Source organism: Actinoplanes oryzae, from assembly GCF_030757795.1.
Lineage (GTDB): Bacteria > Actinomycetota > Actinomycetes > Mycobacteriales > Micromonosporaceae > Actinoplanes.
Genome location: NZ_JAUQWH010000023.1, coordinates 1 through 55,896 on the forward strand (window position 1 = coordinate 1; position 55,896 = coordinate 55,896).

Here is a 55,896-nt window from a genome sequence, read left to right on the forward strand (position 1 = left end):
CCGAGGTGTGGGGCTGGCAGTTCGGCGACCAGTCGACGGTCACGGTGCACGTGCGGCGGCTGCGCGAGAAGATCGAGGCGGACCCGGCCGCGCCGCGGCGCATCCTGACCGCGTGGGGCGTCGGCTACCGCTACGAGCCGGTGCCGGCATGACGGACCAGTTGCTCATCGGCGCGTACGCCCTCGCGGCCGGCGGCGTCGTCGGCCTGGCCGGCCTGCTCGCTTTGCGCCTGCTGCACCGCCGCTCGATCGCCCTGCACATCGCCGTGCTGCTCGGCTGCACCGTGGCGGCGGTGGTGGCCGGGGTGGTCACCGTCGCCACGGCGATGTTCCTGTCGCCGCACGACCTTCAGGTGGTCCTGATGACCGTCGCGGCCGCCGCCCTGGTGAGCCTGGCCGGCGGCATCCTCGCGGGCCGGCGCCTGGCGGCCGCCGCGATGTGGACGGCCCAGGCCCGGGAGCGGGAGCGTCACCTGGAGGCTGGTCGGCGGGAGCTGGTCGCGTGGGTGTCGCACGACCTGCGGACGCCCCTGGCGGGCCTGCGCGCGATGGCCGAGGCGCTGGAGGACGACGTCGTCTCCGACCCGGCCACGGTCGCCGACTACCACCGCCGCATCCGGGTCGAGACCGACCGGATGAGCCGGCTCGTCGACGATTTGTTCGAGCTGTCCCGGATCAACGCGGGCGCGCTGCGGCTCACCCTGGCCCGGGTCGCCCTGGCCGACGTGGTGTCCGAGGCGCTGGCCGCCGCGGCCCCGCTGGCCGCCGCCCGCCGGATCCGGCTGGTGGCGGCGGAGCAGGGCTGGCCGACCGTGCCGGCCAGCGAGCCCGAGCTCGCCCGCGTCGTCACGAACCTGCTGGTCAACTCGGTGCGCTACACCCCGGACGACGGGACCGTGCACATCGAGGCCGGCGCCGGCCACGACGGCGCCTGGCTGGCGGTCTCCGACACGTGCGGCGGCATCCCGGAGAGCGACCTGCCCCGCGTCTTCGACGTGGCCTTCCGCGGCCAGCGCGCCCGCAGCCCGGAGCCGTCGGGCACCGGCGGGGGGCTGGGGCTGGCGATCGTACGGGGGCTGGTGGAGGCGCACGGCGGGCAGGTGGAGGTGGGCAACACCGGAACCGGCTGCCGCTTCATCGTCCGGTTGCCGCTGCGATCCCCAGCCGCGCCCGCGCCTGCCGGCTGATCGCCGCCGGGTCGGTGATGATCGCGCCGTCCAGGGCGCGCCGGCACGCGCAGCCGGTGCCCGGATCGACCTGGGCGATCCCCTCGGCCAGCACCGCCCGGGCCGCGGTGACGTTGGCGCGCACGGTCTGGGCGACCAGCTCCGCGGTGACGCTCTCGGCGCTCTCGTGCCAGCAGTCATAATCGGTCACCAGCGCCAGCGCGGCGTAGCAGAGCCCGGCCTCGCGGGCCAGCGCGGCCTCGGGCACGGCGGTCATGCCGATGACGTCCAGCCCCCACGACCGGTAGAGGTGGGACTCCGCGCGGGTGGAGAACTGCGGGCCCTCGATGCAGCAGTACGTCGCCCCGTCCACGGTCCCGTCCGGACCGGCGGCCAGCAGCACCTTGCGCAGCCGCCCGCAGTAGGGCTCCGCCATCGGCACGTGCCCCACCACCCCGTCGCCGAAGAACGTGCCCGCCCGGGCGCCCCGGGTCCGGTCGACGATCTGGTCCGGCACGACCAGGGTGCCCGGCGCCAGCCGCTCGGTCAGGCTGCCCACCGCGCTGACCGCCAGGACCTGCCGGACGCCGAGCTCGCGGAGGGCGGCGATGTTCGCCCGGTACGGCACCTCGGCCGGCAACAGCCCGTGCCCGCGCCCGTGCCGCGTCAGGAACGCCACCTCGCGCCCGGCGAGGGTGCCGATCGTGACGGGGGCGCTCGGGGTTCCGTACTCCGTCGTGATCTCCACGGTCCGGACGTCCGCCAAGGTGTCCAGGTCGTCCATGCCACTGCCGCCGATGACGCCGATCATGGTCTGCCTCTCTCCGGGGACTCCCACGGTGGCGTGGCGGCCCGGTGCGGCGCCAGGGAGTGCGGCGGTCGGTCACGGGTTCGTAAGGTCTACCGATCATCGGAGCCTCTCCCGTAGCGTGACGCAGACGAACCCGTCGAGGGGGTGGGCCGTGACCGCCGACGTCTCGGAGCAGCAGGCACGCCAGGTCGCCGAGTCGGCCCGGGAGTCCACGTGGCGCAAGCCGAGCTTCGGCAAGGAGCTGTTCCTGGGCCGGTTCCGCCTCGACCTGATCGACCCGCCGCCGGCCGCCCGCCCCGCGCCGCACCCCTTCCTCGCCGAGCTCGCCGCCTACCTGGCCGCCGAGGTGGACGGCGCGCGCATCGAGCGGGAGGCGCGCATCCCGGACGAGGTCTTCCACGGCCTGGCCCGGCTCGGCGCCTTCGGGATGAAGATCGACCGGGCGTACGGGGGGCTGGGTCTGTCGAATCTGGACTACTGCCGCGCGCTGACCCTGGCCGGCTCGGTCAGCCCCGCCGTCGGCGCGCTGCTCTCGGCGCATCAGTCGATCGGGGTCCCGCAGCCGCTCAAGCTGTTCGGCACGCCCGGGCAGAAGCGCGAGTTCCTGCCCCGGCTGGCGGCCGGCGAGGTGTCCGCGTTCCTGCTCACCGAGCCCGACGTCGGCTCCGACCCGGCGCGCCTGAGCACGACGGCCGAGCCGGTCGAGGGCGGCTACCGGCTCAACGGCGTCAAGCTGTGGGCGACCAACGGCACGGTCGCCACCCTGCTCGTGGTGATGGCGCAGGTGCCCGGGAAGGGCATCACGGCGTTCGTGGTCGAGGGCGACGCGCCCGGCATCACGGTGGAGCGCCGCAACGCCTTCCTCGGGCTGCGCGGCCTGGAGAACAGCGTCACCCGGCTGCACGACGTGTTCGTGCCCGCGGCGAACGTCATCGGCGGCCCCGGCAAGGGCCTGCGCATCGCGCTGACCACGCTCAACACGGGCCGGCTGTCGCTGCCCGCGATGTGCCTGAGCGCGAGCAAGCGGGCGCTGACCATCGCCCGGGAGTGGTCGGCGGCGCGGGTGCAGTGGGGCCGGCCGGTGGGCGAGCACGAGGCCGTGGCCACGAAGATCGCCTTCATCGCCGCCTCGACGTACGCCATGGAGTCGATGCTCGAGCTCTGCTGCGAGCTGGCCGACGACGACCGCAACGACATCCGCATCGAGGCGGCGCTGGTCAAGCTCTTCGCCAGCGAGACGGCCTGGCGGGTCACCGACGAGCTGGTCCAGATCCGCGGCGGGCGCGGCTACGAGACGGGCGAGTCGCTGGCCGCCCGGGGCGAGCGCGGCGCCGAGGCCGAGCAGATGCTGCGCGACATGCGGATCAACCGCATCTTCGAGGGCTCCACCGAGATCATGCACCTGCTCATCGCCCGCGAGGCCGTCGACGAGCACCTCGCGGTCGCCGGCGACATCATCGACCCGGCGGCCGGCCTCGGCCGCAAGGCGCGCGCGGGGGTCCAGGCCGGCGCGTTCTACGCCCGCTGGCTGCCCACGCTCGCGGTCGGTCAGGGCCCCACCGCGTACGCGGACCACGGCCGGCTGGCGGCCCACGTGCGCTTCGCCGAGCGCGCCTCCCGCCGCCTCGCCCGCGCCACCTTCTACGGCATGTCCCGCTGGCAGGGCAGGCTCGAACGCAAGCAGGCCTTCCTCGGCCGGATCGTCGACATCGGCGCCGAGCTGTTCGCCATGTCCGCCGTCTGCGTCCGCGCCCGCTCGGACCGCCCCGAGGCCACCGAGCTGGCCGACCTGTTCTGCCGCCAGTCCCGCCTGCGCGTCGACGCGCTCTTCGCCGCCCTCTGGACCAACACGGATGCCATCGACGCCGAGGCCGCCCGCCGCGTCCTGGGCGGCCGCTACGCCTTCCTGGAGGAGGGCGTGCAGGCCCCGCCCGCCGACAAGCCGTGGGTCGCCCGCTACGAGCCGGGCCCCGCCACCGTCCCCGACGTCCGCCGCCGCATCCCGCCGTCGCCGTAATTCTTGAACACTCGATCCAGATAACCTAGGCTGCTCCTCGTGGCCCGCATCCGAGAGTTCGACACCGACGCCGCCGTGGCGCGGGCGATGGACCTCTTCTGGACGCGTGGCTACGAGGCGACCTCCGTGCGGGACCTCACCGAGCACCTGGGCGTCGGGCAGGGCTCGCTGTACGCGGCTTTCGGCAACAAGGACGGCCTCTACCGGGCTGCGCTGGCGCACTATCGCGACACCCTCGCCGCTGCCGCGCTCGCGGATCTGCGGGCGGGTGGTGACGTACGGGCCGTGATCCGGACGATGCTCGTGGAGCGGATCCGGATCGCCGTCCTGCACGGCGGGCAGGGCTGCCTGCTCGTCAACGCGGCCGGGGAGCGGCTGCCGCAGGACGGGCCGACCCGGCGTGCGGTCCGCGACGCCCTCGCGATCAGTCAGGACGCCCTGGCCGACGTGCTGCGGGCCGCGGCCGGCCGGGGCGAGATCGCCGACCGGCACGACCCGCGGACGCTCGCGGCGTTCCTGGTCGCCTTCCTCAACGGACTGCTGGTCACGGCGAAGGTCACCCCCGACGTCCAGGCTCTGACGCCCCTCGTGGAGGTCGCGCTGGGCGCCCTCGACTGAGTTTTCGCTGCCCCGAATCTGTAACGACCGATCCAGAAAGGTGGAGACCATGCTCGGCGCCGACCGCTGGAACCTGATGAGCGACCCCACGACCCTGACCGCCCCCGAGTTCGCCGACCTGACAATGCCGCTGCTGCAGGGCACGATCGAGGCCCTGCGCGACGCCGACCGCGACGTGCTGGCCGACCAGGTGCGCACCACGCTCGCGGTGGGCACCCGGGAGAGCACGATGCCGTTGCGGGCCGGCGTCTCCCGGGCCAACGACGAACTGCTCGCCCAGGCCGGAACCATCGGGCGGGAGATCGCCGGCTGGGCCGTGGAGGCCCTCGACCGGCTGCTCGCCGGCCGCGACAGCTTCCCCGCCGGAGCCCTGGTCGTCCGCAGCCACTGCTACGGGGAGCTGCTCACCCACCCGGCCGCCGACCTGCTGCTCGGGCGGCGCGGCGGGCCGGTCGCCATCCAGAACTTCAACGAGTGGATCCACCAGACCGTGCTGCTGCGCGACGCCCTGCTGCCCTTCGTCAACTGGCGGCAGGTGCCTCTTCGCGTGACGTCCCTCGGCCTGCGGCACCTCGAGCCCGCGCGGGAGCAGTTCTTCGCCGAGGCCATGTTCCGCAAGATCCGGCACTCGTCGGTCGTCGCCTATGCCCGGCAGGTCGTCACCGGCGGGAGCGGCGGCGCCGAGGGCTACGGTTTCGATCACGACCGGGCGACGGTGCTCCCGGCCGTCGCGACCGGCTCGGTGCACACCGCGCCGCGCTACCTGCTCACCTGGCAACCGGCTCCGGACGCCGGCGAGACGGCCACGTACGTCAGCGAGCTCGCGGACTACTACGCGGCGCCGCGTACGGCCCTGACCGTTGCTCCCCATGAGTGGCCGGCGCCCGGTCCGGCCCGCATCGTGGCCGGGCCGGTCCGCGACGGTGTCCGATCGGCGCACATCGAGACGCCCGGGTGGTCGGTCGACCTCGGTCAGGCGCTGCGCGGCCACCGGTACGCCCGGACGAGCACGACCGAGGCCGGCCGGCCCACGGCGAGCGCCGCCGCCGTGCTGGCCGCCCCGAGCATGGTCACCGGGCAGGGGGCCGTCGGCACCGCCGGGCTGGACGACCTGTCGACCCTGGCCGTCCTCGGCCGCGTGTACCCGGAAAAGGTGACCCTGCACCCGGACGCCGTCGGGATGGACAACGCCGGCCACTGATCACGCCCGCCGCCGGGGCGCCGGCAGGAACACCACGACGGCCACCGCGTGATGCCGATCTGCTGGCTCATGCCCAGGGCGATGGCCCGGGGCGGGTGGCCGACCCGGCCGATCACCTTGGGCCCGAGCACGCCGCCGAGGACGGTCCCCAGGCCGAGCACCGCGCCCTGGCGCTGACCGACGACGAGCGCCGCCCCGACGACGCCGCGCTCACGGCCCTGATCGGCGAGCTGATCGTCAAGAGCCCCGAGTTCGCCGCCTGCTGGGCCAAGCACCCGGTGCAGGTCTGCGGCTCCGGGACGAAACACCTGCACCACCCCGTCGTCGGCGATCTCGAGCTGCAGTTCGAGGCGCTGCACTTGCCCGGGGACGACGGGCACCGGCTGCTGACCTACAGCGCGGCGCCGAACTCCAGCGACGAGGCCGCGCTGCATTTGCTCAGCGCCTGCGCCGGCGAGGGCACGCTCGTGCGCCGCAGCTGAGACGCCGGCTGTCAGCGATTGTCGCCGCTGCCGCCGAGGACGCCGCGCGCCTGGCGGTCGGCGAGCTTGGTCAGGTTGGCCGTTGCGATGTCGTCCAGCGACAGGTCGAGGTAGTCGGCGAGCACGGCCGCGTACCACAGCACGTCGCCCAGCTCCTTGGCGATGTCCGCCCGGTCGATGCGGGCCTCGTCGCTGCCCTGGTCGCGTACCCACTTCTTGAACTTCTCGGCGATCTCGCCCGACTCGCCGACCAGGCCGAGCACCAGATGCAGCAGCTCATTCGGCTTGTCGCGGGGCGCGGCCGTCCGCATCGCCCCCCGCTGATACTCGTCCAGCTCCATGGCGAACGAGTATGCCGGTCCCGCCGCGCGCAACCGCAGGCGGAGCGGCTGCGGCTCGTTGGCGGGCCCGGGCTCGTTCGTCAGCCCCGGGCAGACCGAGAGACGGCAGGCCGGGCCAGCTGGCGCGGCAGCTTCGGGAGCCACCGCGCAGGGTGCGGGCAGGACGGCGGCGCGGCCGCTTCGGGAGCGGCCGCGCGGGGTGGGGGCAGGACGGCGGCGCGGCCGCTTCGAGCGCGGCCGCGCGTGGGGCGGGCAGGTCAGCGGCGGCGGCCGTAGAGGCCGGCGACCAGGCTGACGCCGACGGCGGCGAGGGCGATCTGGATGATCAGCTCGATCCAGTCGATGCCGTCGGTGTCCGCGACGCCGATGGCGGCGGCGAGGAAGGTGCCGATGATGGCGGCGACGATGCCGATGACGATGGTGAGCCAGATCGGGATGTTCTGCTTGCCGGGCACGACCAGGCGGCCCAGGGCCCCGATGACCAGGCCGATGATGATCGCGGTGACGATGCCGGAGATTTCCATGGCCGGCGGATTCCCGGAGCGGGTGGCCGGGCAAACGGCGTTGTCCCCGATGTGTCAGAACCGAGCGGGTTCCGTCATGTTGTGACGATCTCGACTCATTGCCGGTCGGCGGCGGCGGGGCCGGGCATCATGCGGGTATGGGTTCCGTGCTGTTGATCGAGGACGACGACCGGATCCGCCGGTCGCTGGCCATGGCGCTGGAGGACGAGGGGTACGCCGCCCGGGGCGTCGCCACCGCCGAGGAGGGGCTGGCGGCGCAGCGGCGGGAGGCGGCCGACACCGTGCTCGTCGACCTCATGCTGCCCGGCATGGACGGCTTCTCCTGCATCCGGGAGCTGCGCCGGCACGACGACGTCCCGATCGTGGTGATCAGCGCGCGCGACGACACCCATGACATCGTTGCCGGGCTGGAGGCCGGCGCCGACGACTACATCGTGAAGCCGGTCGCCGTCAAGGAGCTGGCGGCCCGGCTGCGCGCGCTGCACCGGCGGGCGCGGGGTGTGCCCGCGGGCGCCGGCTCGGCGGTGTTCGGCGATCTGGAGGTACGCCCCGAGGCCGGCGAGGTCCTGCTGGCCGGCCACCCCGTGGCGGTCACCCGCACGGAGTTCCGGCTGCTGTGCGAGCTGGCCGATCGCCCGGGGCAGGTCGTGTCGCGCGAGCAACTGCTGGAGCGGGTCTGGGGCTACACGACCGGCGACGAGCGGCTGGTCGACGTGCACGTGGGGCGGCTGCGGCAGAAGATCGAGCACGACTCGGGCGCCCCGCGGCACCTGGTGACGGTCCGGGGACTCGGCTACAAGTTGCAGCGGTGAGGCGCCTGGGACTCCGCGCCCGGGTCACGGCCGCGTTCGCCGTCGGGGCGCTGGCCCTGTCGGCGTGCGTGACCCTGGTCTCGTACGAGTTGACCCGCCGCACCCTGGCGCAGGAGCGCGAGAGCACCGCCGTGCGCGCGGCCTACTTCGACGCCGCGGTGGTCGACTCGGGCCTGGCCGGGAGCGATCCGGACGTGCTGGCGCTGCTGCGGTCGCTGGACACCGGGGCCGACCGCGACGCCCTGCTCCAATGGCACGGCCGGTGGTACTCCCTGACGGCCGACCTGCCCGTACGCGCCGCCGTGCCGCCGCCGCTGCAGGCCCTGGCGCAGCGGGGTGAGGCCGGGGCGCAGCGCATCCACCGGGACGGGACGGCCATGCTCGTGGTCGCGGTGCCGTTGTCGGCGTCCGCGGTGCTCTACGAGCTCGTGTCGCTGCGCGAGCTGGAGCGCACCCTGCAGCTGCTGGCGCTGGTCCTGCTCGTGGTCGCGGTCCTGGTCGCGGGTGGCGGGGCGGCGGTCGGCTGGTACGTCACCCGGCACTCCCTGCGCCCCCTCACCGCCGTCGTGGCGACCGCCCGGGACCTCGCCGGGGGCAACCTCGACGCGCGCATGGACCCGCACACCGAGCCCGAGCTGGCGCAGCTGTCGGCCTCGTTCAACCACATGGCGGACGAGCTCAGCCGCCGGATGGCCCGCGACCGGCGCTTCGCGGCCGACGTCAGCCACGAGCTCCGGTCGCCGCTGCAGACCCTGTCCGCGGCCGCCAGCGTGGTCGAGCGCCGGCGGGAGGGGCTGGACGAGCGGTCGGCCGAGGCGCTGGGCATGATCACCGAGGAGATCGCCCGCTTCCAGGCGCTCGTCGACGACCTGATCGAGCTGGCCCGCAGCGACCAGCCCGCGCACCGGGAGGCCACCGACATCGCCGAGCTCGCCCGCAAGGTGCTGCGCCGGTACGGGCTCACCGCCGGGCTGGTCGAGGTGCTGCCCGGCACGGCCGGCGACTGGCATGTCGACCGGCGCCGCATCGAGCAGGCGCTGGGCAATCTGGTCGACAACGCCCAGCGGTACGGCGGGGGAGTCACGGCCGTACGCGTGGGTCCGTGCTTCGTGGAGGTCGACGACGCCGGGCCGGGCGTGCCGGCGGACCAGCGCGAGATCATCTTCGACCGGTTCGTGCGTGGCGCCGCGGCGAACGGGCGCGGCGACAGCGACGGCACCGGACTCGGCCTGTCCATCGTCGCCCAGCACGCCGCCGCCCACGAGGGCCGCGCCTCGGTGTCGGACCGTCCCGGCGGCGGCGCCCGCTTCCGCATCGACCTGTCCGGGTGCGCGTGATGCGCCGGCTGGTGGTGCTCGTTTCTGTCGTTTCGCTCACCGCGTGCGGGCTGCCCGCCCAGGACCAGCCGCACCGCGTCGACCTGCCGCGCCCGCCGCTGACGGCCGCGCTGCCCAGCGTCGCGGCCGGCCGGCCCGGGGCCTACGCCGAGATCCTGTGCCTGGTCCGGGACGATCAGCTGGTCCAGGCCGTACGCCGCATCGACGCCCCGCCCGACGCCCAGCGCCAGCTGACCCACCTGCTGGCCGGCCCCGACGAGGCCGAGCGGGACACCGGCCTGACCACGGCGCTCACCGGCCTCACCCTGACGGTGTCCCGGTCCCCCTCCGGCAGCGAGGCCCGCGTGGAGGTCGCCGAGTCCGACGAGTCGGCGGCCATCGTCGACGACGCGCTCACGTACGGACAGATCGTCTGCACCCTCACCTCCCGCCCGGACGTCAGCGCCGTCGTCTTCACCCGCCACGGCCAGCTCCTCGAGGTGCCCCGCGCGGACGGCTCCCTCTCCCGCGACCCCCTCACCGGCAACGACTACGCGGCTCTGATCGCCCCGGGCTGACCGGCCGTGTCCCGCTCGGATCGCCCTCGCCGCCTCCGGCCTGCCGGGGCTATCCTGGGCTCCGTGAACCCGCCCGCCGAGCTGCCGGCCTGGGAGCAGCTCCGGGTGCGCCAGGCCGAGTCCGACTACGCCGCCGTCGCCAAGGACGTGCGCATCGCGTACGCGCTGTGGTGCGTCACCGGCCTCCTCGGCGGCCACCGCTTCTACCTCGGCGACACCGCCCGCTCGATGGCCATGCTCTTCACCCTCGGCGGCCTCGGCGTCTGGACTCTCGTCGACCTCTTCCTCGTCGCCCGCCGGGTCCGCACCGTCAACCGCACCCGCCGCGCCGCCGTCATGGCCCGCTACCACCTCCTCGACGGCACCGCCGAGTCTCGCTGACCCGCTGCCGGCGCCCGCCTGCTAGCGTGCCCGCATGCCGGATCTGGGACCCGTCGCATGGCCACCCGCCCCGATCAGGACCGAGCGCCTGGTCCTGCGCCAGTCCGAGGCCCGGGACCGGGCGACGTTCCTCGAGTTGTCCGCGTCGCCCGAGGTCAGCGCCTATCTCGGCGGCCCGCAACCCCGCGACGAGCTCGAACGCACCCTGCCCGGCGTGCCCGGCCGGCGCCCCGGCGTCTTCGTCGTCGAGCTCGCGGCGCCCCCCTGCCAGGGCGGGCCGACCCCGTCCGGCCGCGCCACAAGCACCCCGTCCGGCCGCGACGCGGCCACCTTGCCCGGCCGCGACACGGCCACCCTGCCCGGCCGCGACACGGCCACCGCGTCGGGCGGCGACGCGGCCACCCCGCCCGGCCGCGACACGGACGCGCCCGGCGGGCGTGGACCAGCCATCGGCACTGTCATGCTGGAGCGGCGCAACCTCGGCCCCAGGGACCGCGTCCGTCCCGAGCGTGGCGAGGTCGACCTCGGCTACCTGTTCCTGCCGGAGGCGTGGGGCCACGGGTACGCCGCCGAAGCCTGCGCGGCGGCCCTCGCCTGGTTCGACGGTGCGTTGCCCGGCGAGCCGGTGGTGCTCTGCACGCAGACGGCGAACCTCCCGTCGATGCGGCTCGCGGCCAGGCTGGGCTTCGGTGAGGTGCAGCGGTTCGAGGCGTTCGGTGCCGAGCAGTGGTTCGGGATGCGGCCGCCGCGCCGGTGACAGTCAGTCGTCCGGGTCCTCCTTGACGCGGGCCACGAGCTGCGTGGGGTTGACGAAGCGCAGCGCCACGACCAGCAGCACCAGCATCATCGCCGTGTAGACGACGGCCATCGCGTCGACCGACTGCTGCGCGCGGATGCCGGCCGCCGACATCGAGTAGAACAGCGCCACGACGAGCGTCTGGGAGTCCGGCCCCGCCGTCAGGAACGTCAGTTCGAACATGCCCACCGTGCGCACCACGACCAGGATGCTCGCGGCCAGGATGCCCGGCACCAGCAGCGGGGCCAGGACCTTCAGGAAGATCTGCCGGGTACGCGCACCGCACATGCGCGCCGCCCGTTCGACGGCCGGGTCGATCTGCTCGATGAACGGCGTCATGGTCAGGATGACGAACGGGATCGACGGGACGAGGTTGGCGAGCACGACCCCGGAGAGGTGCCCGGCGAAGCCGTACTTGTAGAGCACCGTGGCGAGCGGAATTCCGTACGTCATGGGTGGCATCAGAATCGGCAGCAGAAAGAGCAGATAAAGCGCGCGCCGCCCGGGAAAGGCGCGGCGGGCCAGCACGTAGGACGCCGGCACGCCCACGAGGACGGAGATGACCGCCACGAGCAGGCAGACGGCGAGCGTGACGCCGAGGACGGGCAGCAGCGTGAACTCGTCCCAGGCCTGGCCGTACCAGCCGGTGGTCCAGCCCTCGGGCAGCCACGTGTCGAACCACCGCGTGCCGAAGGAGTTCACGACCACCGACCCGACGACGCCGGCCAGCCCGATGAAGAAGATGACGACCGCGGTCCACATGAACCACGCGCCGATCCGCAGTCGCATCAGCCCTGTCCTCCGCTCGTGATGTCGGCGTGGATCGGCCCGCGCGTTGTCAGCCGCCGTCGCATCAGCCTTTTCCTCCGCTCGTGGTGCCGGTGTAGAGCAGGCTGCGCAGGCCGAGCACCACGGCGATGACGACGAGCTCGACCAGTCCCATGATGAGGGCGGCCGCGCTCCCGCCCGCGTAGTCGTAGCGCACATAGGCGGCCTCGTACGCGGCGATGGAGATGACCCGCGTGCTGCCGGCCGGATCGCCGACCAGGATCGCGGACGGGAACACGCTGAAAGCGAGCACGAACGTGAGGCAGAACGTGGTCGCCAGCCCCGGTGCGAGCAAGGGCAGCGTGATCCGGAAGAACCGCTGCGCCCAGCCCGCGCCCAGGGTTGCGCCGGCCCTTTCGAGGCTCGGGTCGATCCCGGACAGGTAGGAGAGCACGAGCAGGAAGGCGAACGGGAACCCGGTGATCACCAGGGACAGGAACACCCCCCAGTAGTTGTGCACGAGCGTCACCGGGGAGTCGATGACACCGATGCCGAGGAGGGCGCGATTGACCCAGCCCGCCGGGCCCAGGAAGTTCAGCAGCCCCTCGGCCGTGAGCACGGTCCCCAGCGTGATGGGGACGACCAGCACGGTGGTCAGCAACCGCTTCCCGCGGAACCGCCCCCGCATCCGGTACGCCACGGGAACCGATGCCAGCACGTTCAGCAGCGCGGCCGGCAGGGCGATCCGCAGCGTCGTGAGAATGGTGTCGCGCTGGTAGGCGTCGGTGAAGAACTCGCGGTAGGCCCCGAGCACGCCGCCCTGCTCCGGTTGCAGGGACAGCCCGAGCCCGTAGCAGAACGGGTAGATGAACAGGGCCGCGACGAACAGCGTGGCGGGCACCAGCAGGAACAACTGACGATCGATGCCACGGTCCGCCAGCCGGTGGCTGAGGGCGACCATCACGCCTCCCCGGCGACGCGCGGGAAGATCAGCAACCGGTCCGGGTCGAGGGTCACTTCCGCCTGGTCGCCGGGCCGCAACCCCTTGCCCGTACGCAGGTGCAGCCGCACACCCCCGGCCGTGTGCACCTCCGCGGCCACCTCCCGCCCCTGGTACTCGACGACGTCGACGGTCACCGGGATCCCGTGGCCGAGGTGCACGTCCTCCGGCCGGATCGCCACCTCGACCGCGTCACCGCTGGAAACGGTTCCCACGGCTGTTCCCGTGAGGCGCAGCCCGTCGCCCTCCACGACGCCCGGGCCCGCCGCCCGCATCGGCAGGAGGTTGCGATAGCCCATGAAGCTCGCCACGTGCCGGTTCGCGGGCTGGGTGTGTACCTGCTCGGGCGTCCCGATCTGTTGCACACGCCCGTCGCGGAGCACGACCAGCCGATCCGACATGGACAGTGCCTCCTCCTGGTCGTGCGTTACGTAGACCGTGGTGAGCCCGAGCGACTGGTGCAGGCGCCGGATCTCCGTGCGCATCTCCAGCCGCAGCATCGCGTCGAGGTTCGACAGCGGCTCGTCCATGAGCACCAGCGACGGCTCGAGCACCACGGCCCGGGCGATCGCCACGCGCTGCTGCTGCCCGCCGGAGAGCTGGCCCGGCAGCTTGCCCGCGTGCTCCTCGAGCCGGACCAGCCGGATCGCCTCGTCGGTGCGCCGGCTGACCTCGGCGCGCGGCAGCCGTCGCATCTTCAGGCCGAAGGCGACGTTGCCGCGCACCGACATGTGCGGGAAGAGCGCGTAGTTCTGGAACACCATGCCGAAGCCGCGCCGCTCGGCCGGCAGCGTGTCGAGCCGGGTGTCGTCGCGCCAGATGCTGCCCCGGGTCAGCGGCAGCAGTCCGGCGAGACAGTTGAGCGCGGTGGACTTGCCGCACCCGGACGGTCCGAGCAGCGCGATGAACTCGCCCCGCTCGATCGTCAGGTCCAGGCCGGCCAGGGCGTCGCTGGTCCCGAACCGGCGCGTGACCTGTTCCAGCCGCAGCTGCCGGAACGAGGTCACTTCTTCACCTTGTTCCCGCCGACTTCCCGGTCCCACCGGTCGAAGGCCGCCACGAGCGCCTTGGCCTCCAGCGGCACCTCCAGCGGATGGCCGGCGATCAGCTGGTCGTACTCCGGGCGGCCGAATTCCTCGACGGCCTTGCGGCTGTCCTCCGGCGCCATGGACAGCGGCACGTCCTTGACGGCCGGGCCCGGATAGAAATAGCCCTTGTCGTACGCCTTCGCCTGCTGCTCCGGCGTCAGCATGAACCCGATCAGCGCCAGCACCGCGGCCTGCTTGTCGGTCGAGACGCCCTTGGGCACGACGGCGTAGTGCGCGTCGGTGATCCAGTGGAAGCCCTCGAGCGTGCCGACCTTCGCCTCCTTGGGCACCGTGCCGAGCACCCGCGGATTGATGTCCCAGCCGGTCGTCGAGGCGATGATCTTCGCGGACCCGTTGGCGAGGTTCTTCATCGTCTCGCTCGTGCTCGACGGGTACAGCGTCACGTACTTGTCGAGTTGTTTCAGGAAGTCCCACGTCTTGTTCCAGCCGCCGGCCGGGTCCTTGGGGTCGCTGTCGCCGAGCAGATAGGGCAGGCCCATGAGGAAGGTCCGGCCGGGACCCGAGTTGGAGGGGCGGGCGTACTGGAACCCGCCCGGGTTGGCCCTGGCCCAGTCGAGCAACGCCTGCGCGGTCGCCGGGGGAGTGGCCACGTTCTTGGGCAGGTACTCGATGAGCGGGCCCGACGGGTAGTAGGTGACCGTGACACCGGCGTTGCCCGCGAGCTTCTGCATGGCCGCCGCGCCCGGCAGGTAATTGGTCATTCCGGTGAGGCGGCTCGCGTAGGCCGGCAGCAGGTCGATCCAGAGGCCCTGGTCGATCCCGGCGGCCAGCCCGTCGACGCCGGTCAGCACCAGGTCGATGTCGACGCGCCCGGCGCCCTGCTGCGCCTTGACCTTGCCGACCAGCTCGGGAGCGGTCGCCTTGGTGTAGGTGACCTTGCCGATGACGTCGTCGTTGCGGGCCACGAAGTCGTCGATCATCGGCTGGGTGAGTTGCAGGTTGCCGGCGACGTCGAGGACGTTGACGGTCTGCGGTGACGACGGCTTGTCCGGCACCGGGCCGCTGGTCGTCCCGGTGTTGCCGCCCTGGTCGGGGGCGCTGCACGCGGCGAGGCCGGCCGCCGCTGCGGTCATGACGAGGAACTGGCGTCTGCTGGACGGCATGGCTCTGCTCCTTGCGAAGGGGTCCGGCGAAGAGATCGGGGTGAGGCGGTCCGGGCGGAGGATCGGAAGTGCGGAGGGAAGGGCGCGGGGAGGACGCGGACGCGACCGTCAATGAGGCCGGGCGACGTCGGTGGAGGCGCGCACGATCAGCTGCGTGGGCAGCTTGCGGTGCACGGGCGTACGCGCGGGATCCGCCATCGTCTCCACCAGGACGTCCACCCCGGCCTGCCCCAGCTTGTCCATGTCGACGCCGATCGTGGTGAGTGCGGGGCTGACGAGGCTGGACAGCAGGATCCCGTCGAAGCCGATGACACTGATGTCCTCGGGCACGTGGATGTTGCGCGCCCGGAGGCGGTTGAGCAGACCCAGCGCGGTCAGGTCGTTGAAGGCCAGCACGGCCGTGACGCCGGTGGTCAGCACCACGTCGGCCACGGCGGCGCCACCCTCCACGGTGGGCGGTGCGGTGCCCACCTCGATCAGCTCGATCGGGCGTGGCTCGGCGGCCTGACGCAGGCCGCGCAGGCGCTCCCGGTTGGCCCAGGAGGTGTGCGGCCCGGCCACGTACGCCACCCGCTGGTGTCCCAGCGCGTGCAGGTGGACGAGCGCCTGGGCCATGCCGCCCGCGGCGTCGAGGGTCACCGACGGGAACGGCGCGAGCCGCCGGTTGAGCAGCACGGTCGGAACCTGGCCGCGGAGGGCCCGCAGCTCCTCGTCGCTGGAGCGCGGCGAGCACAGCAGCAGGCCGTCCACCTGTTTCACCAGGGCCTGGATGAGCAGCGTCTCGACGGCGGGGTCCTCGTCGATGTCGCTGAGGAAGACCGAGTGGCCGAGCGTCCGGGCGCGGGTCTGCGCGGCCTTGACGATGCCCGCGAAGAAGGGATTGGCGAGGTCGGGCAGGATCACGCCCAGGTTGCCGGTGCGCCCGGTGCTCAGGGCGCGGGCGGCCCGGTTGGGCACGTAGCCCAGGTCGCGCACGGCCCGTTCGACCTGCTCACGGGTCCCGGGCCGGACCGCGCCGGGGTTCGCCAGGGCCCGGCACACCGACGACGGCGACACTCCGGCCAGCCGTGCCACGTCTCTGATCGTGACGGTCATGCCGCTCTCCCCGCACTGGAAGACATCGACATGCGTCAGTCTGAAACCGTTTCCGGAACATTGTCAACCGATGTCAGAAGCGTTGACGAATGTCGATGAGGAGGCGTTGACTGGGCGGGTCGGGAGGCGGTGCGGATGAGCACACGGACAGGCCGGGCGGTCGTCGCGGCCCTGCTGCTGACGGCCCTGCTGGTGCTGACGCCGCGGCCGGCCGGGGCGGATGCGCCGGTCGCCCGGGGCACGACGGTGGCCTTCGACCGATACTCGATGATCATCGGCGGCGAGCGGACGTACCTGTGGTCCGGCGAGATGCACCCGTTCCGGCTGCCGAGCCCGCGGCTGTGGCGCGACGTGCTGCAGAAGTTCAAGGCCAACGGCCTCAACGCCGTGTCGGTCTACTTCGACTGGGGCTACCATTCGCCCGCGCCGGGCGTCTACGACTTCACCGGCGTCCGTGACATGGACCTCTTCCTGCGGATGGCGGACGAGGCCGGCCTCTACGTGATCGCCCGCCCCGGGCCCTACATCAACGCCGAGACCGACGGTGGCGGCTTCCCGGCCTGGCTCACCACGCAGGCCGGCCGCGCCCGCAGCGACGCGCCCGACTATCTGGCCGCCACCGACGAGTGGCAGAGCGCCATCGACCCGATCATCGCCCGGCACCAACTCACCACCGGCAGCGGCTCGGTCATCCTCTACCAGATCGAGAACGAGCTCGCCGCGACCGGTGCCGGTCAGGCCGCCTACCTGAAGCACCTGTACGACAAGGCGCGCGCCGACGGCATCGACGTCCCCGTCTTCCACAACGACAAGGGCCGCAACGGCTACTGGGTGCCGCCGGGTTCCAGCGTTCCGGGAACGGTTCCCGGGCCGGTCGACATGTACGCCTTCGACGGCTATCCCGGCGGCACCTGCCGCACGGACGGCACTCCGGGCACGCCCAGCGCCGCACCCGACTGGGGCATCCAGGGGGTCGGAGGCGCCAAGGGCGGCGCGACGGCCTCACCCGGGACGCCCGGCTTCACCGCCGAGTTCGGGGGTGGCTGGTTCGACTACTGGGGCAGCGTGGGCACCTATCCGTGCACGGCGGTGCGCCAGGGCAACGGCTACGAGCGCGTCTTCTACGGCACGAACATCGCCAACCGGCTCACCGTGCAGAACGTCTACATGGCCTTCGGCGGCACGTCCTGGGGCTGGCTGCCGGCCCCGGTGGTCTACACCTCCTACGACTACGGCGCCGCGATCGACGAGGCCCGCCGCGTCCGCCCCAAGGCCGCCGCGCTCAAGGAGCTGGGCTACTTGGTCCAGACCGTGCGGCCGCTCACCAAGGTGGAGAAGGGCCCCGACGTCCCGGTCTCCGCGCCGGCGGTGAAGATCGAGCACACCGTCAACCCGGACACCGGCACGCACTTCTACTTCGCGGCGCACAACCCCTCCAGCGCCACGACCGACGACCGGTTCACCTTCCCGCTGGAGACCGCCGACGGCACGTACACCGTGTCCGCCCGGCTCGCCGGCCAGGACGCCAAGACCTTCGTCGCCGGCTACGACCTCGCGGGTCAGCACCTCGTCTACTCGACCTCCGAGATCGAGACCCACCTCGACGGCGGTGTCGCGCTGCTCTACGGCCGCGACGGCGAGGACGGCGAGACGGTCCTGCGCTACCCGGCGAAGCCGGCGGTACGCGTCCTCGACGGCGCCGCGGCTGTCACCTATGACGACACGACAGGCGATCTGCGGCTGGCCTACACCCATCGGGGTCTGATCCGGATCAGCATCACGGCGCCGGGCCGCGAGCCGTTCCTCCTGCTGCTCGCCGACCAGACGACCGCCGACACCTTCTGGCGCGTGGACAGCGAGGCCGGCCCGGTGCTCGCCCGCGGCCCCCAGCTGGTCCGCACCGCGGCAATCCGGGGCCACGGCGCGATCCTCGCGCTCACCGGCGACACCAGTGCCCCGGCGGACCTCGAAGTCTGGGGCCCGGCGGGCGCCCGGGTCATCACCTGGAACGGCGTGCCCGTCGGCGTCCGGCCGACCGGCAGCAAGAGCCTGCGCACCGTACGCCCGCTGCCCGGCGCCCAGCCGGTGACCCTGCCCGACCTGACGGCAGCCACGTGGAAGTACGCGCCGGAGTCCCCGGAATCGGTTCCCGGCTTCGACGACGGTTCCTGGCGCATCGCCGACCTGACGACCACCCACAGCACCACGCCTCCGCCGGCCGGTCAGCCCGTCCTGACCGCCGACGACTACGGCTTCCACCACGGCGACATCTGGTACCGCGGCCGTTTCGCCGGGGCCGTGCCGGAGACGCTGAGCCTCGACTTCGGTGGTGGCGGTGCCGGTCTGCTGCAGGCGTGGCTCGACGGTACCTACCTGGGGCAGACGGTGCTGGGCACCGGGGTCGCCTCGCCGCCCACCCGGGGCACGGCCACACTGGCCGTACCGCCGGGTCTGCGGACCGACGGCCCGCACGTGCTCTCGGTGATGGTCCGCAACGACTCGCACAACGAGGACGGCGGCGTCAACGACGCCCACAAGGAGGGCCGCGGCCTGATCTCGGCCTCGCTGGGCGCCGCCGTGACGTGGAAGATCCAGGGAGCCACGGGTACGGAGAAGCTGCGCGGCCCGCTCAACAACGGCGGCCTCTACGGCGAGCGCCACGGCTGGTACCTCCCCGCCTTCCGGGACCGGTCGTGGGCCACCGCGACGGTGCCCGCAGCGACTGCCACGCCCGGCACCTCGTGGTACCGCACCAGTTTCGACCTGCACGTCCCCGCGGGCCATGACGCGTCGCTCGGCCTGACCATCGGCGACCCGTCGGTGCCCCGCTCCGGCGGGCACTACCGGGTGCTCGTCTTCCTCAACGGCTGGAACATGGGCCAGTACATAGCCGACGTCGGCCCGCAGCACACCTTCGTCCTGCCGACGGGCGTCCTCGACCCCCGCGGCCGCAACACGCTGGCGCTCGCGGTCACCAGCGACGGCGGCGCGGGGAACGCCCTGGAGCCGGTCCGGTTGATCAGCCTCGCGACCGTCCGCTCGCCGGTGGGCTGAGTGGCCGGCGCGCCGGTCCGGCCCGGATTGCGAAATGGTCTTCGTCATCCGAGCGGCCTGGTCCCCGTAAAAGGCGGGACAATTGTCGCTCGGTGGGCCGGCTGGTAACGTCCGGTGCAGGGCGGCAGCATTTCGCAGTCCGCCGGAAGGTGAATGCGGAACATGAGACACCACCCGCACCCGGGCGCTCCGCAATGACCGGCGCGGCCACGGACGGCCGCTCCGCCGACGCCGGCATCATCACCTTCGCCGAGGTCCGGACCCGCGACAGCGATGCCGCGGTGGAGACCGCCAGGCAGATCGCCGAGCACCGTGCGCGGATCACTGTGGACGATCCGCGGGCCGTGGATTTTCGCATCAGCACTGCGTATTCCCCGCTGCTCTGTGCCGATGTGGTGAGTGCGGGCGGCGTCCGCTACGTCACCTCGGGCGAGCCGATCGACTACCTGCTCGCCGGCACCCTCACGCGCGGGCGGATCGCGCTGCGGGCGGGGCGCGAGGAGGTGCGGCTGGCCGGCCGCGACGGATTCCTCTATCCCCTGGAAAACGGTTACCACTCCGATTGCACCGATCCGGCTCTGCTTGATCTGCGCATTCCCGCGGCCTATGTCGCCCGGCTCGCCGAAGAAATGACCGGAATGCCCGCGGCGGCCCTGCGATTCCACTCCCTGGCGCCGATCTCGCCGTCGATGGCGGAATACTGGGCGGCCACCGTCGCGTTCATCGCGGACCGCATGCACGCGGCGGGGACCGGGCGGCACCCGTTGATCGTCGACCAGCTGCTGCGGCTGGGCGCCTCGGCGCTCCTGACGGTCTTCCCGAACACCAGCATGGTCACCGGCCCGCGGCCGGAGTCCGCCACGACCGCCACGGGCGTCGTCCGCCGGGCCACGGCCTTCATCGAGGCCGGCGCCGACCGGCCGCTCACCGCGGCGCAGATCGCCGAGGCCGTGGGACTGGGCATCCGCTCGGTGCAGCTGGCGTTCCGCCGGCAGCTGGACACCACGCCGATGGCGTATCTGCGGCGGGTCCGGCTGGAGCGTGCCCGCCAGGAGCTCGAGGCCGCCGATCCGGCGGCCGGCGTCACCGTCGCGGCGACGGCGCGGCGGTGGGGTTACCCGAGCGCGAGCCGGTTCGCCGGCCACTATCGCGAGCTCTTCGGGGAGACCCCGGGCCACACCCTGCGGTCGTAGCCGGTGTGACTCGTTGACGGACACTGCCAGAACGGGCGGCACGATGAGCGACGACAACGGGCTGCGGCCGCAGCGGTGGCGTACGGTCCTCTCCGGCGAGGAGCCGGCCCGGCGGGAGCTGACCCGCCTCTTCGCCCCCGCCGGGATCGCCCTGGACACCCCGGCCGAGACCGGTTTCCGCCTCGGCTTCGACGCCGTGCGGCTCGGGCCGCTGCTGGCGGTGAGCCTGTCGTTCGCGATGCCGCTGACGGCGACCCTGAGCGGCATCAGCGGGTACCACTTCACGCTGTCCGACGCCGGCCGGGGCCAGCTGGTGCACGACGGCGCCACGGTCACGATCGACCGGGCTCACGCCGCGGCGGCCGGGCCCGGCGACGCGATGATCTTCCGGCACGGCGCCGACTTCCGGCCCCTCGCGCTGATCGTGGACGAGCAGTCCCTGCGGCAGGAGCTGACGGTCCTCTCCGGGGCGCCGGTGTCGCGCCGCCCGCGGTTCGCCCCGAGCCTGACCGTCGCCACCGGTGCCGCGGCGGGCTGGTGCCGGACGGTCCGCTCGTTCCGGGCGGAGTGCCTGGCGGGCGACGGCCTGCTGCAGTACCCCCTGATCGCCGAGCACATGCGGCATCTCGTCGTCGCCGGGGCGCTGCTGTGCCTGCCGCACAGTCACCGGGCCGCGCTCGACCAGCCGGCGCCCCCGATGCATCCGGCATCCCTGCGCCGCGTGGTCAGCGCGATCGAGGACCGGCCGGAGCAGCCCTTCTCCGTCGGGGATCTCGCCGCGATCGGCCGGATCAGCGTCCGTACCCTGCAGGTCGGCTTCCAGCGGCATCTGGGCATGTCGCCGACCGCCTACCTGCGGCAGGTCCGGCTGGGCCGCGCGCACCAGCTCCTGCGGGACGGATCGCAGGGGCAGGAGACCGTGGCCGCCGTGGCGCACCGCTGCGGATTCGCCCATCTCGGCCGGTTCAGCACCGCCTACCGGCAGCGGTACGGCACCGCTCCCTCGGAGACCCTGCGCACCGGCGGCTGAGCGGTTCCCCGATTCCGGCTTCCTGTCAATTGTCCGCTTTGTATCCTGAGGGGGAGCGGAGCGGACGGGGCCGATGAGCACGATTCTGGTTGTCGACGACGAGCCCGATCTGCGGTTCATCCTGCGCCGGTTCTTCGCGCGCGCCGGGCACGAGGTCACCGAGGCGAGCGACGGCGCCGCCGCGCTGGAGGCGGTGGCGCACCGGCGCCCGGACCTCGTGGTGACCGACATGATGATGCCGGTCATGGGCGGGGCGGAGCTGATCCGCCGGCTGCGGGCCGATCCCGCGACCGTCTCGATCCCGATCCTGTCGGTCAGCGCCGACTGGCAGGTCGCCGAGGGTGCCGACGCCGCGCTCGGCAAGCCCTACCAGCGCGCCGAGCTGGTCGCCGTGGCGGAACGCCTGCTCCAGGAAGGACGTGAGCCGCGGTGAACCACCTGACGACGGGGCAGGCGGATCTCGACCTCATCCTCGGCGGTGGCCTCCGGCGGGGCTCGGTGGTGGTCGTCTCCGGGCCGCCGGGGACCGGCAAGACCGTCCTGGCGCAGCAGATCTGCTTCGCCGTGGCCACCGACGAGCGCAAGGCGGTCTACTACACCACGCTGTCGGAGCCGCACGCGAAGCTCGTGAGCAACCTGAGCCAGTTCTCGTTCTTCGACCCCACGGCGCTGGGCAGCCGCGTGGAATACGTGCACCTGGGCGACCTGCTGCGCGACACCGGCGCCCCGCTCGACCCGGTGATCGACGAAGTGGTGCGCAAGGCCCTCGACGAGGAGCCGGCCCTCGTGGTCCTCGACAGTGCCATGATGCTGCGCGACTTCGTCAGCGACCACACGCTGCGCGCGGCACTCTACGACCTCACGAGCCGGGTGGCCCACAGCGGAGCCGTTCTGCTGCTGCTCGGCGAGCACAGCGAGGAGGAGGCGCGGACCGGGGTGGAGTTCGCCCTGGCCGACGGCATCGTGGTGCTGTCCTCGCAGGGCCGCGAGCCGGTCGACCGGCGCGGGCTGCGGGTGCGGAAGATGCGCGGCACGGCCCCGCTGGGCGGGACCCACACGCTGCGCATCACCCGGGACGGCGTCCGTGTCTACCCGCGCCTCGAAGCGTTGCTTCCGGCCGACCCGCCGTCGCGGGGGGAGCGCATCGCCTCCGGCGTCCGGGGCCTCGACGCGCTCCTGGGCGGCGGCATCCCCGGCGGCGACGCGACGGTCCTGCTGGGCCCCTCCGGCGCCGGCAAGACGATCGGCTGCCTGGGCTTCGCCGGCGAGGGCCTGGCACAGGGCGAGCGCTGCCTCTACGTCACCTTCCAGGACTCGGCCGCGGAGGTGGCGGCGACGGCCGCCCGCTTCGGCTGGGACTTCGCCGCCGCCCGCGACCGCGATCAGCTGGTCGTCGCGCCCGTCCCGATCGGTGCGCCGGACCTCGATCTCGACGTGCTGTCCGCGACGATCCGGCACACCCTCGCCGGCGGCTCGATCCGGCGCGTGGTCATCGACGGCCTGGGCGGGCTGGCGCACGCCGCGCGCGAGGCGCAGCGCTTCCCGGCGTACCTGCGCAGCTTGCTCGGCATCATCCGGGCCGCCGGCGCGTCGCTCTGGATGACCAGCGAGACCCGCCTGGCCGGCCCGGTGGAGGATCCGCTCGCCGGGCTCATGAACCTGTTCCACAACGTGGTCCAGATCCGCTTCGTGGAGCACCGCGCCGAGATCGGCCGGGTGCTCACCGTCCTGAAGATGCGCAACAGCAGGCACACCACCGCCCTGTACGCCTGTCGCGTCGAGGACGACGGCGGCCTGGTCGTGGGACAGCCCGTCGAGGAAGTCACGGGAATGCCCGGCGGAAGCGACCTCCGGGTCTGAGCGCCGCAGTCCGGCACCGGACCTCCCCGCCACGACTGACCCCGGCGGAGCGCCTTGCCGGTCCGATGTTGCCCACCGGCAGGAGCCGGTCCATTGTGGAAGTATGAGCAGCGATCTCGCCGAGAGCTACGACCCGCTCGGGGTGCACGCCGACGATCCGTACCCCTTCTACGCCGAGGCCCGGCGCCGCGAGCCGGTGTTCTGGTCGCCGCGGGTGGACGCCTGGGTGGTCACCCGCTTCCGGGACGTGGAGGCGGTGCTCAAGGACTGGGCCGGGTTCTCCTCGGTCAACAGCCTGCGCGCCATCCGGCCGCTCTACCCGGCGACGCTGGCCGCGCTGGCCGAGGGCTTCCCGCAGCAGCCTGACCACGTCACCTCCGACGGCGAGGTGCACCGCCGGCTCCGGCAGCCGTACTCGAAGCACCTGACGGCCCCCGGCCGGATCAAGGGCCTGGAGCCGGAGGTCCGCGAGCGGGCCGGGGTGCTGGTGGACTCCTTCGCCGCCGAGGGGCAGGCCGATCTCATCGCCCGGTTCGCCAAGCCGCTGCCGTTGCGGACCGCCGCCGCGATGTTCGGTTTCGCGCCCGCGGACGTCCCGACGGTCAAGGAAGGGAGCGAGTCCGCGTTCCGGCTGGGCAGCGCCGACCTGTCGGAGGCCGACGAGGAGGCGGCGGCGCGCGCGGTCGTCGCCTACAAGAACCTGATCGCCGAGTACGTCCGGCAGCGCCGCCACGCCCCGGCCGGCGACCTGATCAGCGACGTCACGGCGGCCCTCGTGGACGGCGACGGCCCGCTGACGCCCGCTCAGACGGCGGAGGTGGCCGGATCGCTGGCGAGCACCTTCGGGGCCGGCCACATCACCACGGCCGACCTGATCGGGAGCGCCGTCAAGTTGCTGATCGGCCACCCGGAGCAGTGGGAGCTGCTGGTCCGGGAGCCGGGGCTGATCCCCGGGGCGATCGAGGAGGTGCTGCGGTTCGAGGCGCCGATCCCGACCATGTTCCGCCGCGCCACCCGTACGGCGGAGATCGGCGGGGTGGAGATCCCCGAGGGCGCGGACGTGCTCGTGGTGTTCGCCTCGGCGAACCGCGACGAGGAGCGCTGCGCCGACGCGGACCGCTTCGACGTGACCCGCAAACCCGCGCGGCACTTCGCTTTCGGGGCCGGCGTGCACACCTGCGTCGGCGCGGCCGCGGCCCGGTCGCAGGCACGCATTGCGCTGCAGGTGCTCACCGAGCGGCTGCCGGGGCTGAAACCGGTCCCCGGGCGGGAGATCCCGATCCGCCGGTCGATCAACGTCCGTGGCCCGCTCGCGCTCGAGCTGACGTGGTGATCCTCAGTGGACCCTTTACGAGATCGAAATTCGTGAGTTTACTGGTGGGCGTGAGGAGAGCCCTGGGAGCAGTCGCCGCCGGAGCCACGGTCATCGCACTCGCCGCCTGTGTCAGCAACGACGAGACCGCTTCGCCCGTGCCGTCGGCCGGCGGCAGCAGCGGCAGCTCGGGCACGATCCTGCCCGGCGAGCCCGACGTCAACGGCGACGGCAAGGTGATCATCGGGGTGCTCAGCCCCGGCGACATCAACGACAACGGCTACTACGAGAGCTTCGTGGTCAAGGCCGAGGCGTTCGCCCAGCGCCAGGGCTGGACGGTCGTGAAACGCGGGAAGGTACCGGTTTCCGAAGCGCTCACCGCGGCGCGCGCCCTGTGCCAGCAGAAGGCCGACATGGTGGCGATCGGTGCCAGCGAGCTGAAGGACGCGATCCCCGCCTCCGAGGAAGCCGTCTGCGAGAAGACCGCGTGGTACGTGCCCTCGTCCGCCAACGTCCCGCAAACCCCGAAGATCATGCTGTCCAGCGACGACCCCAACCAGTCGATGCTCGTCGCCGGATATGCCGCCGGGCTCCTGATGCAGCCGGCGGGCGCCACGAAGGCCGGCTTCGTCACCGGGCCGGAGGCCGACTTCACGAAGATCGCCTCGGCCGCGTTCCAGGCCGGCATCCGGGAGCTGATCCCGTCGGCGACGGTCGTGACCACGTACACCGGGGACTTCGACGACTCGGGCAAGGCGCGCGAGGCCACGCAGGCGCAGCTGAGCCAGGGCGTCACGACGATCTACCCGTACCTGGGCGGGGCGACCGACGCCGCGACCGCGCTGGCCAACTCCGCCAAGGCCGTCACGCTCACCCCGGGCACGGACCGGTGCGCCTCGACCAGCCCGGCGTTCGACGTGTCGGTGCTGTTCGACCCGGGCGACTACTTCGCGGCGGCGCTCGAGCTCTACGCCAAGGGGCAGCTCGCCATGGGCGTCACCAAGACGTGGCAGCTGGGCGTGGACCCCTATCCGACGGTGAAGCTCTGCCACGGCACCCCCGAGCAGAACGCGAAGCTCGCGGCCTTCATCGCCGACATCGGCAGCGGCACGATCAAGCCGGCGGCCGAGGTGCAGCGGCTTGGCTCCTGACGCGCCGGCCCTGCGCCTGCGGGGCATCACCAAGAGGTACGGCGCCGTGGTGGCCTGTGACGGCGTGGACCTGACCGTCTCGCGCGGCGAGATCCACGGCCTCCTGGGCGAGAACGGCGCCGGCAAGTCGACCCTCATGCGGATCCTCCTCGGCCTGGAGACCCGTGACGCCGGCACGATCGAGCGCGCGGGCCGCCCGGTCGGCGTCACCGGTCCGCGGGCCGCCGCGGCGCTCGGCATCGGCATGGTCCACCAGCATTTCAGCCTGATCGACCCGCTCACCGTCTGGGAGAACGTCATCCTCGGCGACACCGGGCCCGTCCGCCGCGCGGCCGCTGTCGCGTCGGTGCGCGACGTGTCCGCGCGCTACGGGCTGGCGATCGACCCGGCGGCCCGGGTCGGCACCCTGTCCGCGGGCGAACGGCAACGCGTCGAGCTGCTCAAATGCCTGCGCCGGGATCCGGCCGTGCTGGTGCTGGACGAGCCCACGTCGGTGCTGACGGGTGCGGAGTCGGCCGAGCTGTTCGCCGTGCTGCGCCGGGTCGTCGCCGCGGAGCACCGCGCGGTCGTCCTGATCAGCCACAAGCTGCCCGAGATCGCGGCGGCAACCGACCGGGTGACGGTGCTGCGCTCGGGCCGCGTCGTCTTCCGCGGCCCGACCGCCGCGACGACGCCCGGCGAGCTGGCCCGCGAGATGATCGGCCGGTCCCTCGGCGGCGCAACCGGCGGCTCGGCCGGGCTCGGCGCGGCGGTGGGCCTGCTCCCGGCCCCGTCCGCTACCGCCGCTCCGCCGGCCTCCTCGGCCGGCACCTCGTCCTCCGAGGCCGGCTCTCCTGCGGCGTCGTCGGCCGCGGCACTGCGGCTGACCGGCCTCGTCGCGCTTCCCGCCCTGCGCGGCCTGCACCTGGCGGTCCGCCCGGGGGAGATCGTCGGGCTCTACGGCGCCGAGGGCAACGGGCAGAAGATGCTCGGCGACATCCTCAGCGGCCTGGTGGTCCCGGACGCCGGCACGGTCGAGGTGGCCGGCGTGCCCGTCGACCTGCGCCGCCCCGGCGCCCTGCACGACGCGGGCCTCGGCATCGTGCCCGAGGACCGCCACCACGCCGGCGTGGTCGCCGACCTGAGCGTCGCGGACAACCTCGTCATGAACGCTCTGAGCGAGGTGAGCAACCGCGTCTTCCTCAACCGCCGCCGCCTGCGCGCGCGGGCCCGCAGGCTCGCCGACGAGTACGGCATCACGGCCGCGTCGCTCGACGCCCCGCTGCGCAGCCTCTCCGGCGGCAACCAGCAACGCGTCGTGCTGGCCCGCGAGCTGTCGGGCCGCCCGCGGGTGCTGGTCGCCGCCCAGCCCACCCGCGGCCTCGACGTGGGGGCCGTCGAGGACATGTACGCCCGCCTCCGCCGGTGCGCCGACGACGGCGTCGCGGTGCTGCTCGTCTCGACCGAGCTCGAGGAGATCCTGGCGCTCGCCGGCCGGATCGCCGTCATCTCCGCCGGCCGCATCGCCGGGGAGACGCCCACGGCCGACGCCACCCCGGAGCACCTGGGCCTCCTCATCGGCGGCGTCCGCTCATGACTCGCCCGGACAGTCCGCGCGTGCCGCTCGTGGTGCCCGGGACGGCCGCCGTGGCTGTCGTCCTCGCGGTGGCGTTGTCGGGTCTGCTGATCGCCGCCACGGGCGGGTCGCCGGGGGCGGCGTTGCGCGCCCTGATCCAAGGCAGTCTCGGCGACGCGACGGCCGTCAGCACCACCCTCCTCTACGCCGCACCGCTGCTGCTCGTCGCGGTGGGCGCCTGTGTCAGCGCCCGGGCCGGGGCGTTCAACATCGGTCAGGAGGGTCAGGTGCTGGTCGGGGCGCTCGCGGGCGCCGCCGCCGGACTGCGTCTCGCCGTACCGGGGCCGCTGCTCGTCGTGGTCGTGCTGCTCGCCGGGGGACTGGCGGCCGGGGTGTGGGCCTCGCTCAGTTCGCTCATGCACGAATGGCGCGGGGTGGACATCGCGGTGAGCACGCTGCTGATGACCTTCCTGGCGCAGCAGCTCGTGGCGTACGCGGTCACCACGCCCTGGCTGCTGCAGGAGTCGCGGCTCGGGTCGGCCGCCGCGCTGCCCCAGTCGAACAAGGTGCCCGCGGGCGGCCTGCTCCCCTCGGCCGGCGACTACCCGGGGCTGCAACTGAACGCGGGGCTGCTGATCGGCCTGCTCGTGGCGGTGCTCGTGGCCGTGGCACTGCGGCGCACCCGGTGGGGTTTCCGCCTCACGATGACCGGACTCAACCCGGCGGCGGCGCGCCACGCCGGCGTAGCCGTGGGCCGGACGAGCGGGATGGCGCTGGCCGTCTCCGGAGCGCTCGCCGGCGTGGCGGGGGCCGTGCTGCTGACCAGCCCGATCGGCACCAACCGGCTGCAGCCCGGCAGCTCCCTCGGCCTCGGCTGGGACGGGCTGCTCGTCGCCCTCGTCGCCCGCAACCGGCCGCTGCTCGCGATCCCCGTGGCGGCACTGTTCGCGATGCTGCGCTCGGGCGGCGGCTTCCTCGCCGCGACGGGCGTGCCGTCCTACCTGGTCGACGTCGTGAAGGCCCTGCTCACCCTCGCCTTCGTGGCCCCGGCCGTGGTGCGGGGGCGGGCGTGAGCTTCGGCGGCGATCTGGAGACGATCCTGTCCAGCGGCATCCGGCTGACGGCACCGCTGGCCCTCGCGGCGTGCGGGGAATACCTGGCCGAGCGGGCGGGCACGCTCAATGTCTCGGTCGAGGCGATGATGCTCGGCGCCGCGTTCGGGTCGATCGCCGTCGCGGACGTCACGGGCAGCGCGGCGACCGGCCTGCTCGGCGGCGTCGTGATCGGTGCGCTCATCGGGATCGTGCACGGTGTGCTCACCTACCGGGTGCAGGTGAACACCTTCGTCACGGGGCTGGTGCTCAACGCGCTCGTGCTCGGCCTGACCAGCTATCTGATCACCGCCGGCGAGCTGGGCAGCCACCACGTCGCCCAGGTCAGCGTGCCGCTGCTGCGCGATCTGCCGCTGGTGGGCGAGCCGCTGTTCGTCCAGCGGTGGCCGGTCTATCTGCTCGTCGTGCTCGTTCCGCTCACCTGGTGGCTGGTGGAACGCAGCCGCTGGGGCCTGGAACTGCGCGCCGCCGGCGAGAACCCCACGGCGGCGGACATGACGGGCATCCGCGTCAACCTGCGCCGCGGGCAGGCCCTGCTCTGGTGCGGTGCCCTCGCGGGCCTCGGCGGCGCCTACCTCGCGGTCGGCGAGGTCGGCTCCTTCAACCAGAACATGACGGCCGGCCGCGGCTACCTCGTCATCGCCGCCGTCATCTTCGGCGGCTGGCGCCTCGGCCGTACGCTCGCCGGCTGCGCGCTCTTCGGCCTGGCCGACGCCTCCCGCCTGGCCCTCCCGGCGCTCGGCCTCACCGTCAACTCCCAGCTGCTCGTCTCCGCGCCATACCTGCTCGCCCTGGTCGCCATGCTGCTCTTCACCACCCGCCACCGCCGCCCCGGCGCCCTCGCCCAGCCCTTCCGCCGCCACGCCCAGTAAGGCCCGCCGCCACGCCCGGTAGGGCCCGCCGTGTGGAGCAGGCATCGCCGCGCGGCTCGGCCAGGAAGCGCGCGGGACCTCCGCGGCCGTCACCCCGAGCTCCCCGGCTGCTTCTCGGCCCCCGGCGGCGCGGTGCAGCCCGGCGATCTATGCCGGCGTCCGGACCACGTCCAGGCGCACGAGGCCGCGGTGCATGAGATTGGGTACGTACGGCGCCTCGAACCCGTCGGCGAGCCGGAGCCCGGGCAGGCGCCGGGCGAGCGTGGTCAGCGCGGTGTGCGCCTCCAGCTTGGCCAGCTGGGCGCCGACGCAGTAGTGGATGCCCCGGCCGAACGACAGGCTCGGCTCGGCGGGGGCGTCGTGGTTGGCGGAGCCGATGACCGCGAAGACCTGGGCGCCGGCGGGGATGCGTACGCCGGAGAGCTCGGTGTCGTGCACCACCTTGCGGAACGAGCCCTGCACCGGCGGGTCCCGCCGCAGCGTCTCCTCGATGATCGTGTCCACGTCCCCGGGCCGGGTGAGCATGCGCAGCAGGGCGCTGCCGATCAGGTTGGCGGTCGTCTCGTGGCCGCCGAAGATGAGCGTGAGCAGCAGGCTGACCAGCTCGGGCGTCTCGTAGGTCAGCAGGTCGCTGAGCAGGTCGTCGCCCGGGGCGGCCCGCCGGTCCTCGACCAGGGCGGCGAGGTAGCGCTCGAAGGCGACCGAGCCGTGGGCGGCCGCGCGCTGCCGCTCCGGCGTCACGTCGAACGACGTCAGCGTCTTGAGCTCCTCGGTCCAGGCGCGCACCCGATCGGCGTCGGCGGGCGGGATGCCGAGCATTTCACAGATCACGCGCAGTGGGAGGGGGAGGGCGTACGCGGCCATCAGGTCGGTGTCCGGGCCGGCGGCGATGTCGTCGATCAGCTCGTCGGCGATGGCCTGGATCCGCGGGGCGAGCTGCCTGACGCGGCGCGGCGAGAAGGCGGCGGCGACCAGGGCGCGGGACCGTCCGTGGTCGGGCGGATCCTCGTTCAGCAGGACCTTCAGCTCGGGGTGGCCTCCGGCCAGGATCTCCCGTACGCCGTCCGCGGCGACCAGCGGCGTCCGGATCAGGAAGTCGTTCGAGAACCGTTCGGCGTCACCGAGCACGGTCCGCACATCGTCGTACCGGGTGACGACCCACACGCCGAACGCGTCGGCGTAGGTCACCGGGGCCTCGTGGCGCGCCCGCTCGTACAGGGGATAGGGATCCGCCACGTGGGCCGGGGAGAAACGGTCGAACTCCAACGCCATGCCCGCCTCCGACATCGACAGTGATCGCCGTCAGCGTAGCGGTCGCCGGATAACACTTTCCCGCTCAGGTGTGGCCTGACGGCTCGTTCCCGGCCGACGTCCAGCCCTTCCCCGCGCCCGGCCCTGCCCAGCCCGGCGGCTCGGTGCATACCATTCCGGCTGCTCGTCGTGTCGCCTCGCTGGGGAGAGCCCGTGTCGTTCCGCCGTCTCGTCCGTGCCGGGGTGGGTGCCCTCCTCGTCGCCGGGTGCAGCACCACGCCCTCCGCCTCGCCCTCCCCGGTTCCGCCGCCTTCCGTGTCCTCCGCTCCTTCCGTGTCGGTCGTCCCGTCAGCGGCCGCGCCGTCCCGGTCGCCGTCCCCGTCGCCGTCGGTCTCGCCGTCCGCGTCGGCCCCGAAGTCCGCGGCGGCTGCGGTGGCCGCCGCCGGGGGCTGGGTGCCGGTCGACCGGGCGGCGTGGCGTGCCCAGGTCGCCGCCTTCGAGGCCACCGAGCCCGATCCCGCCCCGGCCGACGCGGGCAACCTGCCGGAGTTCCGCGCCGACTGCACGTACAGTCACCGCAAGGCGGACGACCCGATCGTCTTCCCGGGCCTGCCGGGCGCGTCGCACATGCACTCCTTCGTCGGCAACAAGGCCGTGGACGCGGACACCACCGCCGGCGATCTGCAGAAGTTCACGGCCACCACGTGCAAGCCCTCGGTGGACCACTCGGCCTACTGGGTGCCGACGCTCTACGACAACGCGACGGGCAAGCCGGTGGAAACGACGGGCTTCCGCGTCTATTACCGCTCGCTGCAGAACACCTCGGCCGGCCAGATGCCGATGCCCAACGGCCTGCGCATGATCGCCGGCGACGCGAAGAAGAAGGTGCCCACCCCGCGCGGCGCCCAGGGCCAGTTCTACTGCGCCTTCTACGGCCCCGGCGACATCGACGGCATCGCCCGCAGCACGAACGGCAACTGGCCCATCTGCGGCGGCGACGCGACCCTGCACTATCAGATGCGTTTCCCGGACTGCTGGGACGGCAAGCACCTGGACAGCCCCAACCACAAGGACCACGTCGCCTTCGGCAGCGGCAACGCCTGCCCGGCCGACCACCCGATCAAGATCCCGTCGCTGACCTTCGACATCCAGTACGGCGCCAAGGGCTCCCAGGCCGGCTACTACCTCTCCTCCGACCCTCAGGGCAAGAGCGCCTCCTCCATGCACGGCGACGCCTTCATCTCCTGGACCACCAAGGCCATGAACCAGCGCGTCAAGAACTGCATCGTCCAGCGCCGGACCTGTAACAACGACGGCTACGACCCCTTCTCGTACAACTGACCCGTCCGCGGCGGCACGGCGGCACACGACCAAGCCGGGCCCGGGTGCCGCCGGGCCGATCGCATTGCGGCGACCGGCCCGGTCCTGCCGCCTGCCCCCGGGCGCGGCCGTTCCGCGACGGGGTCGCGGTGGGCGGGGTGGCCGGTCAGGCGGTCGGGTGGACGACGAGTTCGCGGATGTGGACGTGGGGCGGGCGGGCCGTGGCGTCGGCGATGGCGTCGGCGATGTCGGTGGCGGCCAGGGTGGTCATCCCCGCCTTGTGGGCTTGGAGCATCTCGCGCCATTCGTCGTGGGCGATGCGGTCGCCGAGCTCGCTGTCGGTGACGCCGGGTTCGACGTTGGTCACCCGGAGACCGCGGGGGCTGAGCTCCACCCGCAGGCTCGCGGCCAGGGCGCTGACCCCGGCCTTGGTGGCGGAGTAGACGTTGAAGCCCGGGGAGAACTGGCGGGCGCCCAGCGAGGAGACGATGACCAGGTCGGCGGGGCGCCCGGCGTCGGCCGAGGCGAGGAGGGCGGGGAGGAAGGCGCGGGCGGTGTCGAGGACGCCCATCATGTTGAGGGTGAGCATGTGCTGCCACTCGTCGCGGCGGCCCTCGGCGAACGGGGAGACGAGCATGATGCCGGCGTTGGCCACGACCAGGTCGGCGGGGCCGAAAGTCGCGGCGACGGTCCGGGCGGCGGCGTCGAGCTGGGCCGGGTCGGTCACGTCGACGGTCAGGGGCAGGGCGGCGTCGCCGAGGGTGGCGGCCAGGGCCTTGATGCGATCGCTGCGGCGGGCGAGCAGGGCGACGCGGGCGCCGTCGGCGGCCAGGCGGGTGGCCGTGGCGGCGCCGATGCCGGAGGAGGCGCCGGTGATCACCGCGACGCGGCCGGCGAGCGGCTGGGGGTCGTACGGGGGCATGGGTCTGGCCTTTCTGGTTCGGATGGGAACCAGTCAAGCCGTCTCCGGGCGGGGCAGGCAGATACAAGGTGTATGCCCCGGTCAGCCGTGCAGGAACACCAGGTACTGGTCGCGGCCCGGGATGTCGGAGACCTCGCAGGTGACAGTGGTCTGCCGGATGCGTACCTCGGTGGCGTCGGGCACGGTGTCGCGCAGGAAGCCGACCGGTTCCTCCCGCCAGATCGCGGCGAACCGCGGGCTTCCGGCGAGGAGCGAAGCCACGAGGGACGCGGTGACGGGGTCGTCCGGATAGCGGGCGAGGGCGCCGCGCAGCCGGGCGGCCGCGAAGCGGGAGAGCGCCGCGAGGTCCGGGGAGCCCCACACGTCGTCGCCGTCGGCGGGCAAAAAGTGCCGCCGTGCGAGGTTCTGGCCCGGGGCGACGTCGAGCAGCGCGCCGGCCGCCTTGTTCTGGCCGATCACGTCGAGGCGGGCGCTCAGGACGAGGACCGGCACCGGGTCGAGGCCGTCGACGAGGCGGCGGGTGCGCTCACTGAGCTCGGTCGAGGGCGTCGCCGGCCGCGGGGGCACCTGCGCCGCCAGCTCGAACACGTGCTGCGTCTCGCCGGCGTCCAGGCGCAGCGCCCGGGCGATCGCCGCCAGCACGTCGGGCGACGGTTGCGCCCCGCGCGCCTGCTCGATGTTGGTGTAGTGGATCTCGGAGATGTGGGCGAGCTCCGCCACCTCGACGCGGCGCAGGCCGGGCGTGCGCCGGTTGCCCCGCGGCAGACCGAGCGCGCCGGGGTCGAGCCGCTCGCGCCGGGAGCGCAGAAAGTCGCCCAGCGCCGCCCGATGCACGATCCCATCGTGCCACGGGCCGTTCCCGGCGGGCGCGCAGCCCGGCCGCGGCAGTGGTACGCCGCGGGCCCTCCGCAACCGTGACAGACAGGCCCGATCACCCGGGCGAGCGCGGGTCACGTCTGCCGGTAGAGGCATCATCGGGGCACGTGGCGCGGGCGACCCCGCCGCCGTCGGCCGACGCGCTCGGGGCGTTTCCGGGGTTCTTGTGTAGAGTGACGACGAGCCCCGGATGGGCCGAGACGAGAGGGCAGTCACTTCAGCCGCCGCTGGCGGGACGCGCGTTCGGCGTGGGCCCGTTCGCCGGTCGAGCCCATCCGGAGTCCGGTGCTCTCGCTGTCGTGTCTGTCGTTCGCACCGACGAGAGGACACGATGGGCAGCAATCTCGACATCACCGTCTATCCCGCGCACGAGCGCTTTCCCGGGCCACGGCCGGCCGTGCTGGTGCTGCCGGGCGGCGGATACCGGTTCCACGCCGAGCACGAGGGCGAGGGTTACGCCCGGTGGCTGAGCGGGATCGGGCTGGACGCGTACGTGCTGCGATATCCGCTTCCGGGAGAACACCCGTTTCCCGCGCCACTCGTGGCCGGCCGGGAGGCGCTCGCCTGGATCCGGGGACGGGGGCATGAGCGGGTCGGCGTCATCGGGTCCAGCGCCGGCGGCCATCTCGCCGGGCTCCTGGCGACCGGGACCGTGCTGCCCGGCGAGGACGTGACGCCGCCCCGGCCCGACTTCGCCGTTCTCGCGTACGCCGCGGCGGATCTGAACCTGCTGCCGGATGCGCCGGTCGGGTTCATTCTCGGCGGCCGCATGGAGTTGCGGGACGCGTTGTCGCCGGCGTTGCAGGTCGACGCGCGGACCTGCCCGACGTTCCTGTGGGCCACCGCCGAGGACCCGCCCGGCTTCCCGAGCTCGCTCGCCTTCGCGTCGGCGCTGTTCGCCGCGGGTGTTCCGGTGGAGCTGCACATCTATCCGCACGGCCGGCACGGGCTCGGGCTGGCGAACGGGGTGCGTTACGGCGACCACGGCGACCTGCACGTCCCGCACACGGCACGGTGGGCGGAGGCGTGCGAGGCCTGGCTGGCTCAGCTCGGCGACGGCCGGCCGCAGGACCGGGAGGGTCAGCCCGCGGGCGGCTGAGCCCAGGGGTCGGCCGCCGGGATGCTGCCGGTGTGCGGGTCCAGGTGGCGCTGGACCGGGACGTCGGCGGCGGGCTGCGGCACGGGCACCGGCACGTAGACGTACTGCGGGCGCTGCCGTTCCTCGATGTAGCGGGTCGTGGACGGCAGCGTCAGCAGGATCAGCGCGGCGAGGACCGCGAGCAGGGTCACCGCGTGGAGCAGGCTGGTGCCGAGGCCGTACGCGGCGGGGGTGATGCTGGCGAACACGCTGTCGCCGGCGGAGGACGACGGGCCGTGGAAGCTGTCCGGCAGGGAGCCCAGGCCGCCGCAGAAGAGGAACAGACCACCCATGACGTACGTCGTCAGGCGCGCGTTCCTGCGGCCGTGCCCGTTGAGGACGGCCAGCACAGCGGCGAAGCCGGCCAGGCAGATGTCGAGCGTCGCGGTGACGAGGCTGCCGAAGCCGGAGCCGGTGTCGCCGTTGTAGGCGTCGCGGTAGACGCTCAGGCCCGTGTTGGTGAAGATCAGCTCCACGACGGCGTGCAGCAGGGCCAGCCCCGCGACGCCGTAGAGCAGCGCGCCCGAGATGCGCACCCCGGCCGGCGACGGCACGGGCATCGGTGCTGCTGGATGCATGGCTGACAACCTAGACCAAGCGGCGGTCGTTAGGGTTGCGGGGGAGAAGAAGGGCACGATGCGGACACTGATCGTCGACAACTACGACTCGTTCACCTGGAACCTGGCGCACCAGCTCGCCGAGGTGAACGGCAGCGAGCCGGTGGTCGTCCGCAACGACGACCCGGGCTGGCATGCCGGGCTGCTCGACGGCTTCGACAACGTCGTGATCTCGCCGGGGCCGGGGCGGCCGGGCCGGGAGCGGGACTTCGGGATCAGCCGGGAGGTGATCCTCGACGGCCGGCTGCCGACGCTCGGGGTGTGTCTCGGGCATCAGGGCATCGGCGAGCTGCTGGGCGGGGTGGTGGACCTCGCGCCCGAACCGCGGCACGGGCGGCGTTCGCCGGTGCGCCACGACGGGAGCGGGCTGTTCGCGGGGATTCCGTCGCCGTTCGAGGTGGTGCGCTACCACTCGCTCGCGGTGACGGAGCTGCCGGCGGAGCTGATCCCGGTGGCGTGGTCGGACGACGGGGTGCTGATGGGCGTACGCCATCGGGACCGGCCGTTGTGGGGTGTGCAGTTCCACCCCGAGTCCATCCGGACGGAGTACGGGCACCAGCTGCTCGCCAACTTCCGTGATCTGACGCCTCGACGCGTCGCGGCACCTCCCATACAGCACGAAATAGTAAATAAATCGGGTGCCGCGACGATCCGGAGTGAGCGGATAGCCGTCGATGTCGACGCGGAGGCGGTGTTCGACACGCTGTTCCGCGGCGGCGACCACCCCTTCTGGCTCGACAGCAACGCCGGCCCGGGCGTGTCGATCATGGGCGACGCCTCCGGGCCGCTCAGCCGGGTGGCCCGCGCCGACGTCGCCGCCGGCACGGTCACGGTCGCCGGCGCCGGACGCTCGGAAACGGTCACGAGCGGCTTCTTCGACTGGCTCGACGCCGACCTGCGCGCGCACCGGGCCGAGCCGGACGCCCCGCTGCCGTTCGACTTCGCGCTCGGCTGGGTCGGCTACCTGGGCTACGAGCTCAAGGCGGAGTGCGGCGCCCGCCCCGGCCACCGCTCGCCGCACCCCGACGCCGTGCTGGTCTTCGCCGATCGCGCGGTGGTCGTGGATCACCGGGACGGCGCCGTCCACCTGCTGACGCTCGACCATCCCGGCGCCGGCGACTGGCTCGCGGACACCGGGACGCGCCTGCGCGCTCTCGCGGACGCCAGGACGCGCCAGCGCGCTCTCGCGGACACCGGGACGCGCCCGCGCGCCCTCGCGGCCCGCCCGGCGGACGCGGTGCCTCGGCGCGACATCACGCTGCGGCACGACCGGGACACGTACCTGGGGCTGATCAAGGAGTGCCAGGCAGCGATCCACGAGGGCGAGACGTACGAGATCTGCCTCACCAACATGCTCACCGTCGCCGGGGCGGTGCCGCCGTGGGCCGCGTACCGGGCGCTGCGCCGGGTGAGTCCCGCGCCCTTCGGGGCGTACCTCGGCTTCGGTGACGTCGCCGTGCTGAGCGCCTCGCCGGAGCGCTTCCTGCGGGTGGACGCCGCCGGCCGCGCCGAGAGCAAGCCGATCAAGGGCACCCGGCCGCGCGGCGCCACCCCGGAGGCCGACGACGCGCTCCGGCACGACCTGGCGACCAGCGAGAAGGACCAGGCCGAGAACCTGATGATCGTCGACCTGGTCCGCAACGACCTGGGCCGGGTCGGCCGGCCCGGCACGGTACGGGTGCCGCGGCTCTTCGACGTGGAGAGCTTCGCCACCGTCCACCAGCTCGTCAGCACCGTGGTGACCGAGCTGCGCCCCGGGGCGAGCGCCGTCGACTGCGTCCGCGCGGCGTTCCCGGGCGGCTCGATGACGGGCGCCCCGAAGCTGCGCACGATGGAGATCATCGACCGGCTCGAGGGCGGCCCGCGCGGCGTCTACTCGGGCGCGCTCGGCTATTTCTCCCTCACCGGGGCCGCCGACCTGAGCATGGTCATCCGCACGCTGGTCGTGGCGGGCGACCGGGCCACCTACGGCGTGGGCGGCGCGATCATCGCCCTCAGCGACCCGGCCGCCGAGTTTGAGGAGACCGCCGTCAAGGCCACCGGCCTCCTGCGCCTGCTGCGAACCGACTTCCCCGGCCGCGTCACCAGGCCTCCTGCGGACCCTCCGGCGGGTGTCACGGCGCCCCCGGCTGACCTCCCGGCCGGGGTCGCGGCGCCCCCGGTTGACCCTCCGGCCGGGGTCACAGCGCCGCCGGCGGACCCTCCGGCCGCTGTCACGGCGCCCCCGGTGGACCCTCCGGCCGGGGTCACAACGCCTCCGGCGGGATCCGGAGGTACGCCGCAGCCAGCGCCCCGATGATCGGATGCCCGGCGTCGTACGTCACGTCGTCGATCGCCGCGAGCGCGCGGACCCCGCTCGCCGCATTCGTGGCGAAGGCGGCGTCCATGCCCGTCAGCTCCGCGCGCCGCACCGGGACCGGGTCCTCCCGCCGCAGCAGTCGCATCGTCACCCCCGCCAGCTGCTCGGCACGCGGCCAGATGACGCTGTTACCGCGCACGAACCCGACATTCCACGTGCCGCCCTCGCTGACCAGCCCGTCCCGGCCGACGAAGAGCGCATCGTCATAGCCGTCCTCCTGCGCCGCCCGCCGCAGCCGCAGCACCGGGAACAGCCCGACGCTCTTGATCCCCGGGGCATCCCGCTCGTACGCCACCGTCCGCACCCGCAGCGGAGCAGCCGCCGCCGGTCCCGCCGCCCGCCGGGTCACCAGCACCCGCGGCCGCCCGGCCCGCACCGGGTGCCCGATGTCGAGATCCGGATCAAAAACGGTCACCCGCACGGTGACCGCGTCCTGCCCCGCGACTTCCCGCCGCACCTGGTCCCGGACGGCATCCAGGTCGAGCCCGGCCCCGAACAGCGCCCGGCAGTCCCGCGCCAGCCGCTCCAGATGCAGCGCCAGCCCCCGCACGCCCCCACCCTCCACCCGGAACGTAGTGAAATGCCCGTAGTTCGTGAGCGCCAGCGCCCGCAGCTCGCCGTCGGTGACCGTCATGCCGCCATTCTCGCGAAGGGGGAGATGTCTCATCGTGACCGCCGGCGCCGGGCCGGGTCGCGCAGGCCGCGCGTCGCCACGGCGAGGGCGGCCAGGGCGACCAGGATCCACGCGCGGCGCCCGGCCAGGAGCGGCGTCGTTTCCGCGGTGAGCACCAGCAGGGCCAGCGCGCCGCCGGCGGTGAGCCCGGGGTCCGTGCGGAGGCCCGTCCACAGGCCCGCCGCGCAGGCCACGGCCGTGAGCGCCGCCGCTTCGACGGCCAGTTCCGCCCACGGCAGATCCCGTACGCGCGTGGACTGCACGCAGGCCAGCAGCAGCCAGCCGCCGCCCAGCACGGTCAGCGCACAGGCCGCCGGGGCGAGCCGGCGCGCCCACCGTGGCCGGGGAGTGGCGTCGTGGACGGCCGCTGCCTGATCGCGCAGCGCCGCCGCAACCGCCGCCGCCAGCACGACGTCGATCCGCCGGGCCGCGGACAGCGTGCCGGCGGCGTCGTCCGCCGATCCCGTCGCTGCGGCGAGGGCCGCGATGCCCGCTGCGAGCGCCGTCGCCGCGGCCAGCCAGGAGGGTCGGGCGAGGCGCCACCGGTACGCGGCCATCAGCCGAGTTGGAGCAGGGCGGCGGCGCCCGTCGCGACGGCCACGATTGCCGCGGCGAGCACCAGCCGGCGGCGCGGGCCGGCGCCGCGGAGCAGGGCGGCGAGGCCGGCGAGGACCCCCAGCCCCAGCAGGTACGCCAGGTGCCACATCTCCTGGCCGAGCGGCTGGCGCGGGAGCATGCCGTTCTCCCCGGCGAGCCACACCGGCCACGGCGCGAACCACGTGCGGGCCGGGACCACGGCCGACTCGGAATAGGCGTACAGGCCTATCGTGCCCGCCCACAGCACGGCCGCGACCAGAGGCAGCGCACCCGGCCGGAGCAGCCACCGCGCCACCGCGATGCCGAGCAGGCCGGCGCCCAGCACGAGCGCCGGCAGTTGCAGGTACTCCAGCACTGTCCGCTGGTAGACGCCGTCGCCCTCCCGGACGTTCGTGGCGGCGGTGAACCGCCCGATCGCCAGCAGTGCCAGGGCGCCGGCCAGGCCGACGGCGACGGGTCCCCGCAGCAGCCCGACGACAGCGGCGGCGGTGCGTTGCCGGTCGCCGAGCGGCGTGCAGTCGAACGGGTCGCGCACCCGGCGGCGATAGGTGGCTCCGGCCACCCGGTTCGCCGCGACGACGGTGACCGGCGCGTAGACCAGCGTCACCATCAGGAACAGGAGCACGAACGCGAAGTTCCAGGGCGGGCCGGTCTCGTCGTTGACGATTGCCGCGATCGCGAAGGAGGCCGGCAGGAGCAGGCCGATGAAGTACGCCGGGTGGCGGAGCATGCGCCGGGCCTCGACGGCGCCGAGCTGGCCGATCGCGGTCATCGCGCCGCCGCCTCTCCGGTCCGCTCGTCCGAGTCCGCATTCGCGCCCGCAGCTGCGTCCGCGCCCGCCTTCGTGCCCGCGTTTGTGTCTGCCGCCGCGTCTGCCGCCGCGTCTGCCGCCGCGTCGGCGCCCGTCAGGAGGAGGTAGCCGTCCTCGACGGTGGCCTCGACGAGGCGGGCGCCCGGCGGCGGGGTCCCGACCTGGTGCAGGGCGCCGTTGCTGGTGCGCCACGCGAGCCGGGCGCCCGGCTCGCGCCGGTCCGCCGTCCACACCCGGCCGGCCGCGGTGGCGGCGAGGCTGTGCGGAGGCCCGTCGAAGCGGACCCGCCCGCCGTGCAGCACCAGGACCCGCGGGCAGAAGGCGGAGATGTCCTCGGTCTGGTGCGTGGACATCACGACGCAGCGGTCCTCGGCGAGGGCGGAGACGGTGTCCCGGAAGCGGAGGCGCTGCTCGGGATCGAGACCCACGGTCGGCTCGTCGAGCACGAGCAGGTGGGGATCGCCGAGCAGGGCCTGGGCGATGACGACGCGTTGCTTCATGCCGCCGGAGAGGCGCCGGATCCGCCGGTGCGCGACCGGGGTGAGACCCGCGAGCTCCAGCACCCGGCGTACCTCATCGTGACGGGCGCGCCTGTCGGTCAGCTCCTTGAGGATGGCGACGTAGTCCACGTATTCGAAGGCGGTGAAGCCGCTCGGGAAGCCGATCTCCTGCGGCACGTAGCCGAGGCGGCGCCGGATCTCGGTGCGCGCGGCCGGGCGGCTCGCGTCGTGGCCCAGGAGCTCGACGCGGCCGGTGTCGGGGGCGGAGACGGTGGCGAGGATGCGGAGCAGGGTGGTCTTGCCGGCGCCGTTCGGCCCGAGCAGGCCGCAGATGCCGGTGCCGGCCCGCATCGTGATCGCATTGAGCGCCGGACGCCGCCCGTAGCTCTTCGTGACGTCGGTCAGACGGATTCCAGTCATGAGAAACTCCTCGTACGGAGGATGCTGACGCCGGCGACGACGGCCACGCCGGCGACGACGATCAGGGACAGCAGCTGGACGCCGGGCGTGAAGGCGTTGAGCGCCGACCCGGTGTGCAGCCGGGCGGCCAGCACGAAGCCCGACCACAGCGCCGACAAGCCGGCCACGGCCTGCCACGCGCCGAGGAACCGCTCGGCGACCAGGCCCGACGCGGCCAGGGCGAGCCCGGGCAGCAGCCACAGCACCGCCGCCGTGAGGTGCGGGAGCACGAGGCCGCCGACGACCAGCAGGAGCGCGGTCATCGGCAGCACCGGCAGGCACCGCAGCAAGGCGAGGCGCAGCCGCGGGTACGGCGTGGCGGCGACGACGTCGTGCATGGCGAAGGTGCCCGGGCCGTAGGCGAGCGCGACCCCGGTGAGCGGTGCGAGCGGCGCCACGGTCAGGAACCAGGTCTCGACGCCGAGCCCGCCGCTGTCCCGGCCGAGCAGCGCGAACGCGGCGACCAGCGAGCACCCGGCGACCCAGGCGCGCCGGGCTGCCGAGGCCCCGGCCGCGAGCCGTGCGGCCGACGGCGAGAGCCCGAGAAGGGTCAGGAGACGTTCGAACATCGACAGCCGGGGCCGATCCAGGATGTCCACCGTGGCCGCCCATGCGCGCTCGAGCAGCGCGGCATCGGCGTACGCGGAGACCGCGGCCCGGCAGCCGGCGCACCTGATCAGATGTTGCTCCACGGAGGCCGCCACATCGCGGCCGAGCCGGCCGCCCGCATAGGCGGCCAGCAGTACTTCGTCCGCGTGCCAGGCGGTCATGACAGCGCCTCCCTCAGCAGGGTGCGGGCACGGGCCATCCGGGTCTTGACCGTGCCCTGGGGGATGTGGAGGAGCCGGGCGGCCTCGCGGGTGGTGAGCCCGTCCAGGACGGTCGCCTGGACCACCGCGTGCAGTTCGGGGGAGAGCCCGTTGAGGGCGGTGCCCAGGTCGGTGTACTCGACGCCGATGAGGACCTGCTCCTCCGCCGACGCCACGACGGGGTCGGCGGCGCCGGTCAGCGGCCCGCACGCCGGCCGCTTCGCGATGAGATCGACGAGCCGGCGGACGGCGATGCCCCACAGCCACGCGGCCACATCGCCGTCGCCCCGCCAGCGGCCCGCCCCGCGCCAGGCCGCCACGAACGTGTCCTGCAGCGCCTCGGCCACCACGTCGCCGTCGGCGCACCGCCGCCGCAGTCGCACCTGCAACCATGGGGCGTGCCGGGCGTACAGCTCAGCCAGCCCGTCCCGGTCCCCGGCGGCGATCGCGGTCAGCAGCTCGGTGTCGTCCACAACGTTTCCTCCTCGGAACGTTCTGAACTGTCTGTCCGCCACCGGCCGCGATCGGTTCAAGGTCGCCCTCCCCGGCTGCCACCGGCGCGGTCCCCGTCGCGGTCTCATGCCCGGGTTGTCGGCGCGGGCGGCCGCCCCGGCTCACGGTCCCGCGCCGCCGGCCCGGCCCGTGCACATGCGCGGGATCCGGGACGGTGGCTCAGGCAAGGACGGTGGCTCAGGCGGGGACGGCGGCTCAGGCAAGGACGGCGGCTCAGGCAAGGACGGTGGCTCAGGCGGGGACGGCGGTGATGAGGCCTGACGGCGCGGGGAGGGGCAGGTGGCCGGTGCCGCGCCAGCCGGTCTCGGTCAGCCAGGCGGTCACCTCGTCCACCTGGTAGAGGTCGCCGCCGCTGATGACGAGGAATTCGCCGGCGCCGAAGCGGGCCGACGGGTGCGGGGCCTGTTCGGTGCGCCACCAGTCGACCAGCAGCAGGATGGTGTCCGGGGCGGCGGCCGCGTGCAGGCGCCGGAACAGCTCGGTGATGCGGTCCGGCGGCAGCAGGTGGACGAGGTTGGCGACGAGGATCGCGTCGTGGCCCTCCGGCAGGGGCTGGTCGAAGACGTCGGCGCCGACCGCGGTGAGGCGGGGCACCGCCTGGCCCGCCACGGTCGCCGCCACCTCGGGCAGGTCGACGAGGGTGGCCCGCAGACCCTCGTGCGCGGCCAGGATCGCCCGGGCGAACGTGCCGTACCCGCCGCCCACGTCGAGGAGGCGCCGGTGCCGGCCGAAGTCGTACGCCCGGGTGAGGTCCGCGGCGGTCTCGGCGGTGACCAGCGCGACCGCCGACTCGTACGCCTCGGTCTGGGCCTTGTCGAGGGCCGGCCGGCTGCCCTGCCTGGTGCGGAAGACCTCGGTGGCGTGGTCCCAGGCGGGGTAGCTGACGGTGTCCCAGTAGCGGGCCAGCGGGCGCAGGTCCGCGGGGCCGCGCCCGGTGAGGAAGGCCTCGGTGTCGGGCGCGGTGCGGAAGGCGAGCCCCTCGCGGATCAGCAGCCCGGCCTCGGCGAGCAGGTCGGCCATCGCGCGGGCGCTGCGCTCCGGGATGCCGCAGCGCGCGGCCAGCTCGGCGGGGGTGGCCGGCTCGGGGCCGGCGGCGGCGAAGAGACCGAACTCGACGGCCGCGAACATGGTCTTGGAGAGCATGTAACCGCAGTAGAGATCGATGATGCGCGCCGGTCCGGGCGGGCCGTCCGGCGACTCGAAGACTCGGGGCATGGCCCTCAGTGTCCTGTTCGGATGCCCGAGCGTACCGCTGCGTCGGGTAATCGACAGACGGGCTTGAACGCGTTGGGCATGATCCTCGTTGATTGCGGAAGCAAGAATCTAGTCGCGAGGAGCGCTCTCTTGAAGATCGGCATCGGCATTCCGAACCAGATCGCCAACGTGGACCCGGCCGTCATTCCCGAGTGGGCACGGCGGGCCGAGGCGGCGGGCTTCTCGACCCTCGGCACGGTGGGCCGGGTCGCTTTCCCGGGCGTGATGGACACGGTGGCGCTGGCCGCCGCGGCGGGGGCGACCTCGACGATCGGGCTGTTCTCCAATGTGCTGCTCGCCCCGGTGTGGCCGCCCGTGCTGCTGGCCAAGGAGCTGGCGGGCATCGACGGCGTCTCCGGCGGCCGGCTCACCCTGGGCCTGGGCATCGGCGGGCGGGCCGACGACTTCGTGGTGCCCGGCCTGCCCATGAAGGGGCTCGGCAAGCGGTTCGACGCCGACCTGGCCACCTACTTCGACGTGTGGGACGGCAAGCCCCTCGAGGGCAGCGAGCAGCCGGGCGTGCCGGCGGGCACCCGGCGCATCCCGCTGATCTTCGGCGGCTTCTCGCCGGCCACGTTCGCCCGGGCGGCGCGGCTGGGCGAGGGCTATGTCGGGGCGTCGGTCCCGGCCCCGTACGTGGCACCCGCCTTCGACGGCATGCGGGCCGCCTGGAAGGAGGCCGGCCGCGCGGGTGACCCGCACTTCAAGGCCATCGGCTACTTCACGTTCGGCGACCTGGAGGTGGGCAAGCGGAACGTGCACGAGTACTACAAGATCACTCCGGACTTCCTCGACGCCGTGCTCGGCGGCATCGCCCACGGCCCGCAGGGCGTCAAGGAGATGCTGAAGTCCTTCGAGGACCTGGGCACCGACGAGTTCATCTTCAACCCGACGACCTTCGACCTCGACGAGATCGACCGCCTGGCCGAAGCGGTCCTCTGATCCGATGGTGACGGGCCCGGCCCGGGCCGGGCCCGTCACGCCGCCATGCGGAAGCGCTCGGTGTGGATCTGCGCCCTGGGCACCCGCAGCTCACGCAGGGCGGCCAGGACCGCGACGGTCATGCGCTCCGGCCCGCAGAGGTAGACGTCCCGCTCGGCGATGTCGGGCACGAGGGCGGCGAGGGCCGCGGCACCCAGCGGACGATCGCTGGTGGGACCGTCGAGGACGTGCAGCCGCGCACCCCGGGCCCGGGCCAGCTCCTCCAGCTCGCCGAGGAGCACGGCGTCGCTGCGGGACCGGACGCGGTAGAGCACGGTCACCGGCCCGGTCAGCTCCTCCAGCAGCGCCCGGATCGGCGTGACACCGATGCCACCGGCGATCAGCAGGGTGCCCGGGCGCGTGCGATGGGCGGCGGTCAGGGCACCGTACGGGCCCTCGGCGAACACCCGCGTGCCCACCGGCAGGTCGCGCAGGCCCGCGCTGGTCGTCCCGATGCCCTTGGCGGTGAGCCGCAGCGACGTCCCCCGGGGCGCGGCCGACAGCGACCACGGGTTGACCTGCCACCACGGGTTGTGCCCGGGGAAGCGCCACAGCATGAACTGCCCGGCGCGCGCGGGCAGCCGGTCGAGGTGCCGCCCGGTGACGTGCACCGACACCACGTCGCCGGACTCGGGGACCACGGCGGCGACCCGGAAGCGGTGCCGGGCGTTGCGCAGCACGGGCAGGACGATCCGGCCGGCGACCAGGGCCACCAGGGCGAGGGTCCAGAGCAGCCACCAGTACGCCCGGGACCACGACGACACGGTGAAGGTCGTGAGCTCGGTCAGCTGGTGCAGCAGCGCGAGCACCACGACCGCGTAGAGCACCAGGTGCACGGCGTGCCAGGCCTCGTACGAGAGCCGGCGGCGCACCCACCGGGCGGAGCTGATCACGACCACCGTGAGCAGCACGAAGGCGACCATGCCGAACAGCACCGGCACCGACCCGGCCAGGCTGAGCACCTGCGCTGGGATCGACTGCCGGTCCAGCCGCGCGAAGCCGGCCACGATGAACGACACGTGCAGCACCAGGATCCAGTAGAGCGTGAAGCCGCCCCACCGGTGCAGCGTGGTCAGCCCGTCCATGCCGAGCCGCCGGTCGAGCCACGGCAGCCGGGCCAGCACCACCAGCTGGAAGATCATGATCAGCGCGACGTGCAGCCCGAGGAACCGGCCGATCGTGATCAGCGTGTTCTTCTCCGGCACGTCCGCCGTGGCGAACGAGACCCACACGAAGACGAGGTTGAGGCCGAGCGCTCCGAACAGCACCAGCCGTGCCCGAGTCGCAGCAGACATGGTCGGAGCGTCCCACCGCCGCCTGATCGACAGCATCGGCCGGGTAGGTATACGTAGGCCGTTCCGCGGCCCGGGATGCAGCCGGTCGAGCAGCGAAGATACGCAGGTGTTGCCCATGTGCCGGGGCGCGCGCCCGCCGACGATGGATACATCGACGGCGACGAGGAGACCACGATGTTCCTGCACCCCGACCACCTGCTGACCCTGGCCGACCAGCGCCACCGGGAGCTGATCGAGGAAGCCGACCGGCACCGGCTGCTGAGCGTGGCGCGGCGGGCGCGCAAGGCCCGGAAAGTCCCCGCCGTGCGGGGGCGGCCCGCCGGTACCCTGGCGTCGTGCGACCCTTCCGCGGCGGTGCCGGCCCGGTGATGATCGGGCGCGAGGGCGAGCTGCGCCGGCTGGTGCGGCTCGCCTCGTCCCGTGCCCCCGCGGTGGCGATCGTCGCCGGGGAGCCGGGCATCGGCAAGACCCGGCTGGTGCACGAGCTGCTGGCCACCGTGCCTCCGGAGACGGTCGTGCTGGTCGGGCAGGCCGAGCCCGGGTCGCTGGCCCGGCCGTACGAGGTGCTGCTCGACGCCCTCGACGGCCGCCCGGAGGTGGGCGAGGAGCAGCTGGCCGCGCTGGCGGAGCCGGGGCGCAGCCCGGTCGAGCGCCTGCACGCGGGGCTGGCGCTCGTGGCGGAGCTGATCGGGGACGCGCCGGCGGTCGTCGTCTTCGAGGACCTGCACTGGGCCGACTCGGAGAGCGCCGCGCTGTTCGAGCGGATCGCCGACCAGCACGGGCCCCGGCTGCTCATCGGCACCTACCGGCCCGACGAGGTGTCCGGCCGGCGGCCCGTCGCCGGGCTGCTGGCCCGCATGGAGCGCCGGCACACCGTCACGCACGTGCGGCTGGACAGGTTCACGCCGGCGCAGACGGCCGCGTTCCTGGCGGCGGCCACGGGCGCCCCGGCGCCGATGCGGGCGGCGACGGCGCTGCACCACCGGACGGGCGGCAACCCGTTCTTCCTGGAGGAGCTGCTGCGGGCGCTGCCCGGCTACGACGTCGAGGCCCTGGTCGAGCAGCCGTTGCCGTGGAGCCTGGCCGAGGTGCTGCGCCGGCAGATCGACGAGCTCGACCCGCTCGGCCACCGGATCGCCGAGGCGGCCACCGTGCTCGGCCAGCGGATCCCGTTCGACCTGCTCGCCGACGTGACCGGGACGGGCGAGGACGAGCTGATCGCCGTCCTGCGCGACCTGGTCACCCGGGGCGTGCTGACCGAGTCCGGCGAGGACGAGTTCGCGTTCCGGCACGCGCTGGTGCGCGAGGCGATCGCCGGGCAGCTGCTCGGCCGGCAGCGCCGCCGGCTGCACGAGGCGGCGCTGGAGGCACTGCTGCGCGCGGGCAACTCGGACCCGGCGATGGTCGCGCATCACGCGCGGGGCGCCGGCCGGTACGACGACATGGTCGCCGCCGCCCGCCGCGGCGCCGCGCTCTACCAGTCCATCGGCTCGGCCTACCAGGCGCTGCAGCTGGCGGAGCTGGGCCTCGACGAGGTGCCCGACGACGCCGAGCTGCTCGGCGCGGCGGCCCGGTCGGCGTGGCTGGCCGGCCTGCTGGAGGACGCCCTGCGCTACGGCCGGCGCTGGCGCGACCTCGCCGGCTCCACCACCGACCGGGCCGAGGCGCTCTACCTGCTGGTCCGCATCGCCTGGGAGTCCCGCGACCCCGGCGCCATGCGCGCGCTGACCGAGGAGATCGAGGCGCTCATCGCCGAGCTGCCCCGGGGCGCCGACCAGGCGCGGGCGATGACCGCGATCGCCCAGTCCGCCTATCTGCGCGACGAGTTCGACGCCGCGCTGCGCTGGTCCGGGCAGGCGCTGGCGCTGGCGGAGGAGCTCGACCTGCCGTCGGTCCGGCTGGCCGCGCGGCTGGAGCAGGGTTCGACGCTCGCCGAGAGCCCGCGGACGCTGGACGAGGGCCGGGAGATCCTGTCCGCCGTCGTCGACGAGGCGGAGAAGACGGGGGAGTGGGTGCTGGCCGCCCGTGCCCTGGAGATCCTGGTGCAGGGCGTGCCGCCGACCACGCCGGCCGAGCACGCCGAGACGCTGGAGCGTATGCGGGTCGACGCCGAGCGCGCCGGGTTCGAGGCGCTCGCCGTGGCGACGTACTTCCAGGGCCGCGCCCGGCTCGCCCTGCGCACCGGCGACCTGCCCGCCGCGATCGCCGCGCTGGAGGAGGGGCGCGAGCAGGACCGGGCGTACCGGCGCTGGGGCCGCTGGGCCGACTATCACGGGCACTTCCTCGCCGGGCTGCTGCTGGAGGCCGGCGAGCTGGACCGGGTCGAGGCGATCATCGCCGACCTGGTGGCCCTGCCCTCCAATGTGGCCACGTCCATCCCGGGGCTGACGTTCCATCTGGCCTGCCGCCGCGGCGACGCGGACCGGGCCGGGGCCGCCCTGACGCAGCTGCTCGCGGCGGTGGCCGACCAGACGTGGCGCAGCGGTCAGCAGGCGCACGACCTGGTCTCGGCCGCGCTGGAGCTGGGCCTGCCGGCGGACCGGCTCGACGCGGCGGTCGCCGTCCTGCTCGACGCCGAGGTGTGGGACGCCTACCGCACGCTGGTCGAGTCGCAGGTCGCGGAGGCGCACGGGCGGCATGCCGAGGCGCTCGCCGGGTATCTGTCCGTCACCGAGGCGCACATCCTCGGCCCGGCGACCCGCGGCACGGTGCACGTCGGCGCCGCGCGTTGCCTGCTCGCCGCCGACCGGCGCGCGGAGGCGACGGCGCACGTGCAGGAGGCGGAGCCGCTGCTGGCGCGCTGGCGGGGCTGGCGGGTGGCGCAGCTCGAGCAGGTGCGCGCGCGGCTGGGCCTGGCCCCGGCCGACGCGCCGCCGGCCGTGACCGGGCCGGCGGCGCTGACGCCCCGGGAGCGGGAGGTGGCGGTGCTGATCGGTGACGGGCTGACCAACTCGGAGCTGGCCCGGCGCCTCTACATCTCGCCGCGCACCGCGGCTGTCCACGTCTCCAACATCTTGCGCAAGCTCGGGGTGTCCTCCCGTACGGAGGTGCCGGTCGCTATCGGAATGCCTTCGGACTGACGTCGACGAGGCGCCCGGCCTTGGCGATGCCGAGGAAGGACGCGATGCTCCACGACGACGCGTAGAGGTGCCCGTTCACGTACCGCAGGCCGGTCGGCATGGTCACCGCCGCGTGCGTGGTCCGGCCGTGGTCGACCCTGGTGAGCCGGCCGACGGTGGACGGGTCGAAGCCGGGCGGCGGTTCCTCGCCCGGCGGCGCCCCGAAGAGGACCTCCGACGCGTAGATCGTGCCACGCGGCGTCACGGCGATGCCGGTCAGCGAGGTGAAGCCCGGCCACTTGTGGACCACCCTGCCCGTACGCCCGTCGAGCTGGTAGATGACCGCCGCACCGGGCTGCTCGGCGCCCAGCGTGGACACGTAGACGTACCTGCCCCGCACGGCGACGCCGGTCGGGACGGAGTCGCAGCCCACGGTGCCCGGGTTGGCCTGCGCGCCCGGGGCGAGGCATTCCTTCGTATGCGGGTTCGGCGGCACGAAGAACGTCGACACCCGGCCCGTACGCGGGTCCACGCGCAGCACGTCGTTGGCGCCGCCGTCGGAGACCAGCAGGCCCCACTTCGTCCACGTGACGCTGAACGGGTTCGACAGCGCGTCGTAGGGCTGGTTCTTGTCGTCGAACTGCCGCTGGCCGTCCGGGTTGTGCTTCAGCTCGTACGCCATCAGGTCGGCCAGCACCCGGACGTGCTTGCCGGTGCGATCGGCGACCAGCAGCGCGCCGGCCGGATACTTCGCGCCCGGCACCGGCTCCCCGCCGAGCAGCACGTAGATCTTGCCGCCGTGCGCCGCCACGCCGGACGGCGCCGCGAGGCCGGTGATGATGGTCTTCTGCTTACCGGTCCTGAGGTCGACCGTGGTCACCTCGCCGGTGTCGCCCTCCGCGACGACCGCGGTGCGCGGCGACAGGAGGTCCAGCCCGTACGGCCCGTCCAGTCCCGTCGTGATCGTGCGGACCGGCGCCGCGGGGTGCCCGGCCGACGCCTGCGCCGGGAACCCGGCGAGCAGCACGAGCACGCTCGCACCCACGGCGAGGCCGGCTCTTCTTCTCGTTCCCATTCCTCCCACCTGCCATCTCCTCGATTTCCGCCAACGTAGGAAGCGCCGCGTGGGGGGAACAACCGGTCGATCGGCCCGTGATTACCGGACTGTTGCGCCGGGGTTACCGCCGCACTACGTTGAGTGCATCGATCACCGTCGTTGAAAGCACCGGCCGACCGGGGGTTTTCGCATGACAATGTCCGTAAGTCGGCGCAGTCTGCTGGCCGCCGGGGCGGGTGCCGCCGCCGGGCTCGCCCTGCCGCGGGCCGCCTCCGCGCAGCAGGCCACCGGCGTCGAATTCGTGCTGAACGCCGAAACACTCGACGGGGGCGAACAGGTCACGTCGGTCACTCTCGACACGTCCCGGCTCGGCCCGATCGACCCCGCTTCGCTCGGTCCCGGCACCTTCGCGGTGCACGCCACGGCCACCAGCCCGATCCCGCTCGCGCCGGGGGATCAGATCTTCGGCACGTACGACGCCGACCGCACGGTGACGGCCGTCCGGCTCGACCGCCACGGCGACGTCGTCATCGAGCTCAGCTACGGCGAGGGGCAGGCCGGCGGGGCGACGCTCGGCTACATCGCGAGCCGGGGACGCAACGTCCGGCTGACCCTGGTCTACACGATCACCCAGCTGCGGCCGATCGCCCGGCGGCACGGCCGGCCGCTGACGATCACGCGCTTCGAGCAGGGCCGGCTGGTCAATCCCGAGGTGGACGCGTTCAGCTACCACCGGACCGCGGACCTGAAGTACCGGTTGTACTCGTCCGGGCGTACGGGGAAAAGGCCCTTGATCGTGTGGCTGCACGGCGGCGGGGAAGGGGCGTCGCTGCCGGACGACTACTACGACAACGAGACCGTGCTGCGCGCCAACCGGGGTGCACTCGGGTTCGCGACCCGCGAGGCCCAGCGGATCTTCGCGGGCGCGCACGTGGTCGCGCCGCAGAGCACGTCGTTCTGGCTCGAGGACGGGGACCGCTTCGCGCCGCAGATCCGGGACGTCATCCGCGACGTCGCCCGCAGGCGCGCCGTCGACACCGGCCGCATCCACGTGGTCGGGGCCAGCAACGGCGGCTTCATGAGCCTCAAGATGACGACGGCCTATCCGCGGCTGTTCGCGTCGTCCGTGCCCATCTGCGGCGTCGTCGCCGGCGACCCGCCGCGCATCCCGGACGCCGACCTGGCCCGGATCAGCACCCCGACGTGGCTGGTCGCCTCGCGCGACGACGACACCGTCGACCCGATCGCCAACACCGTCCACGCGCACGACCTGATCCCGCGGTCGATCCTGTCGCTCTACGACACCGTGACCTGGAACGGCTACCGGTTCCCCGGCCACTGGTCGTGGATCTATGTCGCCCGCAACGATCCCCGGCACCGCGGGCAGCGGCTCTGGCAGTGGATGGCCCGGCAGCGCCGCTGATCACTCCCGGTCGACGGTCACCTTCCGGACGGGCGGCTCGCCGGTGCGGGCCAGCTGGGGGAACGGCATGACGACCACGTCGTAGCGGTCGACCTGCCGCCCGTCCGCCGTGGCGTACGAGAGCTGCGGGCTGAGCGAGTGGTTGAGCCGCTCGCCGCACGGCCTGCCGCCGGTCGACGGCGGCGGCCCGCCCAGGAAGCTCACGTAGTTGGCGCCGGCCCGGGGCTCGATCTCGGCATGCGTGCGCGGGTCGGTGACGCCGCACTCCGCGCTCGCCCACAGCCGCGTCCCGGCCGGCACGACGAAGGTCACGCTCTCGTTGCGCTGCGAGGTGTAGTGCCAGGGGAAGGGCGTGTCCGGCAGGGCCGCGTCCCAGGCGGCGAGGTCCGGGGCGGCGACTGCCAGCGCGGCGCCCGCCTCGCGGGGCTCGCGCCCGTCCGCGGTGAGCAGCAGCCGCTCGGCGTCGACGTCGATGCCGGTGTCGGCGCCGCTCAGGCCGAGCACCAGCCGGGGATCCTCCGACGAGCCGAGCGGATGCCCGAGCCCACGCCGGCACAGCTCGTCGGTCGCCTCGTGCAGCGGCTCCTGCCCGGGAATCCGGCCGTACAGGCGGGCCGGCGTGCCGCCCAGCGCCGCGACCAGCGCCCGGCAGCCCTGGACCCAGGCACCGGTCGTCGTGCCCGGCGCCGCCTCGACCGGCACCCCGATCTCGCGGTCCCCGGTGACGTCGACGCCCGAAGCGCCGTTGTAGTGCAAGCGCACGTCGCCCAGCCGCAGCGCCCGGCTCACCTCCTGCGGCACGGCGGCGAGGGTCTTGCGTACGTAATCCTTCTGCCCGGGGTCGGCGACCCACGCGCACGACGCGGTCGCGGCACCCACCGCGACCGCACTGACCAGGCCCGCGACCCGTCCCCACACTCCACGCACCCGCAGGATTGTGCCATCGTGCAACCCGGCGGCGGGCCGCGGAGGTCAGGGGATCGTGAGACGACAAAGAAGCTCGGCCGGGTCCGGGCGCGACGCACAGTTCCACGACTTCGTGGCCGAGCGGCGGGGGCAGATGCTCTACACCGCGCGGCTGCTCACGGCCGGTGACGCGCATCTCGCCGAGGACCTGGTGCAGACGGCGCTGACGAAGCTCTACATCTCGTGGTCGGCCTTCCGGCGGGCGGACAACCCCGACGGGTACGTCCGCCGCACGCTCGTCAACGCGCTGATGGACGAGCGCAAGCGCGCCGGGCGCTTCGGCCGGCCGGTCGCCGACATCCCGGAGCGGGCCGCGGGCACGGCGCCGGACGACGGCGACCCCGAGCTGTCCCGGGCGCTGCGCGCACTGCCGCCCCGGATGCGGGCGGCCGTGGTCTTCCGCTTCGTGCACGAGCTCGACGTCGCGCAGACGGCCGAGGCCCTCGGCTGCTCGACCGGCACGGTCAAGAGCCAGACCGCCCGGGCGCTCGACAAACTGCGCGCCACCCTCGACGTTCCCCAATTCCAGCAGCAAGGAGCAGGACGATGAACGACCTCTTCACCCGCATGGAGCGCCTCGGCGGCACGATCGAGCCGGCCTCCGAGGACGCGATCACGGCCGACCTCGCGCGGGGCCGCAGCGCGGTGCGCAGGCGCCGGGCCGTGCAGACGGTCGCGGGCTCGGCCTTCGGCGTCGCCGCGCTCGTCGCGACGTTCTCCTTCACCGGGGTCATGACCAGCGACGACTCCGGTACGCCACCCGTGTCGGCGATCGCCTCCCCGGCGGCCGGGAACCTGCGCCTGGTCGACTACGCGGGCAAGCAGCCGGCGGACTTCACCGTCGACACCGTGCCCGAGGGCTACTTCATCCAGAAGGCCGACTGGACCGGCCTCATGATCGCCCCGAACTGGGCCAAGAACCCCGGCCCGCACGTCGACCCGTCCAAGTCGCCGATCTACGACCCGGCGGACTTCACCGGCAAGATCGGTGTCTTCCTGGAGTCCCGGGAGTTCCGCGGCGAGCTGTCCGGCGACACGCTGACGGTGGGCGGCAAGGAGGCGATCCTGCACGACGCCGGCGACACCAAGCAGCTGATCATCGCGGTCGACCCCCAGGTGTACGCGACCGTGCAGTTCGACGTGCCGCTGAGCCGCGAGCAGATGCTCGAGGTGGGCGCCGGGCTGCACGTACACCAGGGTCTGATCGACCGCGTGGCGGCGGCCGCGGGCCGGCCCAACGAAAAGGTGGAGAAGGAGCTGGAGAAGCAGGGCGACTAGACCGGGGTCCGGGAACGGATGCGCTGGTAGAGGTCGATCGTCTCGGCCGCCGGCGCCATGCCGAGCTCCCGGCGCAGCTGGCCCACGCACCGCTCGAACTGGCGGATCGCGTCCTGGGGGCGGCCGAGCCGGGCCTGCGCCCGCATGAGCAGGCGGTGCACGTCCTCGCGGCAGAAGTCGAGGGCCAGCAGCCGCCCGCCGGCCGCCAGCGCCTCCGCGTACCGGCCGGTGTCGAAGGCCAGCTGCGTCGTCCGGCCGAGGAGCTCCAGCGCCCGGACGCGGAAGTGCTCCCGGGGCAGGGTCAGCCACTCCTCGAAGGGGTGCTCGGCCAGCAGGTCGCCGCGGTACAGCGTGACCGCCGCCCGGGCCGTGCGCAGGGCCGCCTCGGTGTCGCCGAGCGCCTCGGCCGCGGCCGCCCGGGCCGCGGCGAACTGGAACTGCTCGGTGTCGAGCACGACGCCCAGGCCCGGGTGGATCCGGTAGCCGTGGTCGAAGTCGACGACCGGCACGGTCGAAGCCGCCTGCAGGTCGGCCCGCAGCGTGTGCACGGTGACGTGCAGGCGGTTGCGGGCGGCCGCGGGCGGCGCGTCCGGCCAGAAGACGGCGGCGAGGGCGTCGCGGGCGGCGGGCCGTTCGTGGCGATGCAGCAGCAGGTACGCCAGGAGCAGCGCACCCTTGCGGCCGTGCCACCGGTCGACGTCGCGCCCGGCGAGCCGGATCGACAGGGTGCCCAGCAGCCGCGCGTCGAGATCGTGGTCCGGCACCGGGCCGGGGTCGCCGGGCACCGGGTCGGCGCGGACCGGCCGGGTGCTCGCCCCGGCGCCGGTCCGGTGCGGCACGCTGCGGCTGCGGGTCAGCAGCGTCCGGTGCCGCCGCCGCTCGGTCCACGGCAGCCGGCCCAGCCAGCGCTGCACGGCGAGCGTCCGGCCCGCCGCCACCAGATCGGGTCCCATCGCGGCGAGCACGTCCCCGGCCAGCCCCGCGAACCCGGTGTCGAGGCACAGCTCGACGGCGGCGTCGGTGGCGCCGTCCTCGATCAGCTCGGCGGCGAACCGGCCGAGCAGCGCCACCGGCGGCCGGGGGCAGGAGCGGCAGGCGGCCAGGACGCCCGGCTGCCATCCGGGGTCGAGCCGGCACCAGTCGTCGCTCAGCGGCGTCCACCACGGCAGGTCGCCGCCGAGCTCGTAGGCCGGGGCCAGCGACGCGTACCGGGGATGCAGGTGGCGCAGCGCCACGGCCAGGCCGCTCGCGGACCGGGCCGCCGGCCCCGCGCCCGCCAGGAAGGCGCCGGCCACCTGCGCGGTGAGCTCGTCGATCGTCCGGGAGCGTTCGACCATGGCGGCGAACTCGGCGGCCGGCAGCCGCCGCGCCGCCGCCAGGACGGAGTCGTGCAGGGCCACCCGGGCGCCGGCGAGCTGCCGCAGGCGGGACTGCCACGAGACGACCGGGCCCGCGGGCAGGCCCCACCGGCTGTTGCGATGCCGCGGCGGCTCCCGGTACTGCACCAGCAGCACTGGGCCGGCCTCGCCCAGCCGGTGCAGGACCCGCTGCGCCTGGTCCGGGTCGCGGGTCTCGACCACGACCGGGCCCGGCCGGTCACCGCCGGCGCCGGCCAGGGTGTCGAGGGCCGGCCCGTCGAGCCCGTACGGCACCAGGCGCAGCCAGCGCGTGGCCCCGAGATCGGCGCTGAGCCGGCGCAGGCTGAGCTCGCCGGGCAGCACCGACGTGCGGCGCGGGCCCGGCCCGCCCCGGACAGCGAAGGGCAGGCCGCCCCGGGCCGTGGCGTCGGGCAGCGGGACGGCGTACAGACCAGCCAGCACGGGCCGCCTCCGATCGGCGTACACCGCGGAGTCTGCACCCGCGGGCCGCGCGATCGGCAGGCCTCGGTCGGGAAGATGTCGCGACTTAAGCGCGCACACAGCGGCCGGCTAAGCGCCGCCGACGACAATCGGGCCGGTCACACCGTCGTGACGAAGGAGGACACCATGGCCTTTCCCGCATCGGGCGGCATCCAGTTCCGCCCCGGCCAGGGCACGCTGTTCGTCGACAACGTCGTCGATCCCACCAACGCCCCGGTCGAAGTGCTCGACATCGCCACCGGCTTCGACGTCGTCGGCCGGGTGGTCCTGCCGAACTGGCTCACCGGCACCGGCGACGTCAGCATCATCGCCGACGAGCGCGGCGGACCGTTCGACCAGGCCGTCGCCAAGGCCACGCTGACCATCACGGGCGGCGCGGCGGGCGGCGCGATGACCGTCACCTACCCGTACAGCATCAATGTCAAGGCCCCCGCGATGCCGGCCGGTCCCAAGCTGTACAAGCTCTCGGCGATGTTCGTCTTCCTGACGGCGGCCGGTGCCTCCACCGGCATCGTCGGTTTCAGCGACATCGGGGAGTTTCTCGTCAACTGATCCGCGCGGGCGCGACGTGCTGGCGTCGCGCAGCTCGTTCACCGTGGAGGTGCTGCACGACCCGCGGACCG

General features: G+C 73.7%; 54 protein-coding genes. 31 read left to right on the top strand and 23 right to left on the bottom strand.

Annotation, left to right across the window (positions count from 1 at the left end):
* Window positions 1-152: winged helix-turn-helix domain-containing protein (locus tag RBH18_RS10645; protein WP_306206464.1), on the top strand; the 152-nt coding region annotated here is incomplete at its 5' end.
* Window positions 149-1,186 carry a sensor histidine kinase gene (locus tag RBH18_RS10650; protein WP_306206329.1) on the top strand — a complete coding sequence of 346 codons (1,038 nt, stop codon included), beginning with the start codon at window positions 149-151 and terminating at the stop codon, window positions 1,184-1,186. The genes RBH18_RS10645 and RBH18_RS10650, both read left to right, overlap by 4 nt.
* Here RBH18_RS10650 and mtnP read toward each other — a convergent pair.
* Window positions 1,134-1,976: an S-methyl-5'-thioadenosine phosphorylase gene (mtnP, locus tag RBH18_RS10655; protein ID WP_306206331.1), complete on the bottom strand. Its 843-nt coding sequence runs from the start codon at window positions 1,974-1,976 to the stop codon at window positions 1,134-1,136. The two genes, RBH18_RS10650 and mtnP, sit on opposite strands and share 53 nt — an antisense overlap.
* Before the next feature lie 118 nt (window positions 1,977-2,094).
* Between mtnP and RBH18_RS10660 the strand changes: the two genes are divergently transcribed.
* The 4 genes from RBH18_RS10660 to RBH18_RS10675 all read left to right on the top strand — a co-directional run bounded on the left by RBH18_RS10660 (window position 2,095) and on the right by RBH18_RS10675 (window position 6,294).
* Window positions 2,095-3,993, top strand: a complete 1,899-nt coding sequence (locus RBH18_RS10660) for an acyl-CoA dehydrogenase family protein (RefSeq protein WP_372338898.1) — start codon at window positions 2,095-2,097, stop codon at window positions 3,991-3,993.
* Window positions 3,994-4,032: 39 nt separating this feature from the next.
* The gene (locus RBH18_RS10665) at window positions 4,033-4,611 is read left to right on the top strand and encodes a TetR/AcrR family transcriptional regulator (protein ID WP_306206335.1); all 579 of its coding nucleotides are present in this window, start codon (window positions 4,033-4,035) and stop codon (window positions 4,609-4,611) included.
* A 49-nt stretch (window positions 4,612-4,660) separates the two neighbouring features.
* A complete protein-coding gene (locus RBH18_RS10670) occupies window positions 4,661-5,812 on the top strand; it encodes a hypothetical protein (RefSeq protein WP_306206337.1) in 1,152 nt (383 codons plus the stop codon).
* 95 nt (window positions 5,813-5,907) lie between these two features.
* Complete coding sequence (locus RBH18_RS10675) at window positions 5,908-6,294, top strand: MmyB family transcriptional regulator (protein ID WP_306206339.1); 387 nt, start codon at window positions 5,908-5,910, stop codon at window positions 6,292-6,294.
* Between the two features lie 11 nt (window positions 6,295-6,305).
* On the opposite strand, the gene RBH18_RS10680 is transcribed toward RBH18_RS10675, so the two are convergent.
* Both RBH18_RS10680 and RBH18_RS10685 read right to left on the bottom strand, forming a co-directional pair.
* Window positions 6,306-6,635 carry a nucleoside triphosphate pyrophosphohydrolase family protein gene (locus RBH18_RS10680; RefSeq protein ID WP_306206341.1) on the bottom strand — a complete coding sequence of 110 codons (330 nt, stop codon included), beginning with the start codon at window positions 6,633-6,635 and terminating at the stop codon, window positions 6,306-6,308.
* 257 nt (window positions 6,636-6,892) lie between these two features.
* Entirely contained in the window at window positions 6,893-7,159 is a 267-nt protein-coding gene (locus tag RBH18_RS10685) for a GlsB/YeaQ/YmgE family stress response membrane protein (protein ID WP_306206343.1), read from the bottom strand.
* A 137-nt stretch (window positions 7,160-7,296) separates the two neighbouring features.
* Between RBH18_RS10685 and RBH18_RS10690 the strand changes: the two genes are divergently transcribed.
* The 5 genes from RBH18_RS10690 to RBH18_RS10710 all read left to right on the top strand — a co-directional run bounded on the left by RBH18_RS10690 (window position 7,297) and on the right by RBH18_RS10710 (window position 11,003).
* Window positions 7,297-7,971 carry a response regulator transcription factor gene (locus tag RBH18_RS10690; RefSeq protein ID WP_306206344.1) on the top strand — a complete coding sequence of 225 codons (675 nt, stop codon included), beginning with the start codon at window positions 7,297-7,299 and terminating at the stop codon, window positions 7,969-7,971.
* Entirely contained in the window at window positions 7,968-9,308 is a 1,341-nt protein-coding gene (locus tag RBH18_RS10695; RefSeq protein WP_306206346.1) for a sensor histidine kinase, read from the top strand. Before RBH18_RS10690 ends, RBH18_RS10695 begins: the two co-directional genes overlap by 4 nt.
* Window positions 9,308-9,865, top strand: a complete 558-nt coding sequence (locus tag RBH18_RS10700) for a GerMN domain-containing protein (RefSeq protein WP_306206348.1) — start codon at window positions 9,308-9,310, stop codon at window positions 9,863-9,865. Before RBH18_RS10695 ends, RBH18_RS10700 begins: the two co-directional genes overlap by 1 nt.
* 63 nt (window positions 9,866-9,928) lie before the next feature.
* Window positions 9,929-10,246, top strand: a complete 318-nt coding sequence (locus tag RBH18_RS10705) for a TM2 domain-containing protein (protein ID WP_306206350.1) — start codon at window positions 9,929-9,931, stop codon at window positions 10,244-10,246.
* 34 nt (window positions 10,247-10,280) lie between these two features.
* Window positions 10,281-11,003 carry a GNAT family N-acetyltransferase gene (locus RBH18_RS10710; RefSeq protein ID WP_306206352.1) on the top strand — a complete coding sequence of 241 codons (723 nt, stop codon included), beginning with the start codon at window positions 10,281-10,283 and terminating at the stop codon, window positions 11,001-11,003.
* 3 nt (window positions 11,004-11,006) lie between these two features.
* Here the strand turns inward: RBH18_RS10710 and RBH18_RS10715 are convergent, their stop codons facing one another.
* From RBH18_RS10715 to RBH18_RS10735, 5 genes are all read right to left on the bottom strand, one after another.
* Window positions 11,007-11,831 carry an ABC transporter permease gene (locus RBH18_RS10715; protein WP_306206354.1) on the bottom strand — a complete coding sequence of 275 codons (825 nt, stop codon included), beginning with the start codon at window positions 11,829-11,831 and terminating at the stop codon, window positions 11,007-11,009.
* Window positions 11,832-11,895: 64 nt separating this feature from the next.
* Window positions 11,896-12,771 (bottom strand): ABC transporter permease, encoded by an 876-nt coding sequence (locus tag RBH18_RS10720; protein ID WP_306206356.1) that lies wholly within the window; start codon window positions 12,769-12,771, stop codon window positions 11,896-11,898.
* Window positions 12,771-13,817 carry an ABC transporter ATP-binding protein gene (locus tag RBH18_RS10725; RefSeq protein ID WP_306206359.1) on the bottom strand — a complete coding sequence of 349 codons (1,047 nt, stop codon included), beginning with the start codon at window positions 13,815-13,817 and terminating at the stop codon, window positions 12,771-12,773. Before RBH18_RS10725 ends, RBH18_RS10720 begins: the two co-directional genes overlap by 1 nt.
* Window positions 13,814-15,022, bottom strand: a complete 1,209-nt coding sequence (locus RBH18_RS10730) for an ABC transporter substrate-binding protein (protein WP_306206361.1) — start codon at window positions 15,020-15,022, stop codon at window positions 13,814-13,816. Before RBH18_RS10730 ends, RBH18_RS10725 begins: the two co-directional genes overlap by 4 nt.
* Window positions 15,023-15,130: 108 nt before the next feature.
* On the bottom strand, window positions 15,131-16,117 hold the full coding sequence (locus RBH18_RS10735) for a LacI family DNA-binding transcriptional regulator (protein ID WP_306206363.1): 987 nt from the start codon (window positions 16,115-16,117) through the stop codon (window positions 15,131-15,133).
* 135 nt (window positions 16,118-16,252) lie between these two features.
* Between RBH18_RS10735 and RBH18_RS10740 the strand changes: the two genes are divergently transcribed.
* The 10 genes from RBH18_RS10740 (at window position 16,253) to RBH18_RS10785 (ending at window position 29,256) form a co-directional block, all read left to right on the top strand.
* The gene (locus tag RBH18_RS10740; RefSeq protein ID WP_306206365.1) at window positions 16,253-19,171 is read left to right on the top strand and encodes a beta-galactosidase; all 2,919 of its coding nucleotides are present in this window, start codon (window positions 16,253-16,255) and stop codon (window positions 19,169-19,171) included.
* A 194-nt stretch (window positions 19,172-19,365) separates the two neighbouring features.
* On the top strand, window positions 19,366-20,364 hold the full coding sequence (locus RBH18_RS10745; protein ID WP_306206367.1) for a helix-turn-helix transcriptional regulator: 999 nt from the start codon (window positions 19,366-19,368) through the stop codon (window positions 20,362-20,364).
* A gap of 43 nt (window positions 20,365-20,407) precedes the next feature.
* Window positions 20,408-21,394 (top strand): helix-turn-helix transcriptional regulator, encoded by a 987-nt coding sequence (locus RBH18_RS10750; protein ID WP_306206369.1) that lies wholly within the window; start codon window positions 20,408-20,410, stop codon window positions 21,392-21,394.
* Window positions 21,395-21,467: 73 nt separating this feature from the next.
* The gene (locus RBH18_RS10755; RefSeq protein ID WP_306206371.1) at window positions 21,468-21,827 is read left to right on the top strand and encodes a response regulator; all 360 of its coding nucleotides are present in this window, start codon (window positions 21,468-21,470) and stop codon (window positions 21,825-21,827) included.
* Window positions 21,824-23,254 carry an RAD55 family ATPase gene (locus RBH18_RS10760; protein WP_306206373.1) on the top strand — a complete coding sequence of 477 codons (1,431 nt, stop codon included), beginning with the start codon at window positions 21,824-21,826 and terminating at the stop codon, window positions 23,252-23,254. Before RBH18_RS10755 ends, RBH18_RS10760 begins: the two co-directional genes overlap by 4 nt.
* A gap of 103 nt (window positions 23,255-23,357) precedes the next feature.
* Window positions 23,358-24,587 carry a cytochrome P450 gene (locus RBH18_RS10765; protein ID WP_306206375.1) on the top strand — a complete coding sequence of 410 codons (1,230 nt, stop codon included), beginning with the start codon at window positions 23,358-23,360 and terminating at the stop codon, window positions 24,585-24,587.
* A gap of 50 nt (window positions 24,588-24,637) precedes the next feature.
* Entirely contained in the window at window positions 24,638-25,717 is a 1,080-nt protein-coding gene (locus tag RBH18_RS10770; protein WP_306206377.1) for a BMP family ABC transporter substrate-binding protein, read from the top strand.
* Complete coding sequence (locus RBH18_RS10775; protein ID WP_306206379.1) at window positions 25,707-27,293, top strand: ABC transporter ATP-binding protein; 1,587 nt, start codon at window positions 25,707-25,709, stop codon at window positions 27,291-27,293. Before RBH18_RS10770 ends, RBH18_RS10775 begins: the two co-directional genes overlap by 11 nt.
* 20 nt (window positions 27,294-27,313) lie before the next feature.
* A complete protein-coding gene (locus tag RBH18_RS10780; protein ID WP_306206381.1) occupies window positions 27,314-28,345 on the top strand; it encodes an ABC transporter permease in 1,032 nt (343 codons plus the stop codon).
* Window positions 28,342-29,256: an ABC transporter permease gene (locus RBH18_RS10785; RefSeq protein ID WP_306206383.1), complete on the top strand. Its 915-nt coding sequence runs from the start codon at window positions 28,342-28,344 to the stop codon at window positions 29,254-29,256. Before RBH18_RS10780 ends, RBH18_RS10785 begins: the two co-directional genes overlap by 4 nt.
* A 147-nt stretch (window positions 29,257-29,403) precedes the next feature.
* On the opposite strand, the gene RBH18_RS10790 is transcribed toward RBH18_RS10785, so the two are convergent.
* Window positions 29,404-30,528 (bottom strand): cytochrome P450, encoded by a 1,125-nt coding sequence (locus tag RBH18_RS10790; protein WP_306206385.1) that lies wholly within the window; start codon window positions 30,526-30,528, stop codon window positions 29,404-29,406.
* Between the two features lie 192 nt (window positions 30,529-30,720).
* Between RBH18_RS10790 and RBH18_RS10795 the strand changes: the two genes are divergently transcribed.
* Complete coding sequence (locus tag RBH18_RS10795; RefSeq protein WP_306206387.1) at window positions 30,721-31,848, top strand: DUF1996 domain-containing protein; 1,128 nt, start codon at window positions 30,721-30,723, stop codon at window positions 31,846-31,848.
* 145 nt (window positions 31,849-31,993) lie between these two features.
* On the opposite strand, the gene RBH18_RS10800 is transcribed toward RBH18_RS10795, so the two are convergent.
* Both RBH18_RS10800 and RBH18_RS10805 read right to left on the bottom strand, forming a co-directional pair.
* The gene (locus RBH18_RS10800) at window positions 31,994-32,749 is read right to left on the bottom strand and encodes an SDR family oxidoreductase (RefSeq protein ID WP_306206389.1); all 756 of its coding nucleotides are present in this window, start codon (window positions 32,747-32,749) and stop codon (window positions 31,994-31,996) included.
* Between the two features lie 81 nt (window positions 32,750-32,830).
* Window positions 32,831-33,583 carry an MmyB family transcriptional regulator gene (locus RBH18_RS10805; protein WP_306206391.1) on the bottom strand — a complete coding sequence of 251 codons (753 nt, stop codon included), beginning with the start codon at window positions 33,581-33,583 and terminating at the stop codon, window positions 32,831-32,833.
* Between the two features lie 373 nt (window positions 33,584-33,956).
* On the opposite strand from RBH18_RS10805, the gene RBH18_RS10810 reads away from it, so the two are divergent.
* Entirely contained in the window at window positions 33,957-34,724 is a 768-nt protein-coding gene (locus tag RBH18_RS10810; RefSeq protein ID WP_306206393.1) for an alpha/beta hydrolase, read from the top strand.
* Here the strand turns inward: RBH18_RS10810 and RBH18_RS10815 are convergent.
* Window positions 34,706-35,341 (bottom strand): hypothetical protein, encoded by a 636-nt coding sequence (locus tag RBH18_RS10815; protein ID WP_306206395.1) that lies wholly within the window; start codon window positions 35,339-35,341, stop codon window positions 34,706-34,708. The two genes, RBH18_RS10810 and RBH18_RS10815, sit on opposite strands and share 19 nt — an antisense overlap.
* A 58-nt stretch (window positions 35,342-35,399) precedes the next feature.
* Here RBH18_RS10815 and pabB point away from each other — a divergent pair, with 58 nt between their 5' ends.
* Entirely contained in the window at window positions 35,400-37,679 is a 2,280-nt protein-coding gene (gene pabB / locus RBH18_RS10820; protein ID WP_306206397.1) for an aminodeoxychorismate synthase component I, read from the top strand.
* Here pabB and RBH18_RS10825 read toward each other — a convergent pair.
* The 7 genes from RBH18_RS10825 to RBH18_RS10855 form a co-directional block, all read right to left on the bottom strand.
* Window positions 37,627-38,373 (bottom strand): aminotransferase class IV, encoded by a 747-nt coding sequence (locus RBH18_RS10825; protein WP_306206399.1) that lies wholly within the window; start codon window positions 38,371-38,373, stop codon window positions 37,627-37,629. The two genes, pabB and RBH18_RS10825, sit on opposite strands and share 53 nt — an antisense overlap.
* Before the next feature lie 29 nt (window positions 38,374-38,402).
* Window positions 38,403-38,969 (bottom strand): hypothetical protein, encoded by a 567-nt coding sequence (locus tag RBH18_RS10830; protein WP_306206401.1) that lies wholly within the window; start codon window positions 38,967-38,969, stop codon window positions 38,403-38,405.
* Window positions 38,969-39,781 carry a hypothetical protein gene (locus RBH18_RS10835; protein WP_306206403.1) on the bottom strand — a complete coding sequence of 271 codons (813 nt, stop codon included), beginning with the start codon at window positions 39,779-39,781 and terminating at the stop codon, window positions 38,969-38,971. The genes RBH18_RS10830 and RBH18_RS10835 overlap by 1 nt, the downstream gene beginning before the upstream one ends.
* Window positions 39,778-40,740 (bottom strand): ABC transporter ATP-binding protein, encoded by a 963-nt coding sequence (locus tag RBH18_RS10840; RefSeq protein ID WP_306206405.1) that lies wholly within the window; start codon window positions 40,738-40,740, stop codon window positions 39,778-39,780. The genes RBH18_RS10835 and RBH18_RS10840 overlap by 4 nt, the downstream gene beginning before the upstream one ends.
* Window positions 40,737-41,549, bottom strand: a complete 813-nt coding sequence (locus RBH18_RS10845; RefSeq protein ID WP_306206407.1) for a zf-HC2 domain-containing protein — start codon at window positions 41,547-41,549, stop codon at window positions 40,737-40,739. The genes RBH18_RS10840 and RBH18_RS10845 overlap by 4 nt, the downstream gene beginning before the upstream one ends.
* Window positions 41,546-42,061 carry an RNA polymerase sigma factor gene (locus RBH18_RS10850; RefSeq protein ID WP_306206409.1) on the bottom strand — a complete coding sequence of 172 codons (516 nt, stop codon included), beginning with the start codon at window positions 42,059-42,061 and terminating at the stop codon, window positions 41,546-41,548. Before RBH18_RS10850 ends, RBH18_RS10845 begins: the two co-directional genes overlap by 4 nt.
* Before the next feature lie 271 nt (window positions 42,062-42,332).
* Window positions 42,333-43,316, bottom strand: coding sequence for a methyltransferase (locus RBH18_RS10855; RefSeq protein WP_306206411.1), 984 nt, complete (start codon window positions 43,314-43,316; stop codon window positions 42,333-42,335).
* Between the two features lie 129 nt (window positions 43,317-43,445).
* On the opposite strand from RBH18_RS10855, the gene RBH18_RS10860 reads away from it, so the two are divergent.
* Window positions 43,446-44,297, top strand: coding sequence for an LLM class flavin-dependent oxidoreductase (locus RBH18_RS10860; protein WP_306206413.1), 852 nt, complete (start codon window positions 43,446-43,448; stop codon window positions 44,295-44,297).
* Between the two features lie 35 nt (window positions 44,298-44,332).
* Here the strand turns inward: RBH18_RS10860 and RBH18_RS10865 are convergent, their stop codons facing one another.
* Window positions 44,333-45,631 carry a ferredoxin reductase family protein gene (locus RBH18_RS10865; protein WP_306206414.1) on the bottom strand — a complete coding sequence of 433 codons (1,299 nt, stop codon included), beginning with the start codon at window positions 45,629-45,631 and terminating at the stop codon, window positions 44,333-44,335.
* Between the two features lie 117 nt (window positions 45,632-45,748).
* Here RBH18_RS10865 and RBH18_RS10870 point away from each other — a divergent pair, with 117 nt between their 5' ends.
* Window positions 45,749-46,000, top strand: a complete 252-nt coding sequence (locus RBH18_RS10870) for a hypothetical protein (RefSeq protein ID WP_306206416.1) — start codon at window positions 45,749-45,751, stop codon at window positions 45,998-46,000.
* On the top strand, window positions 45,967-48,711 hold the full coding sequence (locus RBH18_RS10875) for a LuxR family transcriptional regulator (RefSeq protein ID WP_306206418.1): 2,745 nt from the start codon (window positions 45,967-45,969) through the stop codon (window positions 48,709-48,711). The genes RBH18_RS10870 and RBH18_RS10875 overlap by 34 nt, the downstream gene beginning before the upstream one ends.
* Here RBH18_RS10875 and RBH18_RS10880 read toward each other — a convergent pair.
* A complete protein-coding gene (locus tag RBH18_RS10880; protein WP_306206420.1) occupies window positions 48,689-49,765 on the bottom strand; it encodes a ScyD/ScyE family protein in 1,077 nt (358 codons plus the stop codon). The genes RBH18_RS10875 and RBH18_RS10880 overlap by 23 nt on opposite strands.
* 172 nt (window positions 49,766-49,937) lie before the next feature.
* On the opposite strand from RBH18_RS10880, the gene RBH18_RS10885 reads away from it, so the two are divergent.
* The gene (locus tag RBH18_RS10885; protein ID WP_306206422.1) at window positions 49,938-51,170 is read left to right on the top strand and encodes a prolyl oligopeptidase family serine peptidase; all 1,233 of its coding nucleotides are present in this window, start codon (window positions 49,938-49,940) and stop codon (window positions 51,168-51,170) included.
* Here RBH18_RS10885 and RBH18_RS10890 read toward each other — a convergent pair whose 3' ends face one another.
* The gene (locus RBH18_RS10890; RefSeq protein ID WP_306206424.1) at window positions 51,171-52,097 is read right to left on the bottom strand and encodes a hypothetical protein; all 927 of its coding nucleotides are present in this window, start codon (window positions 52,095-52,097) and stop codon (window positions 51,171-51,173) included. It lies immediately after the preceding gene.
* A gap of 55 nt (window positions 52,098-52,152) precedes the next feature.
* On the opposite strand from RBH18_RS10890, the gene RBH18_RS10895 reads away from it, so the two are divergent.
* Together RBH18_RS10895 and RBH18_RS10900 are read left to right on the top strand one after the other, a co-directional pair.
* A complete protein-coding gene (locus RBH18_RS10895) occupies window positions 52,153-52,686 on the top strand; it encodes a SigE family RNA polymerase sigma factor (RefSeq protein ID WP_306206426.1) in 534 nt (177 codons plus the stop codon).
* Entirely contained in the window at window positions 52,683-53,414 is a 732-nt protein-coding gene (locus RBH18_RS10900; protein ID WP_306206428.1) for a hypothetical protein, read from the top strand. The genes RBH18_RS10895 and RBH18_RS10900 overlap by 4 nt, the downstream gene beginning before the upstream one ends.
* On the opposite strand, the gene RBH18_RS10905 is transcribed toward RBH18_RS10900, so the two are convergent.
* Window positions 53,411-55,234: a bacterial transcriptional activator domain-containing protein gene (locus tag RBH18_RS10905; RefSeq protein ID WP_306206430.1), complete on the bottom strand. Its 1,824-nt coding sequence runs from the start codon at window positions 55,232-55,234 to the stop codon at window positions 53,411-53,413. The two genes, RBH18_RS10900 and RBH18_RS10905, sit on opposite strands and share 4 nt — an antisense overlap.
* Window positions 55,235-55,399: 165 nt before the next feature.
* On the opposite strand from RBH18_RS10905, the gene RBH18_RS10910 reads away from it, so the two are divergent.
* A complete protein-coding gene (locus tag RBH18_RS10910) occupies window positions 55,400-55,825 on the top strand; it encodes a hypothetical protein (RefSeq protein WP_306206431.1) in 426 nt (141 codons plus the stop codon).
* Window positions 55,826-55,896 lie beyond the last annotated feature (71 nt).

What these genes read in the sequence shown, in the direction of transcription:
- mtnP (WP_306206331.1), bottom strand. Translation starts at nt 1,976, where the DNA reads ATGATCGGCGTCATCGGCGGCAGTGGCATGGACGACCTGGACACCTTG.
- RBH18_RS10740 (WP_306206365.1), top strand. Translation starts at nt 16,253, where the DNA reads ATGAGCACACGGACAGGCCGGGCGGTCGTCGCGGCCCTGCTGCTGACG.
- RBH18_RS10735 (WP_306206363.1), bottom strand. Translation starts at nt 16,117, where the DNA reads ATGACCGTCACGATCAGAGACGTGGCACGGCTGGCCGGAGTGTCGCCG.
- RBH18_RS10790 (WP_306206385.1), bottom strand. Translation starts at nt 30,528, where the DNA reads ATGGCGTTGGAGTTCGACCGTTTCTCCCCGGCCCACGTGGCGGATCCC.
- RBH18_RS10685 (WP_306206343.1), bottom strand. Translation starts at nt 7,159, where the DNA reads ATGGAAATCTCCGGCATCGTCACCGCGATCATCATCGGCCTGGTCATC.
- RBH18_RS10710 (WP_306206352.1), top strand. Translation starts at nt 10,281, where the DNA reads ATGCCGGATCTGGGACCCGTCGCATGGCCACCCGCCCCGATCAGGACC.
- RBH18_RS10680 (WP_306206341.1), bottom strand. Translation starts at nt 6,635, where the DNA reads ATGGAGCTGGACGAGTATCAGCGGGGGGCGATGCGGACGGCCGCGCCC.
- RBH18_RS10910 (WP_306206431.1), top strand. Translation starts at nt 55,400, where the DNA reads ATGGCCTTTCCCGCATCGGGCGGCATCCAGTTCCGCCCCGGCCAGGGC.
- RBH18_RS10650 (WP_306206329.1), top strand. Translation starts at nt 149, where the DNA reads ATGACGGACCAGTTGCTCATCGGCGCGTACGCCCTCGCGGCCGGCGGC.
- RBH18_RS10815 (WP_306206395.1), bottom strand. Translation starts at nt 35,341, where the DNA reads ATGCATCCAGCAGCACCGATGCCCGTGCCGTCGCCGGCCGGGGTGCGC.
- RBH18_RS10700 (WP_306206348.1), top strand. Translation starts at nt 9,308, where the DNA reads ATGCGCCGGCTGGTGGTGCTCGTTTCTGTCGTTTCGCTCACCGCGTGC.
- RBH18_RS10845 (WP_306206407.1), bottom strand. Translation starts at nt 41,549, where the DNA reads ATGACCGCCTGGCACGCGGACGAAGTACTGCTGGCCGCCTATGCGGGC.
- RBH18_RS10800 (WP_306206389.1), bottom strand. Translation starts at nt 32,749, where the DNA reads ATGCCCCCGTACGACCCCCAGCCGCTCGCCGGCCGCGTCGCGGTGATC.
- RBH18_RS10830 (WP_306206401.1), bottom strand. Translation starts at nt 38,969, where the DNA reads ATGGCCGCGTACCGGTGGCGCCTCGCCCGACCCTCCTGGCTGGCCGCG.
- RBH18_RS10750 (WP_306206369.1), top strand. Translation starts at nt 20,408, where the DNA reads ATGAGCGACGACAACGGGCTGCGGCCGCAGCGGTGGCGTACGGTCCTC.
- RBH18_RS10880 (WP_306206420.1), bottom strand. Translation starts at nt 49,765, where the DNA reads ATGGGAACGAGAAGAAGAGCCGGCCTCGCCGTGGGTGCGAGCGTGCTC.
- RBH18_RS10720 (WP_306206356.1), bottom strand. Translation starts at nt 12,771, where the DNA reads ATGGTCGCCCTCAGCCACCGGCTGGCGGACCGTGGCATCGATCGTCAG.
- RBH18_RS10755 (WP_306206371.1), top strand. Translation starts at nt 21,468, where the DNA reads ATGAGCACGATTCTGGTTGTCGACGACGAGCCCGATCTGCGGTTCATC.
- pabB (WP_306206397.1), top strand. Translation starts at nt 35,400, where the DNA reads ATGCGGACACTGATCGTCGACAACTACGACTCGTTCACCTGGAACCTG.
- RBH18_RS10765 (WP_306206375.1), top strand. Translation starts at nt 23,358, where the DNA reads ATGAGCAGCGATCTCGCCGAGAGCTACGACCCGCTCGGGGTGCACGCC.
- RBH18_RS10690 (WP_306206344.1), top strand. Translation starts at nt 7,297, where the DNA reads ATGGGTTCCGTGCTGTTGATCGAGGACGACGACCGGATCCGCCGGTCG.
- RBH18_RS10900 (WP_306206428.1), top strand. Translation starts at nt 52,683, where the DNA reads ATGAACGACCTCTTCACCCGCATGGAGCGCCTCGGCGGCACGATCGAG.
- RBH18_RS10745 (WP_306206367.1), top strand. Translation starts at nt 19,366, where the DNA reads ATGACCGGCGCGGCCACGGACGGCCGCTCCGCCGACGCCGGCATCATC.
- RBH18_RS10855 (WP_306206411.1), bottom strand. Translation starts at nt 43,316, where the DNA reads ATGCCCCGAGTCTTCGAGTCGCCGGACGGCCCGCCCGGACCGGCGCGC.
- RBH18_RS10715 (WP_306206354.1), bottom strand. Translation starts at nt 11,831, where the DNA reads ATGCGACTGCGGATCGGCGCGTGGTTCATGTGGACCGCGGTCGTCATC.
- RBH18_RS10670 (WP_306206337.1), top strand. Translation starts at nt 4,661, where the DNA reads ATGCTCGGCGCCGACCGCTGGAACCTGATGAGCGACCCCACGACCCTG.
- RBH18_RS10885 (WP_306206422.1), top strand. Translation starts at nt 49,938, where the DNA reads ATGACAATGTCCGTAAGTCGGCGCAGTCTGCTGGCCGCCGGGGCGGGT.
- RBH18_RS10810 (WP_306206393.1), top strand. Translation starts at nt 33,957, where the DNA reads ATGGGCAGCAATCTCGACATCACCGTCTATCCCGCGCACGAGCGCTTT.
- RBH18_RS10865 (WP_306206414.1), bottom strand. Translation starts at nt 45,631, where the DNA reads ATGTCTGCTGCGACTCGGGCACGGCTGGTGCTGTTCGGAGCGCTCGGC.
- RBH18_RS10840 (WP_306206405.1), bottom strand. Translation starts at nt 40,740, where the DNA reads ATGACTGGAATCCGTCTGACCGACGTCACGAAGAGCTACGGGCGGCGT.
- RBH18_RS10730 (WP_306206361.1), bottom strand. Translation starts at nt 15,022, where the DNA reads ATGCCGTCCAGCAGACGCCAGTTCCTCGTCATGACCGCAGCGGCGGCC.
- RBH18_RS10825 (WP_306206399.1), bottom strand. Translation starts at nt 38,373, where the DNA reads ATGACGGTCACCGACGGCGAGCTGCGGGCGCTGGCGCTCACGAACTAC.
- RBH18_RS10835 (WP_306206403.1), bottom strand. Translation starts at nt 39,781, where the DNA reads ATGACCGCGATCGGCCAGCTCGGCGCCGTCGAGGCCCGGCGCATGCTC.